The sequence below is a fragment of the Streptomyces luteosporeus genome (assembly GCF_039532865.1).
Lineage (GTDB): Bacteria > Actinomycetota > Actinomycetes > Streptomycetales > Streptomycetaceae > Streptomyces > Streptomyces luteosporeus.
In genome coordinates, this window is sequence record NZ_BAAASL010000009.1 from 225,529 (window position 1) to 281,994 (window position 56,466).

The following is a 56,466-nucleotide window of genomic DNA, read 5'->3' on the forward strand; positions in this document are numbered from 1 at the left end:
CCGCTGGGCGACGGCCGTCGCCCCGACCGGAACGGTGTTGACCTTGCCGCCGTAGGAGACGAGCCACACCGAGCCGTCCAGCGCGTCGCCCGCCGCACTCGTCAGGTGCTCGTGCAGCACGCCGATCTGGAGGTCCGTGAAGCGCTTGCGCAGGTAGCCCGCCTTGGCCTTGAAGGACGCGGGTGCGCTCTCCGAGACGTTCGCGTTCGCCTCCAGCCAGGGCTGTTCGCGGTGGCTCGCCGTGGGCCGTGCCCCGACCCCCTGGCCGACCGCGGCGAGATAGCCGTCCAGGAGCCGCCGGGCGCCGGAGCCGGTCGCGTCCAGCTGGCCCACCAGGTCGACGGTGCCGGCCTTGCGGCTGTTGAGCATGAGCACGCTGAACAGCCCCGCGTAGGGCGAGCCCGCCGCACTGTTGTTCTCGTGCCAGCTGCCGTGGTTGCGCACGAGCCGGGCGAAGGAGCGCGCGTCCAGGTCCTTCCACGACCACGAGGCGGAGAAGCTCAGCACGGACGCCGGGGGCCGGGGCAGCAGGCGGGCGGGATCCGGCCCGGTGGCCGCCGGGTCGCGGAACCAGTACCGGGTCACGACACCGAAGTTGCCGCCCCCGCCGCCGGTGTGCGCCCACCACAGGTCGCCCAGCGCACCGGTGGACTCCCGGGTGGCCACGACGCTCGACGCCTTGCCGGAGGCGTCCACGACCACGACCTCGACCGCGTACAGGTGGTCGACCGACAGCCCGTACCGGCGCGAGAGGGCACCGTAGCCGCCCCCGAGCACATGACCGCCGATGCCCACCTCGGCGGTGGCCCCCGCCGGGATGGTCACGCCCCACTCGGTGAACAGCCGCCGGTACACCTGGCCCAGCAGTGCGCCCGGCTCCACCGCGAACGCCCGCCGCGCCGCGTCGTAGGAGACTCCGTTCATGGGGGAGAGGTCGATGAGGGCACGCACGGACGGGTCGTCCACGAAGCCCTCGAAGCAGTGCCCGCCACTGCGCACGGCGATGCGCTTCCCCTCGAGCACCGCCTGCTGGACGGCCTGGACGACCTGCTCGGTGGTGGCGGCCACGCGCACGTAGTCGGGCCTGCCGACGAAGCGGGCGTTGGTGCCGCGCCGGGTCAGCGACGGATAGCGCGCGTCGTCCGGACGGACGGTGGCGGGGCCGGCCGGGGACGCCGGTACGGCAGCCGGCGCCGGCGCCGCCACCGCCTCGGGGGGCGCCGTCGCCACGGCGGCCGCCCCTAACGCCGCGGTGCCCGCGAGCACCCCGCGCCGCGACATTCCCGTTCCGGCCTGATCCCGCCGGTGCGAGGCGTGCTGGCGCTCGTGCTCATTGCTCGTTGCCGAAGAACTGTGCATGCCCCAACGGTGGTCCACCCCGCGCGGCGGGACATCGTCCGCAAGGGCTGGGGGGATCTCCGACCGCGGAAGGAGGGGATGCCGTTCCCAGGGAGGAGGGGACGCCCGTTGCCGCAGGTCTGCGCCCCGCTTCAGGTGACGGGCCCCGCACGGTGGGGGAGTTCGGGCAGGAGGTGGGGGTTGACGATCCGCAGGATGGCCTCGACGTCCTCGGCTTCGGCGGCCGGCCACAGCACCGCGCGGGCCCCCGCGTACTTCGCCGCGAGCCGCTCGCGCCGGTCCGGCGCAAGCCCGGCGGCCCGGTCGGGGCGGCTGTTGTGCGCGTTGTCCGCGATCTTGACCAGGACGGCGTCCGGGTCGCGGGCGATGCGCCGGATCTTCTCCTCGTAGGACACCCCGGGCTCGTCGGTGACCGCTTCCACGACGGCCACGACGCGGTCCGGGACACCCGCCGCCCGCAACGCGTCCGCCGTCCACTCCGTGTCCTCCAGCACGTCGTGGAGCAGCCCCGCCATCTGCAGCTCCGGCCCGAACGGCGCGAGGCCGGCGGCGACCGCGCGCACGTGTTCGACATAGGGGGCACCGGCCTTGTCCACCTGCCCGGCGTGCGCGCGCTCGGCCAGACGGTCCACCGCGGAGAGGGTCGTCATGCCCCCATCATCGCCTAGGAGGGAAGCGGGTCACCCAGCCGGCCCGCACCTCCCACGTACCGCCGTCGGCCAGCGCACCGCGCAGGCCGTCCAGCGTGCCCGGACCGGCCAGGGCGGCGACCCGCGCGTCCCCCAGCGACCCGAACGCGTACGTGCGCGACGGCTCCCAGTCCGTGCTGTGCCGCAGTCGCCGCGCGAGCTGGACGAAACCGGCCGGCGCCCCGGCCACCACCCACGCGTCGGGCCGCTGCGCCGTCATCCGGCGCGCCGCGCGCAGCCACGAGGCCGCCGCCTCCGGCCAGGTGACCGTCGCCAGGACCAGCCCGCCCCGCGCCTCCCACGCACCGGCGAAGGCCGCGGCAGAGGCCACCGAGAGGTCGTCCCGTCCGTGCCCCACCACCACGCTCGCGACCCGGGGACGGGACGCGGCCAGCAGGCCCAGCAGCCTGGCCAGTTCGGCGGGGGTGTGCGGGACGGGGACCGGCAGCGGCCCGTACGCTTCGTGCTCCTCCGCGCCCACGAGGGGCGAGCCCCGCTCGTGGGCTCCGGCGTCGTGCGAACTCATCGCTGTCCCTTCTTTACGGTCTTTACGGCCCGCCGCCGTCACGACGCGTCGTGGAAGACCAGGCCCAGCGCGTGCCGCCGGCCCGAGCGGACGGTACTCACCCCGTGCCGCACCGCCCCCGCCGACCAGCCGCGCTTGGTGCGCACCGGCCGGTCGCGCGTGGTGAAGACCAGCCCGTGCCCTTGCGCCAGGGCCGTCGTGGTGCCCCGGGACTGGGCCCGGGGGCGCTGCTCGACGAGCAGGAACTCCCCACCCGTGTAGTCCGTGCCGTACGCGTCCAGGCCGACGACCACCTGCAGGGGGAAGACCATGTCGCCGAAGACGTCGCGATGCAGTGCGTTCCAGTCCCCTGCCTCGTAGCGCAGCAGGATCTGCGCCGAGCGCTCCTGACCGGCCCCGTGGCACATCGCCAGCCACGCGCCGAGGTCGTCCGGCCAGGGCGCCGGCCGGCCGAGCCGGTCCGCCCAGTCGCGGGCCACGGCCAGCAGCGGCGGGTACAGGGCCTCGCGCAGGGCGGCGACGAGCGGATGCAGGTCGTGCGTGAAATAGCGGTACGTCCCGGAGCCGAAGCGGTGCCGGGCCATGTCGACCGTCGTACGGAACAACTCCGTCCGCTCGTACAGGCCGGCGATCTCCCGGCACTGCGCATCGCTGAGCAGCCGGGACGTCAGCGCACAACCGTGCGCGTCCAGCTCCTCGGCGACGCCCGCCCAGTCGGTGGCCGACACCCGCCGGCGGACCTGCTCAGACACCGAGCGTCATGCCTTCGAGAGCCAGCAGCAACTGCTTGCGCTCCAGGCCCCCGGCGTAGCCCGTCAGCGACCCGTTGGCGCCGATCACCCGGTGACAGGGCCGCACCACCAGCAGCGGGTTGGCCCCGATCGCCGTCCCCACCGAACGGGCCGCGCTGCGCGGCGCGCCGATCGCGTCCGCGACCGCGCCGTAGGTGAGCGTCGTGCCGTACGGGATGGCGTCCAGCGCCTCCCACACCCGCCGCCGGAACTCCGAGCCGGAGGGCACGTACGCGATGTCGAAACGGGTGAGCTCCCCCGCGAAGTACGCGCCCAGCTGCTCCGCAACGGCGGCGAACGCCGCATCGTCGCGCACCCAGCCGGCCCCCACGGTGGCGCCGCCCTTCTGCCCGGGCACGGACAGGGAGGCGAGCGCCGTACCGCCGGGCGCCCCGGCCACCCGCTCGCCGGCCAGCAGCAGCTCGCCCAGAGGGCTGTCGATCGTCGTGAACAGCATGGTCATCATCGGCCTTCACAGAGTGCTTCCAGTGTCCCGACGTCCACTGTGCCCCCTCCCGGCACCGAGCACCGGCGGAAATCGGACATCGCGTTCACCAGGTGACGGGCAGCGACTGCAGGCCGCGTTTGTGGAATGACGGGATCCACGTCAGTTCGCCGGCGGGTATCGCCAGGGCGAGGTTGGGGAAGCGGCGCAGCAGGCTGGTCAGGGCGATGTCGCCTTCGAGGCGTGCCAGGGGTGCGCCGAGGCAGTAGTGGATGCCGTGGCCGTAGCCGAGGTGTGCGGGTGCGGGTGTGCGGGTGCTGTCGAAGGTGTCCGGGTCGGTGAAGTGTGCGCCGTCGCGGTTTGCGGAGAGGAGGGAGAGCCATACGCGTGCGCCGGCGGGGATGCGGACTCCTGCGAGGGTGAGCTCTTCGAGGGCGAAGCGGCGTGCGGCCAGGGGGAAGGGGGAGTTCCAGCGCATGGTTTCTTCCAGCACGGCGCGCAGGGGGATGCGGCCGTTGCGCACTGCTGTCATCTGTTGGGGGTGGGTGAGCAGGGCGAGGGCGGCGGTGGCGATGAGGTTGACGGCGTTGTCGTAGCCCGCGTAGAGGGTGAGGAAGGCCATGGCGGTCAGTTCGGGCTCGGTGAGCCGGTCGTGTGCGTCGCGGGCTTCGATCATTGCGGAGAGGAAGTCGTCGCTCGGCTCGGCCCGTTTGGCCGCGATGATGCCGGTGAGGAGCCGGTGCATCTGTTGCAGGGCCGCTCGTGAGGCCACCGCGGCGTCCGCGTGCGGTGCCACCAGGGTGTTGGTCCAGGTGCGGAAGTCAGCCCGGGCGTCGTCGGGGATGCCGAGCAGTTCGCAGATGACGGCCATGGGCAGGGGGTTGGCCAGCGCCTCCATCAGATCGACCGGGGGCCCGGTGGCGGCGTCCAGGAGTGCGTCGGTGTGGGCCTGGATGCGTGCCCGCAGACTCTCGATGCGGCGTGGGGTGAAGGCCTGGGACACCAGGCGGCGAAGGCGGGTGTGGTCCGGCGGGTCCATGTTCAGCAGGTGGGCATCCAGCTCCGGCGGCATGGAGGACCGATAGCTGCTGTCGGTCACGGCGTGGGCCTTGTCGAGGGACAGCCGAGGGTCCGACAGCGCTGCACGCACGTCCTGGTACCGGGTGACGAGCCAGACCGGAGCCCCGCCGGGCGTGGTGGTGCGGTGCACCGGGCCGACGTGACGGAGCGCGGCGTAGAAGCGGTGGGGACGAGCCATGAGCTCATCCCCGAACAGGCAGTCCGTGGTGGTGTTCATGAACGTGTGCCTCCCTTGGCCGTGGTGCATGTCGCCGGCCGCAGGGTTCCAAAATGCACGCCGTTCGGCCACGGGCCTGCTCACTCCGGCCTGCCGCCCACGAACGCCCTATCCCCTCAGGAAGCCGTCCCCGTGGGTGGCGATGTGCGCTTCCAGGGCGCTGAGGGCCTCCTGCGTGGCCTGTGCCGTGCCGGAGCCGCGTCGTTCCGCGTAGTAGGCGGCCCCCAGTTTCTTGAGCAGCTCGCCGCCGGCGCGTTGCGCCTGTACCTCCTCCACCTTTTCCTTGCCCTGCTGAAGGGCCTGCTGGGCCTGCTCCTTGGCCCTGTCGAGGAATCCGGCCATGTCGCCTCCAAGATCGGTGGTCGTCTCCTACCCACCCCGAGTCACGCATGATCCCGGCTTGGCGGGATTTTCCTCACGCGGCCCGTGTTCACGCGTCCTTCGTGCGCGCCAGGAACAGGCTCGTCACCACGCGGACGGTCACCGTACGGTCGCCCACCAGGCGGGCCATTTCGTCCAGGAGGGGCTCGCGGCGGGCCTTGTCGATCACCCGGTAGCCGGAGTTGGAGGCCACCAGGCCCACGATGCCGGCCGCCGTGCGGGGGTGGTGGGTGGTGTACAGGCGGTGGTCGATGTCGGTGAAGCCGCCGTCCGCCTCCATCTCGCGCCACTGCCGGGCCCGGGGGCCGTGGTGGGCGGGGCGTGGGCGGGGGTCGAGGAGGGTGTGCTCGGGGATGTCCAGGCCGTGCCGTTCGTGGGCCGCGGTCAGTTCGCGTGCCAGGTGTTCGTCCTGAAGGAACCAGTGGTTCCAGAAGAGGGCCACGGCGCCGTTCGGCCGCAGCGCGGCCCGTGCCCGGGCCCAGCGTGCGGCCGGGTCGACCCAGTGCCAGGCCTGGGCGCAGTACAGCAGGCCGTGGCGCCGGCTGCCCGGTCGCCAGGTCTCGAAGTCGGCCACCTCCACGGTGACCTGCGGCAACCCGGCGCAGCGCAGGCGCAGCACCCGCGCCATCCGCTCGTCCGGTTCGACACATGTGATGCTCAGGCCCCGGCGCGCGAAGGCGAGCGTGGCCTTGCCGGTGCCGGCGCCGACCTCCAGGGCGGGGGCCGCGGCCGTACCTCCGGCGAAGTCCAGGACGTCGTCCACGAGTTGTTCCGGATAGCCGGGCCGGCCGGCGTCGTACTGCTCGGCGTCGTCACCGAACGCGTGGCGGCGTTCCCGGGTCCCGTCCGTCATGGGGCCCACGATACGCCGGTCGTCAGCCGGCCAGTGCGGTGACGACCTCCGCGTGCGGCAGCCGCGCCAGCAGGGCGCCGGGCAGGATCAGCTTGCTGCGGCGCAGGCCGCTGCCGATCAGGACGTACGGCGCGGCGGCCACGGCCGCGTCGACGAGCAGCGGCCAGCCCTCCGGCAGCCCGACGGGGGTGATCCCGCCGTACTCCATGCCGGTGTGCGCCACGGCCGTGTCCATCGGCGCGAACGACGCCTTGCGGGCGCCGAGGCGTTTGCGCACCGTGGAGTTGACGTCGATGCGGGTGGTCGCCAGGGCGACGCACGCCGCGTACGTCACGTCCTGGCCGCGCTTGGCGGCGATGACGACGCAGTTCGCCGAGACGTCCAGGGGCACGTCGTACGCCGCGCTGAAATCCGCCGTGTCCGCCACCTCGGGATCGGTGTCGACGACGAGGACGGAGGCGGCCGCCGCGGCGTCGTCCCACTGCCGGAGTGCGGCGGCGACGGGTGCGGCGAGCAGGTCGCTACGGTCCGCGGCCGGCCAGGCCTTCTCGAAGCGGCCGAACGGCGTCGTCGGTGAAGGACGGATCACGCCGTCATCGTAGGGGGCTGCCGGCCGGTGCCTGCAAGGGCCGAGGGTGTTGTCCCGTGTGTCGCAGGGAATGCCCTAGGCACCGTCTTTTTCAGCGAGTCCGGCGAGTCCGGCGAGCCCGGCGAGGGGAGAGCCAGCATGACCGGTGGCCGGCCCGCCGACTTCGTCAGCTACCCCGAGGCCGTCCTCGGGGCGCTGGCGCGCAGCCCCGGCCGGCCCGTGCTGACCGCCGCCGACGGCCGCGGGATCACCGCGGGGGAGCTGTGCGACGGCACGTACCGGCTGGCCCGGGAGCTGGCCGCGCGCGGCATCGGCCCGGGGGCGACCGTCAGCCTGCTCACCGGCAACACTCCCGAGGCGCTGAGCGCCCGTTACGCCGCGCACCTCGCCGGGGCCCGTGTCGTCCACCTCTACGACGGGATGGCCCCCGAGGTGCTCGCCCGCATCGCGGCGAGTGTGGAGACGACGGTGTTGCTCGTGGACTCCACCCGGCACGCGGCGGCGAAGGAGCTGCTGCCCCTGGCCGGGCGCCCGGTCGTCCTGGGGCTGGGGCCCAGGCCCTTCGGCGAGGACGTCCTGGCAGCCGCCGCCCGGCACCGGAGCGATCCGCTGCGCTCCCCGGCCGGGCCGGACGACGACCTGGCCATCCAGCACACGGGCGGGACCACCGGCATCCCCAAGGGCATCCGCACGACCCACGGCCCCTACCGCCGCGGCCTTAACTTCCCGCTCGCCGACGCCGGCGACCCGCCCCGCTACCTCGCCTGCACCCCGCTCGCCCGCCTCTCCGGCCCGCTCACCGACAAGACCTTGCTGCAGGGCGGCTCGGCGGTCCTCCAGCTCTCCTTCAACCCCGGCGCCGTCCTCGCCGCGATCGCCCGCGAGCGCGTCACCCACCTGTGGCTCCTGCCGCCCCTGCTGCACCGGCTGCTCGACCACCCGGACCTGGACCGGACCGACCTGTCGAGCCTGAGGCGCATCACCTACGGCGGCTGCCCCGCCTCCGCCGCCCGCCTGCGCCGGGCCGCGGAGGTCTTCGGGCCGGTGCTCCACGGCTGGTACGGGCAGTCGGAAGTGCCGGGGATCGCCGAGGTCCGCCCGCACGAGCACGGCATCACCGGACCCGGCGGCCGGATCACCGCCGGCCGCCCGCTGCCCGGCGTCGAGGTCGCCATCCGGGACGACACCGGCCGGAGCCTGCCGGCGGGGGAGGTGGGCGAGATCCACGTACGGGCCCCGGGCGCCATGGCCGGCTACTGGAGACGCCCCGACCTCACCGCCGAGGTGCTGCGGCACGGCTGGGTGCGCACGGGGGACGCCGGCTGCCTCGACGAGGACGGCTACCTCTTCGTCGTCGACCGCCTCAAGGACGTGATCATCGTGGTGGGCGGGCACGTCCACCCGACCGAGGTGGAGGAGCTCCTCCTGACCCACCCGGCCGTCGCGCAGTGCGCCGTCTTCGGTACGCGCGACGCGGACGCGACCGAGCACGTCCACGCGGCCGTCGTCCCCGCCCCCGGCCACCACCCGGGCCGCGAGGAGATCGCCGCCTTCGTCGCCGCCCGCAAGGGGGCCCTGTACGCGCCGGAAGCGCTGCACCTGGTGCCGGAGCTGCCGCTGACCTCGGCGGGCAAGCCCGACAAGGCGCTGCTGCGCCGGACGCTGGGCGGCGCCGAGTGAGGATCAGGGCCGGACGGCCGCGAGGAGGGTCTCGGCCGCGGCCCGGGCGTGCCGGGCGGCGGACGGATCGCCGCTGAGCGAGGCCGTCGTGATGGCGCCGTCCATCAGGAGCATCACCTGTGCGGTCAGTGGCTCCGGTTCAGCGGGGTGCAGCTCGCCGACGAGGCCGGCCACGAACGCCCGTACCGCGTCCTTGTGCTCGCGGGTCGTGACGGCCACCGCGTCGGAGGTGGCGCCCAGTTCGCCGTACGCGTTGATGAACGCGCAGCCCCGGAAGCCGGGTTCGGCGAACCACGCGTGCAGCCAGTCGAAGACCGCCAGCAGCCTCTCGCGCGGGGTGGCCCCGTGGCGGGACGCGTAGTCGGCGAGGGCGGAGCGCCAGCGCTCGTCGCGGCGCCGCAAGTACTCCTCCACGAGGTGCGACTTGGAGGGGAAGTACTGGTAGAGGCGCTTGAGCGGCACGGCGGAGGCGGTACGGATCTCGTCCATCCCCACGGCCTGGATGCCGCGCTCGTAGAACAGCCGCTCGGCGGCGTCGAGCAGCCGCGCGCGGGCCTCGTCGTGGTCCACGGAATCTCCCCCTGGCGTTGAGAACGATCGTTCTCTAGGGTAGCGGACAGCGTGAGAACGACCGTTCTCATGCTGCGTCTTCGAGCAGCGAGGAGTCCACGCCATGGCCGCACGCCCCCCGTTCCCGCCCTTCGACGAGGAGAGCGCACGACGCAAGGTCCAGGCCGCCGAGGACGCCTGGAACACCCGCGACCCCGAGCGCGTCGCGCTCGCATACACCGAGGACTCGGTCTGGCGCAACCGCGACCGGTTCGTCACCGGTCGGGAGGAGATCGTGGCCTTCCTGCGCGAGAAGTGGTCCCGCGAACGCGACTACGCCCTGCGCAAGGAGCTGTGGTCCTTCACCGACGACCGCATCGCGGTGCGCTTCCAGTACGAGTGCCGCGACGGCGCCGGCCAGTGGTGGCGCAGCTACGGCAACGAACTGTGGGAGTTCACGGGGGAAGGGCTGATGCGTCGCCGCGAGGCGAGCATCAATGACCTCCGCATCATCGAGGCCGAGCGTCGTCTCTTCGGCCCCCGACCGGAGGCGGAGCGAGGCGTTCCCTTCCCGCTGCGCTGAGACCCCCGGTGCGCTTCGTGCCTCACCACGAGGCCAGCCGCCGGGTGCTGTCGAGGGCGGCGGGGTGGCGGGGGCCCAGGACGCGGCGGCGGTCCTGGGCCACGAGCGCCAGCAGGCGTGCGGCCCGGGCCGGTTCGCCGGCGTTGTGGACGAGGCGGGCGTGGCCGTGCCGCAGGGCCAGGACCTCCGGGTGCACGGGGCCGTACGCGCGGTCGGCCTCCGCGGCCTCGATCACCACGGCCATCCCGGCCGCCGCCTCGGCGGCCGGGCGGCTGCGGCGGACCGGCGCGGCCCCGTCGGGCGACGACCGCGGCGGTTCGAGGGCGACGCGCACGCTCGTGAGGGTGCGGTAGACGGCGAGGGCGTCCGCGGGCCGGTCGTCGGGGCTTGATGTCGCGGTGCACGATGCCCTCGCGGTGCGTGTGGTACAGGCCGGCGGCGATCTGCCGGCCCCAGTCCACGGCGAGCCGCACCGGCACCGGGGAACCGCCGGTGATCGCGTCGGCCAGCGTCCTTCCGGTGCACAGCTCCATGACCAGCACGGGCACCGACACCCCGCCCACGACCTGGTGGCCGAAGTGGCGGGCCTCGACGACGTGCGGCGTGCCCGCCACCTTGACCAGGGCCTTGGCCTCCCGCACGAAGCGCGCGACGTTCTTGGGGTTCGCCGCGACCTTGCCGTCCAGCAGCTTGATCGCCACGTCCTCGCCCGTCCTGGTGTCCTGGCCGCGGTAGACCGCCCCGAACCCCCCACCGCCGAGCCGTACGTCGCTCAGCTCGTACCGATCGCCCAACAGCACGACAACCCCCCGTATCCCCCGTACGCCGAGCCCGGCCCCAGAAACCCGCCGGGCTGCTGGGCCCAATCCTTCCCGGGAACCCCGCGAAAATACACGGGGAGTCATGCCATGGCATGACTTGCAAGGAGATCATCCGGATTACCGGGAATTCCGAGGTGCTGGTGAGGGAAGTGGCGACACGGCCCACAACGGGCCGCATACGGGCAGCAGTCCTGCCGGCGTGATCAGCTGGGAGCAGCACGAGACGCAAGGAGACGGCGTGAGGGGCAGCGACCGACCCGACGGGAGGCCCGACGGCAGCGGCGACATCGACCGGCAGGACATCCGGGTGGCCGTCGTGATGAACGGTGGGGTCAGCCTCGCCGTCTGGATCGGCGGCGTCGCCGTCGAGCTGCACCGCCTCGCCACGGCCCGCGGCCGGGACGGGGCGGTCTACCGGCCGTTGCTCGACCTGCTGCAGGCCGACGCCCGCGTGGACGTCATCGCCGGGACCTCCGCCGGCGGCCTCAACGGCGCCTTCCTCGCCCTGGGCCTCGTCCGCGAACGGGACATCACCTCCCTGTGCGGCCTGTGGCGGGACAAGGGCGCCCTGTCGCAGCTGCTGCAGAACCCGCTGCGCCGCCGGCCGCCCTCCGTCCTCAAGGGCGACTACTTCCTCGACGAGCTGCGCAACGCCCTCCGCGACGTCCTCGCCTCCCCCTCCCGTCCCGGCGCCGGCGGGGAGCGGCCCGTGGAGCTCATCCTCACCGGCACCCTGTGGCGGGGCCGGCAGAGCTCCTTCTGCGACGACGCGGGGGTGCACATCACGGAAGTCGACCACGACGCCCGCTTCCGCTTCGCCTCCCGAGACCTCCACGACGACACCGTGATCGACAAGCTCGCCGTGGCCGCCCGCTGCACCTCCTCCTTCCCCGCCGCCTTCGAGCCGCAGTGGGTGGAGGTGACCCCGGACCCCGATGCGGCCCGCGACGTGTGGCCCTCCACGGCCGGGTGGGCGAACTTCCGTACCTCGCAGCACGTCGTCGACGGCGGCATCCTGCTCAACAAGCCCATCCGTCCCGCGCTGGAGGCCGTCTACCGGCAGACCGCGCAACTGCAGGTGCGCCGGCTGCTCACGTACGTCGTCCCCGACCCCTCCGAGGCCCCGCCGCCCCCCGCCCCGGTCCCGGCACCGGCAGGGACACCGGCCGCCGAACCCTCCCCGCGCGCCACCGACGTCGTCCTCGGCGTCCTGACCCGGCTGCGCTCGACCGACTCCGTCTCCCGGGAACTCGCCGAGATCCAGGACCGCAACGAGGACGTCCGGCAGCGGCGCCGGGCCCGGGCCCGCTTCGCGTCCGCCCTGACCGCCGCCGCGGAACGCCTCCCCGAGGCGGCCTGGCAGGGATACGTGGAGACGCGGACCGAGTACGCCGCCGAAACCATCGCCCGGTGGGCGGCCACAGGACAGCTCCCCGCGGCCGTGGGCCGGTGGAGCGAACGGGAGATCACCGACTGCCTGCGCACCCTGCTGCGCGACCGGCGCGCGCGACCGGAGACGTTCATCCCCCGCGGGGACTCCGTCGCCGAGGCCGTCACCCGCACCGGCGCCGCCTGGGACTGGGGACAGACCACCGTCCAACGGCTGCGTGACATCACCGTCGACGTCCTCAGACGCGCGGTCTGGCTGGCACCCGCCGGCTCGCCGCAGCGCCGCGCCGTCATCGCCGCGCGCGAACGCGCGAGCGCCGTCTTCGAGGAGATCCAGGCGGACGCCGACCTGCTGGAGGCCCACTGGTCGCGCACCGGCGCCGCCCTGCCGGCAGCCGAGTACGACGACCACGGCAGGGCCACGGGCGCCGCCGTCCGGCGCCTGGAGGAACGGCTGCGCGAAGCCCTCACCCAGTGGGACGGCGCGGCCGATCCCGCCTCCGCGGGCTTCGCCGCACGCCGCCTGCGCCGCTACGCCCAGGCCACCGCCCTCGCCGGCTGTCTGGAGGGATGCGCCGACGCGCTGCGCGACCTCGCCGCCGGCACCGGCCGCAGCGTCGTCGACCCCGACGCGAGCGAACGCGAACAGCTCAAGGCGCTCACCGACCACCTGCTCGCCCCCAAAGCCGCCGTCCTGGAACGCATGCTGTGCCTGGAGGTCGTCCAGGAGGCGTACGGCGGCACGCACCGCACGGTCGAGCAGGAAGTCGAACTCGTCCAGGTCTCCTCCCGCAGCCCCCGCCTGCTCACCGGCAGGCAACTGCACCACTTCGGCGCCTTCTACCGGGCGTCCTGGCGCGTCAACGACTGGATCCACGGACGCATGGACGCCGCCGCCCACCTGACGCGCACCCTGCTGTCCGCCGAGCGGCTGCGGCAGGTCTGGGCGGGCACCGACCCCGCAGCCGCTGCCGACCGGCTCACCGCGGCACTGCACCGGTGCGCCGTCGACGCCCGCGACCCGGACGACCGGGCGTGGCTGGAGCAGATCTGGCAGGAGCAGTACGCCGCCGCCTGCCACGCCTTCCTGGCCGAACGGATCGTCCCCCTCGATCCCGCGGCCGCGGACGGCCGCGGCCTGCAGGACGACCCCCGGTGGGGCCTGTGCGCGCAGGCGATCACCCACGCCGTGCAGACCGGCATCCTCAGAGAGGAAATGCACCTCCTCGCGGACGCGGTCCGGGCGGAGGGCGAAGACCGGCCCGAGGACAGCACCCGCTGGCTCGCCCAGTACGACGCGGCGACGGCGGCCGCGGCCGGACGGGCCGTCCCCGCGCCGACGCTGTGGCGCCTGTGGACGGCGGCCGGTGCCATCGGCGGCCAGCACATCGCGCAGGAGGCCGGCGGCGACCTCTTCGCCGAGACCGCGGCCCGCGCCGCCGCCGTCACGGCGAGCGCCGTCGGCGCACCGCCCGTCAAGGCCGTCGGCGCGGTCCTCGGCGCCCTGCGCGGCTACACCCTCGCCGTGTGGGCCATGGTCCGCTTCCTCACCCGCCCCGGGCGCTTCGGCACCAGGGCCGTGCAGCTCGTGGTGGTCACCGGAGCCGTCCTGCTGGCCGTCTCGCTCTTCGTACCCGGCCTGCCCGTCGGCTTCACGCTCGCCGGCGTGCTCCTGCTGCTCGCCGGCTGGTCGGCCGCCGCCCTGCTCACCCCGGACGTACGGCGGCTCGGCGCCCGGCTGGCCGCCGTCACCCTGCTCGTGGCCGGTGCCGCCGCCTGGTACTTCTCCGCCCACCGGCACGACCCCCAGCTGCACCGGACGCTGTGGGGCCTGGCCGTCAAAGCGGGCGCAGGCCTGCTCGTGGTCCTGCTGGGCCTCTTCCTCGCCCGCACCCGCGAACCGCGGGCCCGCGAACCACGCAACCGCCACCGCGACTGACAGCCGATCTCTTCACTTGGACGACATTCTTCCGTCGTCCGTCCGTTCTTCCGCTCTGCTGATCTTGTTGATCGTCAAGTGGTCGACGGAAGGACCCGGGTTGATGTCCGACGGACGTTTCCGCAGAAAGCCCCCGCGCCTCGCTCCCCTCGCCGCGCTGGCGGCCCTCGCGCTGCCGGCCGTGTCGCTGGGCGGCGCCGGCACGGCGCAGGCCGCCGGGCTGCCCGGCTACGGGACGTGGCAGGCCGACGTGCAGCAGGCCGTGGCACCGGTCATACCGTGGCTGCGCGACCACGCCGCCACGTCCGGCTCGTCCGGCTCGTCCGGCAAGGGGAAGCCGGCCATCGTGCTGGACATCGACAACACCGCGCTGGAGACGTACTACCACGAGGGCCGCGCCAACAAGCCGGTGCTCGACGTGGCGCGGTGGGCGCACGCGCACCACATCGCCGTGCTGTTCGTCACGGCCCGCACCTCCTCCTCGTCCGCCCGGCAGCAGCTGCGCGACGCCGGTTACCCGGTGGACGCCCTGTGCACGCGCGAGCACGGCGAGGACAAGGGGGACGGCAAGGCCCGCTGCCGCGAGGACCTCACCGAGGACGGCTACCGGATCACCGCCAACATCGGCAACCGCTCCACCGACTTCGAGGGCGGCTTCTACGAGAAGGGCTTCAAGCTGCCCGACTACGGCGGCCGCCTCTCCTGAGCCCCCCGCCACCGGCTGCGGTAGCGTAGCCGGATCCAGGGCGAGCGGAAGGGACGGCGGTGACGGGAACAGGGCGGCATCCGGTCCCCGACGTCGTCGCGTACCTCGCCGGAGCGTGGAGCGTCACCCGCACCCTGGATGACCTGACGACGGGGCAGAGCGGCGCGTTCCACGGCACGGCCCGGTTCCACGCCTCCGACGACGGCACCTGCGTGCTGCACACCGAGGACGGCGAGCTGACCTGGGACGCTGCGGCCAACCGCGCGGGCCGCACCCTGCGCCTGCTGCCGCGCCCGGACGGCACCGCCGAGGTGACCTTCGCCGACGGCCGTCCCTTCCACGACCTGGACCTGCGCACCGGCCGCTGGACGGTGCGCCACCCCTGCTCCCGCGACCGCTACGACGGGACCTTCACCGTCGTCTCGCCCGACGAGTGGCACGTCCTCTGGCGCACCACGGGTCCCACCAAGGATCATGTGCAGCGTTCCGTCTATCAGCGCGCAGGCAACTGACCCGGAAGGGACGGCAGGTGTGGCGAACAGCGCTCTCCTCGTGATGGACATCCAGCGGTCCGTCGTCGAACTCGCCGACGACGGCTCGGGATACCTGCCGCGCCTGCGCCGGGCGATCGACGCCGCCCGGGCGGCCGGCATTCCCGTGGTGTACGTGGTCATGTGTCTGCGCCCGGACGACCTGGAGGTCAGCCCCCGCAACAAGCTGGTCTCCGCCGTCGCGCGGACCGGGATCTTCACCGAGGGCACCCCGGCCGTCGAGATCCCGCCCGAGGTCGCGCCGCAGCCGGGCGACGTGGTGGTCACCAAGCGGCGTGGCAGCGCGTTCTCGGGCAGCGACCTCGACCTCGTCCTGCGGGCCCGCGACATCGACGGCCTCGTCCTCGCCGGCATCGCCACGAGCGGCGTCGTGCTGTCCACCGTCTGCCAGGCCACCGACCTGGACCTGCGCCTGACCGTCCTGGCGGACGGCTGCCTCGACCTCGACCCCGAGGTGCACCGCTTCCTCGTCGAGAAGCTCTTCCCGCGCCAGGCCGACGTCCTCTCCGTCGCCGACTGGGCCGCCGCCGTCGCCCCCTGAGGCGGCCCTCTGGCCGCGGGCGCGGTCGTACGTGAGGATGACGGGCGTCAGTTCGGATCTTTGCCCGCCTCCGCGCGGGACGGCCCGGGAGGTTCGTCGATCATGATCCACAGACCGTTACGCGCCCTGTTGTCCGGCCTGCTGGCCGCCGTCGCCCTCGCCGGCGGGGGAGTGGTGGCCGGCGGCGGGCAGGTGGCCCGGGCGGCGGCCGCCTGCGCGGCCGACGCCACCGCCCCGGGCCACCGCGGCCGGCCCTCCGGGGACCCGGTGCCCGTCCGGCGCGCCGACGGGCGCGTGGAGCAGTTCCAGCTCTTCTACGACGACCCGGCCCCCGGCTCGTACCTGCCGTTCGTCTGGCACCGGGCGCAGCAGGAACCCGGCGGCGCGTACGGGGAGTGGGAGCGCGTCAGCGCCACGCCCGTCGGGCCCAAGCTCTACCAGGTGACCGCGATCGAGAACGCCCTCGGCCGGATGGAGGTCTTCTTCCCCTCGCTGGGCGTCTTCTGCCACACGGCCGAGGGCGCGGGGACGGACGGCTGGGGCCCCACGGAGGGCTTCGGGCTCGCCCCGTCCCCCTACCACGGCGGCATCGTCGTGTTCCGGGAGGCCGGCGGCCGGCTGGATGCCTTCGCCTCGGCAGGCGGCACCGACGCGATGCAGACGCGCACCCAGGACCCGGCCACCGGGCGCTGGGGACCGGTCGCGGGCCTGGGTGCGCTGCCCGACCCCTTCGCCGGCCTGAGCCAGCCCTCCTCGGTCGCCCAACTGCCCGACGGCCGCCTGCACCTCGTCGTCCGCGAATGGAACCGCGACCGCTTCTGGCAGGTCACCGAGCGCGCGCACCTGGAGTCCTGGGAGCCCTGGCAGCTGTGCGCGGACTCCCGGTGCGCGTGACGCCGATCAGGCGCGCCGGCGGGCGGCGCGCCGCCGCGCGGTGAACAGCAGGACGCCGCCGCCCACTGCCAGCGCCCCCGCGCCGCCCGTCACCAGGGCGGTGGTGGTGCCGTCGCCCCCGGTCTCGGCGAGCGCGCCGCCCTGGGGCGCCGGCGCGTTGCCGGCCTTCGCCGCCACCACCTGGGCCGCGGGCGCCTCGCCGCTGTGTGCGCCGGTTCCGCCGTGCTCGCCGGTTCCGCCGTGTCCGCCATGGGCCACCGTCGACTTGGCCGCCGCCTCGGCCAGCTGCTGCTCGCTGGGAGCCGACGCCGCCGGGGCGGCCTGCGCGGCGGCGGGCGCCCGGCCGAAGTCCACGTCGGAGCAGGTGTAGAACGCCTCCGGGCTGTCCGAGCGCTGCCAGATGCTGTAGACGAGGTGGCGCCCGGAGCGCTTCGGCACCGTGCCGTCGAAGACGTAGCTGCCGCCCCGCAGCGGCGGGTCGGTGACCTTGGCGAACGGCTTCGCTTCGAGGTCGGACCACTTCAGCGGCTTCTTCGGGTCGTACCCGTCCTTGGTGAGGTACAGCTCGAAGGTGCCGCGGTGCGGGGCGGTCGCGCGGTAGCGGAAGGTGTGGGCCCCGGGGGCGAGCCGGGTGCCCGGCCAGTCGGCGCGCGGCAGGTCCAGGCCCTTGTACTTCGCGCGGCCGGCGCTGCACAGCTTGCCGTCGGGGATGATGCGGCGGTGGCGCCCGGCGGCGTCCCCGATGTTGACCTCGTTCCAGTCGTACAGCGGCTGGGTGCCGCCGGCCGCGACCATGGCCTTGCAGGCGGCCGAACGGGGGTGCTCCGGGCCCTCCGCGAAACACGCGGACACCCGGCTGACCGGGTCGGTCAGGGTGCCGTGGGCGGCGGCGGGAGCGGTGGACAGCACCGCGAGCGAGAGCGTCAGCACGCCGGAGGCGGTCGTCGTTAAGGCGGTACGGGGACGCATGTGCATGGGTCTCTCCTGGTCGGACGCAGGTGGGGGGGTGCCCCGCACGCACGGCGGTGATGTGGGGGGTGGCGTGCCGTGCGTGCGGGGCGGTGGGGGGTGGGGAAATGGTCCGGGGACTCGGTACCTGCGGCACGCTAGCGGCCGCGAACCGGACGAAACGGTCGATCGGGCTCCGGGGTCGGTTTCTTATGGTGGCGTTAAGGAACCCATCGGCGGCCGTTAATGCCGCACCCGGCCCCGCCCTGCCAGGCGCCGCACCCGGCGCCGCATCCGCCGGCGGCGGTCGCTGCGCCGACCCCCGCCGCCCGCCAGCGACAGCCACACGCGCACCTCGGCACCGCCCAGCACCGAGCGCCCGATGCGCACGTCCCCGCCGGTCGACTCCGCGACGCGCCGCACGATGTCCAGACCCAGGCCGGTGGAGCCGGTGCCGCCCGCCCCGTGGCCGCGGCGCAGCGCGCCGTCGGGGTCGGCGATGCCGGGCCCCGCGTCGGAGACGAGCACGATCAGGGCGTCCTCGCTGCGGTGGACGTCCACCGCGAAGGCGGTGCCCTCGGGGGTGTGCCGGAAGACGTTGCCGAGCAACGCGTCGAGTGCGGCGGCCAGTTCGGTGCGGGCGACGGGGACGCGCACGGTGGCCTCGACGCCCGCGAGCCGTACCGTGCGGCCCTCGTCCTCGGCGAGCGCGGACCAGAAGGCCATGCGCTCCCGGACCACCTCGCAGGCGTCGCAGCCGAGCACGGGCCGGTCCTTGTGCCGGCCGTCCTCGCGTGCGGTGCGGATCAGCTGGTCCACCTCGCGCTCCAGCTGGGCGACGGCCGCGCGGGTCTGCTCGGCGGCCGGCCCGTCACCGAGCGAGGCGGCGTTCAGGCGCAGCACGGTCAGGGGGGTGCGCAGCCGGTGCGAGAGGTCGGCGGCCAGCTCGCGCTCGCCGGCCAGGAGACGGACGATGTCGTCGGCCATCGAGTTGAACGCGACGGCTGCGGCCCGCAGTTCGGCCGGGCCGTCCTCGCGCACGCGCACGCCCAGCCTGCCCTCGCCCAGCTCGGCGGCCGCCCGGGCGAGCCGCTCGGCCGGGCGCACCAGGCGCTGCCCGAGCCGGTCGGCGGTCGCGACCGAACCGGCGACCAGGGCGAGGCCCACGCCGGCGAGGATCAGCCAGGAGGTGGTGACACCGTTGCCGACCGCGCGGTGCGGCACGTACACCTCGACCACCGCGAACTCGCCGGCGCCCAGGGCGGTCGGCTGGAGCAGGGCGTAGCCCCCGGGCACGGCGGTGATCAGGGAGCGGCCGCGGCGGGCGGCCTCCACCGCGCGCGGCCCGGTGCGGGCGCGCCCGATGACGTACGCCGTGCGGGCCCCGGCCCCCTCCCGGGCGCCGTCGGTGCGCGGCACGTGCACCGCCAGCCGGCCGACCTCGCCGGCCTGCGAGCTGGCGACCGCCCGCTCCAGCCGGTCGCGGTCGGTGGTGATGGCCAGCGCCGGGCGGATCTGCGCGGCCTGCCGCTCGGCGTCGGCGAAGGCGCGGTCGCGGGCGAGCTCCCGCACGACCAGGGCGAGCGGCACGGCGAAGGCCAGCACGACCATCACGGTGACGGCCAGGCACACCTTGACCAGGGCCCACCTCACGCCTGCTCCGGCGCCCGCGGTGCCTCGAGGGTCACGCCGACGCCGCGCAGGGTGCGCAGGTAGCGCGGCCGGGCGGCGGTCTCGCCCAGCTTGCGGCGCAGCCATGACAGGTGCACGTCGATGGTCTGGTCGTCGCCGTAGGCCTGCTGCCAGACCTCCGCCAGGAGCTCCTTGCGCGGCACCACGATGCCGGGCCGGGCGGCCAGATAGGCCAGGAGGTCGAACTCGCGCCGGGTCAGGTCCAGGGGTGCGCCGTCGAGTTCGGCCTGCCGGCGCAGCGGGTCCACCGACAGCCCGCCCACCCGCAGCACCCGCTCCTGCGCCGGCTCCCCGGCCGGCACGGCGGTGCCCGCACGGCGCAGCACCGCCGTGATACGGGCCGTCAGGTGCGCGGCGGAGAAGGGCTTGACGAGGTAGTCGTCGGCGCCGTCGGTGAGCAGCCGCACGATCTCCGCCTCGTCGTCCCGCGCGGTGGCCACGATCACGGGCACGTCCGTGATGCCGCGCAGCATCTTCAGCGCCTGTGCGCCGTCCAGATCCGGCAGGCCCAGGTCCAGGACCACCACGTCGAAGCCGGTCTGGGCCACCTCGCGCAGCGCCTCCAGCGCGGTGCCGACGCTGCGGACGACGTGGGAGGCCTCGGACAGCTGCCGTATCAGGGCGGAGCGGACGAACGGATCGTCCTCGACGACGAGCAGTTTTGCCATGGGGCGCACCGTACGCCATACGGATGAGGCACCATGAGCCGGATGAGACGAGGTGTGATGCAGGCCCTGGCCTGGGCGGCGGCGACCTGCGCCGCAACGGCGGTGTCCTGGTACGGGGTGCGCACGGTCCTGGCGGGCACGGCCTACGAGCCGCCGCGCGCCCTGCCCCTGACCCGTACCGACACCCCGTCACCCGCCGCACCGGCCCCGCTCGTTCCGGCCGTCCGGGCGCCGGAGGCCGCCCCCTCCGTGCCGCCCGCCCCGCCCGCCGCACCGTCCGCACGGCCCGCGGCACAGCAGCCGTCCGCGGCCGCGGGGGTCCGCAGCTTCCCCGTCAAGGGCGGCCGGGTCGTCTTCGACCTCGGCGCGACCTCGGCCAGCCTCGTCTCGGCGACGCCCGACGAGGGCCGGCGGATGCGGGTGTGGACGCAGGACGCCTGGATCCGCGTCGACTTCGTCGCGGGCACGGCGACGACATCGGTGTTCGTCACCTGGAACGGGCACCCCCCGCAGGTGCAGACCGTGGAGAACTGACCCGGCCGGCCCGCCGCGACACGGTCGCACGTGCACCCCCCTGCCCCCGCCGTGAGGGATGCTGGAGGCCCGGGCAGCCGGCCCGGCAGAAGGAAGGCGTGCACGCCCATGACCAGCGGCCCCAGCCACCCGGAGAATTCCGGCGCCGGCCTGTTGTGCCTGGTCACCGGCGCGACCGGGTACATCGGCGGCCGCCTCGTCCCCGAACTCCTCGCCGCCGGCCACCGCGTGCGCTGCCTGGCCCGCACCCCCGACAAGCTCCGCGACCACCCGTGGGCCGGCGAGGCCGAGGTGGTGCGCGGCGACGTCACCGACCCCGCATCGGTCGCCGCCGCCATGGAGGGGGTCGACGTCGCCTACTACCTCGTCCACGCCCTCGGCACCGGCCGCGACTTCGAGGCCACCGACCGGCGCGCCGCCCGCGTCTTCGCCGAGAGCGCCGAGGCCGCCGGGGTGCGCCGCCTGGTCTACCTCGGCGGCCTGCTCCCGGCCGGCGTGCCCGAGCGCGACCTCTCGCCCCACCTGCGCTCGCGCGCGGAGGTCGGTCGCATCCTGCTGGCCTCGCGCGTGCCCACCGCCGTCCTGCGCGCCGCGGTCGTCATCGGCTCCGGGTCGGCCTCCTTCGAGATGCTGCGCTACCTGACCGAACGCCTGCCGGTCATGGTCACCCCCAGCTGGATCCGCACCCGCATCCAGCCGATCGCCGTCCGCGACGTGCTGCGCTACCTCGTCGGAGCGGCCGGCCTGCCGCCCGGCGTCGACCGCGCCTTCGACATCGGCGGCCCCGACGTCGTCACCTACCGCGACATGATGCGCTGCTACGCGCAGGTGGCCCGGTTGCCCAGGCGCCTGATCCTCTCGCTGCCCGTGCTCACCCCGCGGCTGTCCAGCTACTGGGTCGGCCTCGTCACCCCGGTGCCCGCCGGCATCGCCCGGCCGCTGACGGAGTCCCTGCGCCACGAGGTGGTCTGCCGCGAGCACGACATCGCCCGGTACGTCCCCGATCCGCCGGGCCATCCCTACGGCCTGGCCGAGGCGATCGGGCTGGCCCTGCGCCGGGTCCAGGAGGCGCAGGTCGCCACGCGCTGGTCGTCCGCCGCCGTGCCCGGCGCCCCCAGCGACCCGCTGCCCACCGACCCCGGGTGGGCGGGCGGCAGCCTCTACACGGACGAGCGGCGGATCGCCGTACCCGCCTCGCGCGCGGCGCTGTGGCAGGTCGTCGAGGGCATCGGCGGCGTCAACGGCTGGTACTCCATGCCGCTCGCCTGGGCCGCGCGCGGCTGGCTGGACCGCTTCGCCGGCGGTGTCGGGCTCGGCCGGGGCCGCCGCGACGACCGCTACCTCAGGGTCGGCGACTCCCTCGACTTCTGGCGCGTCGAAGCACTCGAACGCGGCCGCCTGCTGCGGCTGCGCGCCGAGATGCGGATGCCCGGCCTCGGCTGGCTGGAAATGTACGCCGAGGACGCCGAGGACGCCCCGGACGATGCGCAGGGCGAGCCCGGGGCCCGTTCCTCCTACCGCCAGCGCGCCGTGTACCACCCCCACGGGCTGCTCGGCCACCTCTACTGGTGGGCCGTCAGCCCCTTCCACGCCGCGGTCTTCGGCGGCATGGCCCGCAACATCGCCCGGGCCGCCGCCCGGCAGCCCGAGCCCGGCCCCGATCCCGGCCCCGCGGCCCCGCGCGGGAGCGCCGCACCATGACCGTCGCCGTCGTGCTGTTCACCCGCGACCTGCGGCTGCGCGACAACCCCGCGCTGCGCGCCGCGCTCGCCTCCGCCGACGCCGTCGTCCCCCTCTTCGTACGCGACGACGCCATCGCCGCCACCGGGTACGCCGTGCCCAACCGGCAGGCCTTCCTCGCCGACTGCCTCACCGACCTCGACCGGCAGCTGCGCGAACGCGGCGGACGCCTCGTCGTGCGCAGCGGCGACGTCGTCGAGCAGGTCTGCAGCGTGCTCCACGAGACGGGCGCCACGGACGTGCACATGGCCGCCGACGTCAGCGCCTACGCCCAGGCCCGCGAGGACCGCCTGCGCCGGGCTCTTGCGGCCGGCCGGCGGCGCCTGCACGTGCACGACCGGTCCGTCACCGTCGTCGCCCCCGGTGACATCACGCCCGCGGGCAAGGACCACATGGCGGTGTTCACCCCCTACTTCCGCCGCTGGGCCACGGCCCCGCCGCGCGAGGTCCTGGCCGCACCCCGCCGCGTCCACGTCCCCGCCGGCGTGCGGTCCGAGCCCGTGCCCTCCCGCGAGGACGTGCGCGGCGCCGCCCCGGGCGTCGGCCGGGGCGGGGAGAGCGCGGGCCGCGCACGCCTCGCCGCCTGGACGCGCAGCGGCCTGGACGCCTACGCCGAGCGCCACGACGACCTCGCCGCCGACGCCACCTCGCGCCTGTCCGCCCACCTGCACTTCGGCACGCTCTCCCCCGTCGAACTCGTCGCACGGGCCCGCCGGCGGGGCGGCCTGGGCGCCGAGGCGTTCGTCCGGCAGCTCGCCTGGCGGGACTTCCACCACCAGGTCCTCGCCGCCCGGCCCGCCGCCTCCCGCGCCGACTACCGCCCCCGCGGCGACCGCTGGCGCACCGAGGAGCAGGCCGGTGAGGAGATCGAGGCGTGGCAGCAGGGCCGCACCGGCTATCCGGTCGTCGACGCCGCGATGCGCCAGCTGCTGCACGAGGGATGGATGCACAACCGCGGCCGCCTGCTGGCCGCGAGCTTCCTGACCAAGACCTGCTACGTCGACTGGCGGGTGGGCGCCCGCCACTTCCTGTCCCTGCTCGTCGACGGCGACGTCGCCAACAACCAGCTGAACTGGCAGTGGACGGCCGGCACCGGCACCGACACCCGCCCCAACCGCGTCCTCAACCCCCTCGCGCAAGCCGCCAGGTACGACCCGGACGGCGCCTACGTGCGGCGCTGGGTGCCCGAGCTGGAGGGCATCGCGGGCCGCGCGGTCCACGCACCGTGGAAGCTCCACGGCACCGGCCGCGCGGCCCCCGGCTACCCCGCCCCCGTCGTCGGCCTCGCCGACGGGCTCACCCGCTTCCGGCGGGCCCGGGGCGGATGACGCCGCGGTGCCGGTCCACCGCCCGCCGCAGCGCCCGGTCGAGTGCGGGCAGGGCGGCGGCGACGTCGGTGTGCTCGACGTACTCCACCGTGGCCACGGTGTGCAGTCCCTGCACGAGGAAGGTGTACTGCCGTCCCCGTTCCAGCAGCAGGACGATCGGCTTGCCGAACGCGCTGGCCCAGCCCAGCTCGACGTGCGTCCCCGGCGAGGCCGGGAAGCCGGGCAGGGCCACGAAGGCGTCCGCCTTGCGGATCTCCTCCTGGTCCAGCGGCGTGCACACCTCGGGGCGCATCAGCTCCGCGCCCCACGCCTCCCGGCGGTGCGCGTTGTGGACGGACAGGCCCTGCGCCTCGAAGTGCTTGATGAGGATGTCGAAGGGCGCCCGGGCGTCACCAGGCATCTCCCCGGTGGCCGGGTCCAGCAGCTGCAGGAACGGGCCGGCCAGGAAGACCGACCGGAGGTCCGGCACGGTGCTCATCGAGGTGTCCCGTCCCCTTCAGTCCTTGAGGAAGCACTGGATGTAGGCGTCGCCGCTCGTGCCGTACGTGTACGCGGTGCTCTCGTACGCCACGTACGGGTGGCGCTCGACGCGGATGCGGCGGAAGTGCGGGGTGTACTGCCAGCGCAGCTCCGGCCTGGTGCTGAAGAACGGGATGAACACCCCGCCCGGGCGCAGCACCCGCACCACCTCCGGCATGGTGCGCGCCCACAGCTCCTTGTCCGTCCACACCTCCATGTCCAGGGCCGGGTCGAAGAACATGCCGTCGATGCTCTCCGAGGGCAGCTCGAAGACCCGCCGGAAGAAGTCGCCGCGCTCGATGGCCAGGGTGTCCGGCAGCTCGGGGTGGCGGGCCCGGAAGAGGTCCTCGACCTCGCCGAAGAGTTCGAGGACGGTGTGGCTGCGGGTGGCGGGGTTGCCCGCGATGCGCAGGGCGGACAGGCCGAGGCCCAGGCCCACCTCGTAGAAGTCGTGGCCGTACTCGCACAGCATGTCGGCGCTCGCCCACATCAGGTCGCGCTCCCAGGCCTGCATGGCCTGTTCGCCGCCGATGCTCAGCGTCACCTCGCCGTCGTGTTCGACGAGCTCGATCTCGGGTGGGGGCTGGTTCTGCATGGCATCCGTCCTTGCGTCGCGTCCGATCGGATGGTGCGGAGGGCTCACTTGCGGCGTGGCACGACCCCGAAGTGCCGCCGGGCGGTGGAGACGGCGAGGTCCTGCACGGCGAAGACCGTGAAGTAGTACGCCTGCGGTGCGGTCCCGGGCGCGAGGCGCACCCGGAAGACGACGTCGCGCGGCCGGGTGTCGCCGGCGCGCACCTTGACCGTGCGCGGCTCGACGGCGGTGTCCTCGCGCAGGTACGTCGGGACGAACAGCCCGAGCCGCACGGGCCCGGGCCGCGCCGGGGTCAGCTCGGCGCGCACGACGAGCTCCCCGCCCTGCTCGGCCGCGTCCGCGGCGTACGCCCACAGGGCGGGGGAGCCGGGCACCCGGAAGGTGACGTCGCCGCAGCGCATGCACACGGCGCACGTCGTGTCCAGGACGTGGGGGAGCAGGCCGCGCCGGGTGAACTCCTGGGCGGGGCGCCCGCAGTGGCAGGGCACCTCGCGCACGTGCGGATCCAGGCGGCTGCGGTCGCCGAAGTGCGCCGGGTAGTTCATCACCTCGTCCTCGGGGTTGTCCGCGATCCGCTCGGCGAGCGCGTGGTCGAGCGACTGCAGGTCGGCGGCCAGGCAGGAGCGGATCTCCTCGGGCGAGGCGTCGGCGAGGTGGGTGGGCCTGGCGACCCACTGGTCCACCTTGCGGGCGAGCCGGGTCAGCCGGGGGCGCAGGCCGTGCTGCGGTGCGAGCAGCCCGGAGGCCAGCAGGGCGGTGAGCCGGTGGCCCGCGGTCAGCAGCAGCGGATCCGGCCGGTGGTCGGCCGGCGCGGGCGCCGGCGGCGTCCGCTCGGGCGCCCCGGGCATGCCGAAGCGCAGGAACGCCGGGTACGGATGGGAACCGGCGAGGCTGGCGTTGAGGGTGTCCACCGAGTCCGCACCCGTGCGGGCGGCCTGCATCCACGCCACGTTCTCGGGACGGTCGGAGTCGTGCACGGACACCGCGGCCACCACCGTCCGGGCGGGACCGTCCAGGGCGCTCAGCAGCAGCTGGTACTTCGGGTCGTACAGGGCGAGGTCCGCCAGCGGCCCGCTGTTGCAGGCGCTGAGCACCACCTCCACGGCGCCCACCCGGTGCAGGGGGACCAGCTTGTCCTCGGGCTTGTAGCACGGCAGCCCGTAGGCGCAGCGCGGTCCCAGCAGGCCCGGCACGGCGGGCACGGCCGCATTCCGGCCGCAGATGGTGAACGCGCCGAGGTTGACGCTGTCGTCCTTGCCGTGGCCCTGGAAGACCACCCTGCGCCAACGGGTGCCCAGGATCTCGCCCTGGATGTCGGCGCGCTCGAAGTCGCGGTCGTCGAAGACCCGGACCCCCGGTGCGTGCGGCGGCCGGTCGGTGTCGGTGAACAGGCCCAGCGCGCTCACGTCCGCCGCCGGCACCGCGTACTGCTTGGCCACCGTCCAGCCGACCGAGGCGTCGTCGCGCCCGCTCAGCAGGGTCAGCGCGCGCTGCGCGCCCCGGGGGGCGGCCAGCAACAGGTCCCGCACGGGGGAGAGGGTGAGCCGGTCGTAGCGGCCGACGACCAGGAGCGTGCCCGGGTGCCGGTCGCGCAGGCCGGCGGCGTCCTGCAGCTCCTTCTCGTCGATCCACCGGCGCGCCAGCGGCCGGGCCAGCTCGGCGACGGCGGGAGGCAGGTCACCGGCGCCCAGGACCACGCCCACGTCCAGGGGCGCGGGGGCGCGTACGTCCGCGTACAGGGCGTTCGCCGCGCTCACGCTCTCCGCGAGGTCGGCGCGGCCGGACACCGGTACGGGAACGGGCGACCGGGCCTCGCCGGCCAGGAACCGCGCGACGGCAGCCGGGTAGGCACCGAGCGCGACGGGAGCGAAGACGTCGCGGCCGGGCGCGGCGGTGGGCCGGTCGTGGCACGGGGCGCTGACGGCAGGATTCATGGAAGGGCACCTCGGTGGGGCGGGCGGGGGAGGAGGGGGAGGATCGGGGACGGCGCCTGCGCCGGGTCGGGGGCCGGGCGGCGGCAGGGTGCGTCACGGCGTGCGTCACGGCATGCATCACGGCGTGCGCTCCGACGACTGCGCCGGCTCCACGGCGACGGCCGGGCGGCGGCCCAGCAGCCCCCGGCCCGCGAACGCCAGCCCCGTCCCCGCCGCGGCCACCACCGCCGCCACCGCGAACACCCCGCGCGGACCCACCGGATCCATCAGCAGCCCGCCCGCCTGCTGGCCCACCGCGTCGCCCACCACCGTCGCCAGCGAGGCCCAGGTGAACGCCTCCGCCAGGAACCGGCTGTCGGCCACCTTGCTGACCAGCGTCATCTCACTGGCCGCCACCAGGGCGATGGGCACACTGCCCACCGCCAGCGCCACCCCCAGCGTCAGCTCGGAGACCGCCAGCAGCGGCAGGGCCGTCCCGGCCGCGTAGGCCGCCACCAGCCGGGGGAAGCGCCGGTGCACCGCGACCTGCGACTGCGCCCGCCCCAGCCACAGCGCCCCGATCGCGCTGCCCACGCCCCAGCAGGCGTACACCACGCCGGTGCTGCCCGTCGAGCCGTGCCGGGCGACGAACGCCGGGATGGCCAGCGTCATCAGCCCGATGGGCACCGCACACACCGCCATGATCCCCGTGAGCATCAGCATCGCGGGCTCCTTCAGGGGCCCCAGCAGGTGCCGTGGCACATCCCCCGTGGCTCCTGTCGCGGGGATCCGCGCGAGCGCCAGCCCCAGCGCACCCGCACCGCCCGTGGCCGCCACCGTCGTCAGCGCGAACCCCGCGGAGCCCGGGAGCATCAACGCGGCCAGCAGCAGCGGCGCGCCGATCATCAGGACCTCGGTCAGCAGCGCCTCCCACAGGTAGGCGACCTCGCGCTCGTCCTCCTCCAGCGGCAGCTGCGCCCACAGCGAGCGCATGCAGGCGTTGGCGGGCGGCAGGGCGACTCCGGCGACCACCGCCGTGACCGGCTGCGCCCAGCCGCCCGGCCGGGTCGCCCACACCAGCAGGGCCAGTGCCGCCGGGTGGACGAGCCCGGTGGCCAGCAGCACCGGCCGCCGGCCGTGCCGGTCCACCGTGCGCGCGACGAGCGGACCGCCCACCGCCATGCCGGCGGTGTACAGGGCGGCCACCGTGCCGGCCCGCGCGTAACTGCCCCCCTGCTCGCGGACCACCAGCACCATGGCCAGTGACATCAGGTACACCGGCATTCTGGCCACCACGCTCCACCCGGCCGCGCCGGCCACGTGATGCCGCGTCAGCAGGTCCCGGAACCGCCGGGGCAACCCGTTCGTCACGTCTCTCGCGTCTCCGTTCGGTGGCCCGCGGCGACGGGGCCGGTCAGGTGTGCCGCCGGCGCCACCTCGATGACGAAGGCGTCCAGGACCTCGCGCATGCGCCGCTCCACCTCGCCGATCGTCGCGCCCGTCACATGGACGTACCCCGACGCGTTGTGCGAGGCGCGCCGGGCGGCCACCGGATCGCCGGGGCCCACCGTGAGAACGGCGTCGACGACCCCGGGGATGCGCAGCAGCTCCTCCCGGGGGGTGACGCGGCGCACCACCCCCGAGCGCGGCAGCGGCAGCAGCAGGTCCCCCGCGCAGCGGCGCCGGCCGTAGCGCAGGGCGGGGCGGCGGCCGAGGTAGACGTCCAGCGTGGCGCCGAAGACGTCGAAGCCGTAGGCGTGCCCGTGGTTGGCGGTGATCTCGCAGCCCGCCAGGCGCACGCCGATCTCGCCGGCGAACACCTCCCCGTCGATCAGGAAGAACTCCATGTGCAGATAGCCGTGGTCGATGCCCATGCCGGTGACGATCCGCTGCAGCAGCGCACGCAGGTCCACCGGCGGCCCCTCGGCGGTGGCGACGGAGATGTTGGCGTTCATGGCACCGTCGACGATGTCCAGCGGACGGCACGGCATGGCACTGGGCCAGGCGTCCAGCACCTGCCCGTCGTGCACGATGCCGCACACCTCCCACTCGGTGCCGCCCAGGTGCTCCTCCACCATCCACTCCCGTGCGCCGAAGCGGACCTGCGCCAGGCAGGGCGGCCCGGTCAGCCGGAAGGTGTCCACGCAGGCGGAGGAGTCCACGGGCTTGAGCACCAGCGGCCAGCCGCACCGCGCCGCGAACCGCTCGACGTCGGCCGCGCAGGCGATGCGCGCATGGCGCGCGGTGCGCAGCCCCAGCTCGCGGAACTTCTCCTTCATGGCGTGCTTGTCCCGCACCCACCTCACCTGCTGCCGCGTCAGGTGCGGCAGCCCGGCGAGCTCGGCGAAGCGCTGGGCCACGGCCTGCCGCGGCTCGGAGGGGTTGCAGAAGCGATCGGGAGGCGCGGGCAGCGCGGCCGCCGACCACTCCTCGTAGCGGCGGACCTCCGCCTCCAGCGGCACGCCCTCGCGCACCCAGAACGCCGGCAGATGCGCAGTCTCGCGCAAGTACTTGTCGCACATCTCCCGGCGGACCGCGGCGAAGCGCAGCAGCGCCAGCCGTCCGGGCAGGGCCCGCACCGCGTACCGCGAGAAGGACGTGGGCCGGTCGTCCGCCAGCAGCAGCACCGGCCCGCCGCCGCTCACAACACCGCCGCTCACACCGCCTCCAGGATCTGCCGCAGGGCCTTGACCGCCAGGACCTGCTCCTGCTCGCCCAGCTCCGGCGACAGCGGTACGCACAAGGTGCGCTCCAGCAGGTCGCGGGTGCGGGCGAAGCCGTCGCGGCTGAGCATCAGCGGGCCCTCGGGCGCCAGGCTCCAGGGGAACCCGTCGGCGTACAGCGACCGCCGGCCGGTGAGCACCGGATGCTGCGGCAACAAGTACTTGCCGAGGGTCCAGTTGGCGATGCCGCGCGCGGTCAGCGCGGCGACGGCGGCGTCCCGCAGCTCGCGGCTCTCCCAGCGCAAGCGCACGCTGGTCTTCACGTCGCCGGCGGCACGCGGCAGGACGCGCAGGTCGGTGCGGGCCGGCAGGTTGTCCAGGGCGACGGCGTAGTGCCGCTCCAGGCCGGCCAGCAGCTCGTCGAGGTGACGGAACTGCTGGCACTGGACGGCCGCGACGCCCTCGCTGGTGACGAAGTTCTCCCCGTAGTGGGCGTCCGCGTTCCACGTGGGGTAGCAGCCGGGCACCCGGGCGGAGCCGTGGTCGTGGTAGCAGCGCATGGTCGCCCACGCGTCCGCGTCCTGGGTGACGACGAGTCCGCCCTCGCCCGAGGTGAGCACCTTGTTGTGGTGGAAGCTGAACGTCCCGGCGTACCCGGCCGTCCCCGCGTGCCGCCCGTCGGGCAGCACCGCGCCCAGGGACTGGGCGCAGTCCTCGACGAGGTACGGCACCCCCTGCGGCAGCGGGGCCACCGTGCCCTCCATGTGGGCGACGATCACCCGCTCGGCGCCGGACGGCAACAGAGCCGGATCCAACGAGAGGGATTGGTCGACGTCGACGAGCACCGGCACCAGACCGCTGGCCAGCACCGCGCCGGCCACCGCCACGAAGGTGACCGCCGGGATGTGGACCAGGTCGCCGGTGCGCGGCCGGGTGGAGATCAGCGCCAGCCGCAGCGCCTCGGTGCCGTTGTGCACGGCCAGGGCGTGCCGGGCGCCCAGGCGGCGGGCGACCGTGCGCTCCAGCCGGGAGGCGACGGACTCGCCCTCGGTCTGGTAGCGGAACAGCACGCCGTGCTCGATCGCCTCGCGCAGCTCGTGCATGTCCGACCAGTCGAGGTAGTTGGCCCCGTAGGGCAGGTAGCGCTGTCCGAGGCGCTTGTCCATGCTCATGGTGCGTCAGCCTCCGGGACCGGGTCCGTCAGGGGGTACGCGGCCGCGTCGACGACCAGCTCCTCGCCGCGGTAGTTGCGCAGCAGCAGGCCCTCGTCGGTGGGCGTGACGTACGGCCGGGCGAGCGGGATCTTGCCGATCATCGTGGTCAGGACGTACTGCGGCACCGCGAACCCGGTGATGTGGCCCTGCAGGCCCTCCATGATCTCCCAGCCCTTCTCCACGGAGGTCATGAAGTGCGAGACGCCGGTGACGTTGTCGCAGTGGTACAGGTAGTAGGGGCGCACCCGGATGCGCAGCAGCTCCGTCATCAGCGTGCGCATCGTGGCGACGTCGTCGTTGATGCCGCGCAGCAGCACGGTCTGGTTGCCGACCGGGATGCCGTGGCGCAACAGGCGGTCCACGGCCGCCGCGGACTCCGCCGTGATCTCCTTGGGGTGGTTGAAGTGCGTGTTCAGCCACACGGGGTGGTAGCGCCGGAGCATGGCGCACAGGTCGTCGGTGATGCGCTGCGGCAGCAGCACGGGGAACCGGCTGCCGATGCGGATGATCTCCACGCTGGGAATCGCCCGCAGCCCGGACACCAGCTCCTCCAGCTTGCCGTCCTGGTACGACAGCGGGTCGCCGCCCGTCAGCAGCACGTCCCGGATCTCGGGGTGCTCGGCGATGTAGCGCAGGTCCTCCTCGAAGGAGCCGCCCTCGTCGTCCCGGAAGTAGGTGCCGGAGAGGTCGGTGGTGTGGAACTTGCGGGTGCAGTGCCGGCAGTAGACCGGACAGGCCTCGGTGACCAGCAGGATCACCCGGTCCGGGTACTTGTGCACCACACGGTTGGTGCGGCGGTAGTACATGTCCCCGACCGGGTCGACGTCCGAGCCGGGGAACTCCGTCAGCTCCGCCGGCGCGGGCACCGCCTGCAGCCGGACCGGGCACGACGGGTCGTCGGGATCCATCAGCGAGGCGTAGTAGGGGGTGACGCTCCAGCGGTACTTGCCCGCCGAGCCCGCGATGGCCTTCTCCTCCTCGGGCGTCAGACGGATCCAGCGCCGGGCCTTGTCGGTGGTGTTGATGCGTTTGCGCATGTGCCAGCGCCAGTCGTTCCACTGCGCCGCGGGAATGCGGGGCCGGAAACCGGCGGGGTCTGCGGTCGCGTCGGGTGCGCCGGCTGTGCCGGACATGGCGGCTCCAGGGTCGACAGGCGAGCGGGACGACGGGCGGGATCACGGACGGGGTGACGGGCGGGGCGACGGACGGGACGGCGCCGGGCGGCCGCCGGACGAGGACGGCCGGTCACGGGGGCGCCAGGGCCAGCTGGCGGACGCTGCGGGCGACGCGCTGCGCCCCTCTGAGGTCCTCCGCCGCCGGGCCCGGCGCCCGCCACGGATCCTCCTGCGGCGGCTGCCACACCTGCGCCTCGTCCCGGCCGCCGGCCACCGGGACGGGCACCACGCGCCGTACGCGCGCCGCCAGGTCCTCCTGGGCCCCGCCCAGCGGGGGCAGGAAGGCCAGCGGCGCCCGGCGCGCCTGCGCGAGCCCCAGCGCGCCCAGCGTGGGCGAGGCCAGCAGGACCGCCCGGCCGGCGTGCAGTTCGTCGACGTCCACGGTGGCGGCGCGCAACACCGGGACCGGCCCGCAGCGCCCCGCCAGCGCGCCGCGCACCAGGGCGAGGCCGGTGTCGCACACCACCTCGCACCGGCCGGTGCGCTCGCCCGCCGTCCGCACCAGGGCCGGCAGGACCCCCTCGGCGAACGCCCGCGCCGTCGCCTGCGCCACGCCGTACAGGGACAGCAGCACGAGCGTCCCGCCGCGGACCCGGTCCCTGGCCGTACGGGCCGGGGCGAGCAGACCCGTCGTACGGATCCCGGGCGGCCCCGGCCCCGGACCGGGCAGCCACGCCGGCCGGTGCTGCCGCAGCAGCGCCCCCGCCGCCGCACCGGGTGCACCGGCAGCGGTGCGGTGCCCGGAGTACAGGTGCACCACCGGCACGCCCGCGGCCACCAGACGTCCCGTCGCCGCCTCGTCGTCGCAGACCAGCGCGGCGTCGGGCGGCGGCCCTGCGGCGCACGCGCCGCCGACCGCGGCGAGCCCGCCCAGGTGCGCGGCGATGCGGCGGCGCGCGAGCAGGGAGTCCAGCTCCTCGTCGCGGGAGACCAGGTGCACGCGCAGGCGCGGCGGCGCGCCCGCCCGGTTCAGTAGCGCCACGGCGGCACCGCCCCGAGCCGGGCGACGTCGTCGCTGTAGCCGGCGGCCGTCGTCGAACAGCCCGCGCACAGCTCCGGACCCCGCTCGCGGAAGAAGTCGGCGTGCGTCCGGAAGGCGGGCGTGTCCAGCGCGACCGTGCCGTTCTCCCGCAGCGGGGCCCCGCCGGCCGGGCCGTCGCCGCCGTCGCGGTGCGGCAGGCAACTGCAGGCGTACACCCGTCCGAAGCGGCCGTCGACGTAGAGGACGTCGTCCACGACGTGGCACAGCGGCCGCGAGGCGCGCGGCGTCACGGACTCGGCGAAGTACCGCTCCTGCTCCTGCGGGGTGTCCCCGTAGAACCGCTTGCCCAGCGGGACGAGCAGCGAGCGCGGGTCGGCGTCGTAGACCGGGTCGCACACCTGCCGCACGTGGCCGGGGTCGGGGTAGGTGATGGACCGGTCCAGCTTCAGCGCGGACAGCTCCCACTGCTGCGCCCCCGCGTCGGTCAGGACCTGCTGCAGGCGGGGCACCTCGGCGTAGTTGTGCGGGCCCACCACCGTGTTGACCCTCGGCAGGACGCCCAGCTCGGCGGCTGCGCGCAGGCCCTGCAGGCCGTTGTCGAACATGCCGGGGGAGCGCCGGTAGAGGTCGTGGGTCGCAGCCGTAGCGCCGTCCAGGCTGACGATCACCTGGGCGAGGCCCGCCGCGGCGAGCCGCCGCACCAGACGCGGCAGCAGCATCCCGTTCGTAATGAGCGACATCCTCATGCCCGCCGCCGCGCCCGTGCGCACCAGCTCCACGACGTCCCGGTGCATCAGCGGCTCGCCGCCGGTGAAGCGCACGTACCGCACTCCGGCCGCACGGGCCTTGGGCAGCAGTTCCTCGAAGTCCTCGACGGAGAAGCGGTAGGTGTCGCGGGAGAGCGCGAACTCGCACATGAAACAGTCGGCGTTGCAGGCTTCCAGGATCCGGATGAAGAGATAGCGGTGACGCTCACGCATCGGGGCGCGACCTTTCGCATGGTTCAACGGGTTCGACTGGCCGGGCAGAGGGGCTGGTTCAGCGCGCGGACCCGCGCCGCAGTATCTCCAGCAGCGCCCCGGCGACCTGGGCCGCGCCACCCGTGCCGACGGCGGTGGCCAGGGCACTCCAGTCCACGACCTCGCCCGCCCGCTCCAGCGCCGCACCCACGGCGCCGGCGAGCTGCGCACGCAGCTGCGCGCCCGCCCCGGCCGCAGCGTCGGCGATACCGCCGTAGATCAGTTCCAGGGCGTGCTCCTCGCCCTTCGCGCGCAGCGCCAGCGCCTCGTCCTCCCGGAAGACCTCTTCGGGCCACGGCGTGCGCACGTCCACGCCGACCGCACGGCAGTGGAAGCGGGCGTTGAAGATCTGGCTGAGGTTCTGCGGCGGCAGGCACACCGCCGGCACCCCGAGCGCGCCGGCCTCCAGCAGGGTCGTCAGGCCCGGCGAGGCCAGCAGCACGTCGGCGGCGGACAGTTCGGCGAGGAAGGTCTCGTGCGGCAGCGCCCCGGCCGTCACCCGCAGCGCCGCCGGGGCGTCGGCGAGGAGCCGTCCGAGGAGGTCGCCGGGGACGTTGCCGGCCAGGTGGGCCTCGCGCACGCCGTGGGCGGCGAGCGCCCGCAGGGCCGCGGGCACCACCAGCCGCGGGTAGGCCGTCCAGTCGGCGAGCCCCGGGGCCCGCAGGCCGCCGAGGCCGACCAGCGCCCTGTGCCACGGCCGGGTGCCGTGCCGGCCCGGGCGGGTGTCCGCGGCGACCACCGCCTCGACCCAGCGCAGCGAACGGACGGAGGCGAGGATCCCGGTGCACTCGGGCGGCAGCTCGATGCACTGCTGGGCGCAGTAGCAGCTCGCGTCCAGGGGCAGGGACGGGCGGTCGCCCTCGGTCCACAGGAAGGGCAGGCTGTCGACGAAGACGGTGGGGACGCCGGCCGCCTCCAGCGCCTTTGCCAGCCGACCGTCCAGCACGACGAGCGCGGCCCGTACCCGCCGCACCCGCACGATCTCCGTGACGGCGGCGCGCAGGCCCTCGGCGGAGGCCGGCAGGTCGTACCAGGCGTCCACGGCGTGCTCCGCGAGCAGGGGCCGGCCGAGCCCGGAGCCGAGGCCGACGAACTCCATCGCCTCGTACGGGCCGTGCCGCAGGGCGGACAGGACGGCGCTGAGCTTGCCCGAACTGCCCCAGCCGAACTCCACCCCGGCGAGGGCGACGGTGACCGGCTCCCGGGAGGAGCCGCAGGCGCGGCGCATCGTCATCGGTGTCCTTCTCGGCCGCAGGGCAGATAGGTGCGCCGGACAACGGTCATGGATGCGGCCGTCCCGCCACAAGGGCGGTATCGGAGGAATCCAGCCACGTAGGGGGATCCCGTTCGATGCCAGATAAATACGCTAAGTCAAGCTTTAGGAGGGCATGGGGGAGTGGCCGGAAAACCCTGGGGCACCAGCGGTCCACGGGACCGGTGGAGCATCCGGCGGCCCGGCGTGCACGGGGCGCAGACACCGGGCGCGCGGAACGGGCACTCCACCGGCCCAGATTTAATCAGTCCGAATCCGCACGCATCGTCGCTAGGCTCGCCGCATGGGTTATCTCGAAGCCGGCGCCCTGGCCCACACCCTGGCCGACGGGCGCGAGCTGTTCCGCGACGTGTCCTTCCGGCTGCCCGGCGGCCAGACCGTCGCCCTCATCGGTGACAACGGCGCCGGCAAGTCCACCCTGCTGCGCATGCTCGCCGGCACGCTGCCCGTCCAGGAGGGCAGCGTGCGCCGTCAGGGGAGCATCGCCGTGATGCCCCAGTTCATCGGCAGCGTCCGCGACGACCGCACGGTGCGCGACCTGCTGCTGACGGTCGCCCCCGAGCCCGTGCGCCGGGCCGCGGCCGCCGTCGACGCGGCCGAGCTCGCCCTCATGGAGAACGACGAGGAGGCCGCCCAGCTGCGCTACGCCGCCGCCCTGACCGCCTGGGGCGAGGCCGGCGGCTACGAGTACGAGGTGCTCTGGGACACCGTCACCGTCGCGGCCCTCGCCCTGCCGTTCTCCACCGCCCAGTACCGCGACGTCTCCACCCTCTCCGGAGGGGAGCAGAAACGCCTGGTCCTGGAGGCCCTGCTGCGCGGCCCGGCCGACATGCTCCTGCTCGACGAGCCGGACAACTACCTCGACGTGCCCGGCAAACGGTGGCTGGAGGAGCAGCTTCTCGCCACCCGCAAGGGCGTCCTGCTCATCACCCACGACCGCGAGGTGCTCAGCCGCACCGCCACCCAGGTCGTCACCCTCGAAGGGGGCTCGGCCTGGACGCACGGAGGCGGCTTCGCCACCTGGCACGCCGCCCGCGAGGCCCGCTGGGAGCGGATCGCCGAGCTGCGGCGGCGCTGGAACGAGAAGCACGACCAGCTCAAGGAGCTGGTGCGCACCCTGCGCCAGCAGGCGTCGATCAGCGAGGAGATGGCCTCCCGCTACCACGCCGCCCAGACCCGCCTGGCGAAGTTCGAGGAGGCCGGCCCGCCGCCGGCCCCGCCGCGCGCCCAGCGCGTCGCCCCCGCCTTGCGCGGCGGCCGCACCGGCCTGCGGGCGATCACCTGCAGCACGCTCGAACTGACCGGCCTGATGCGCCCCTTCGACCTGGAGGTGTTCTTCGGCGACCGCGTCTGCGTCCTGGGCTCCAACGGCTCGGGCAAGAGCCACTTCCTGCGCCTGCTCGCCGAGGCGGGCACGGAGGGGCCCTTCACCGTCGAGCACTCCGGCACCTGCCGTCTCGGGGCCCGCGTGCGGCCCGCGCTGTTCGCCCAGACCCACCGGCACCCGGAATGGGCGGGCCGCACCCCGGCCGACATCCTCGGCCGCGGCGAGGGCGACCGGCCGGGCCTGGGCCTGCAGGACGCCATGTCCGCCCTGAGCCGCTACGGCCTGGCGGGCGCCGGCCGGCAGCCCTTCGAGACGCTCTCCGGCGGGCAGCAGGCCCGCTTCCAGATCCTGCTGCTGGAACTGGCCGGCGCCACCCTCCTGCTGCTGGACGAGCCCACCGACAACCTCGACCTGATCTCCGCCGAGGCCCTGGAGAGCGCCCTTGCCGCCTTCACCGGCACGGTCGTGGCCGTCACCCACGACCGCTGGTTCGCCCGGGCCTTCACCCGCTACCTCGTCTTCCGCGAGGACGGGCGCGTCGTGGAGAGCGACGAGCCGGTCTGGGACGAGGGCCGCGTCGTACGGGCCCGGGGGTGAGGCGTTGTTGGCGCGGAAGGCACTGTCGGTGATCGGCACCGGTGCACTTTGCTGACTGCCGCCCGCAACCTCGCCGCACGTCAGGAGCCGTCATGCAGCCCATCGTCGTGGACACCGTGGAGTTCCCGCTGAACGACAGACGGGAGGCCTGGGCGGAGACCATGGCGCTGGCCCAGGTCACCCAGCGCGTGAAGTTCCTCGACACGGCACGGTTCGGGGCGCGCATCGAGGTGATGCCGCTGGGCGTGGGGCAGCTCTCCGTCCTGTCCTACGCCTCGCTCGTCGCCCAGCGGACGCCGAAGCTGGTGCGGCAGTCCGATCCGGAGATGTACCACGTGGCGGTGGCCACGGCCGGGGAGATCGGCATCGAGCAGAACCGGCAGTCCTCGCTGCTCAAGCGGGGCACCATGGGCTTCTTCGACAGTTCCCGCTCGTTCGACACCTTCGCCGGCGACCTCCCCGGCCGCACGGTCCTCTTCCAGTTCCCCAAGCAGCTGCTGCGGCTGCCGCACGAGCACTTCACGCGGCTGTGCGGGCTGTCCCTGCCCTGGACGGACGGCGTCGCCCGGCTGTTCGCACAGTTCCTGGTCTCCCTGGCCGAGGAGTACCCCCACTGCACGCCCCAGGACGCCACCCGCCTGGGTGGCACCGCCCTGGACCTGCTGACGACCGTGCTGGCCCACCACGCCGACCGGGCAACGGGCACCGAGCCGGGGACGTCCGGTCAGCACGCGCTGTTCCTGCGGATCGGCGCCTTCGTCGTCGAACACCTGCGCGACCCGGATCTGGGACCCGAGGCGATTGCCTCGGCCCACGGCATCTCCCTGCGCTACCTCCACCGCCTCTTCCAGCAGAACGGCACCACGCCCCGGGCGTTCATCCGGCAGCAGCGGCTGGACCGCTGCCGCAGGGACCTGGCCGACCCCGCCCTGGACCACCTCACCATCCACACCATCGCCGCCCGCTGGGGCTACCCCCAGCCGGACGGCTTCTCGCGCGCCTTCCGTACGGCCACGGGCATGTCCCCCAGCGAGTACCGCGCCTCGGTGCGGGCCGGCGGCACCTGATGGCGCCGGGCGCCGTCATGCGCGCCGCTCAGTCGCGCGGGCCGATCACCTCGCCGGCGTCCGTCACCGTGATGGCGCCCGCCGGGCAGGAGTCGGCGGCGTCGAGGACCGCCTCGTCGGGGGCGATCCGGCCGGCGCGCGGCCGGGAGTGCTCGTCGGCCATGGCGAAGTGGCCCGCGGCCAGGGCCGTGCAGATGCCCGAGCCCAGGCAGCGGGCGCGGTCCACGCTCACCTCCCAGGCCATGCTCACCACCCCACCGGCAGCGCGCGCGGGCCGCGCACCAGCATCTGCGTCTTCCAGACGACGTCCCCGGCCACGTGCAGCCCCGGCAGGCGCAGCACCAGGGCCCGCAGGGCCTCCTGGAGCTCGACGCGGGCCAGCGGCGCGCCCAGGCAGTGGTGCACGCCGTGACCGAAGCCCAGGTGCTGGTTGCCCTCCCGGCCCACGTCGAGCGCCCCGGCGGCCGCAAAGCGCTCCTCGTCGCGGTTGGCGGCGCCCACCGACACCAGCACGGGCTCGCCCTTGCGCACCAGCGTGCCGCCCACCTCGACGTCCTCGGTGGCGTAGCGCGGCGAGGCGGCGGCCATGCCGAGGGGGACGAAGCGCAGCAGCTCCTCGACGGCCGCGGGGATCAGCGAGGGGTCCTCGCGCAGGCGGGCCAGCTCGCCGGGGTGGTCGAGCAGCGTGCACACGAAGTTGGGGATCTGGGTGGCCGTCGTCTCGTGGCCCGCGACCAGGACGGCCACGCACAGGTCGATCAGCTCCGGCTCGGAGAGCCGGTCCTCCTTGTCGCGGGCCTCGATCAGGGCCGTCATCAGGTCGTCCGCCGGCCGGGCCCGGCGCTCGGCGACCAGCCCCGCCATGTAGGCGCGCAGCTCCTCCCGGCTGGCCTCCGCCTCCTCGGCCGTCAGCGAGCTGGTCGACAGCGCGTCGTCGCTCCACTTGCGGAACAGCGGGCGGTCCTCCTCGGGCACGCCGAGCAGGCGGCAGATCACGGAGACGGGCAGCGGCAGCGCGAAGGCGTCGACGAGGTCGGCGGGCGGGCCGGCGGCCACCATCTCCTCCAGCAGGCTGCCGGCCAGGGCCCGGATGTCCGGGCGCAGCCGCTCCACCCGCTGCACGGTGAACGCCTTGGCCACCAGCCGGCGCAGGCGGGTGTGGTCCGGCGGATCCATGGCCAGGATGCCGCTGGTGACCTGGCCGGGGGACTGCCGCGGCTCGTCGTGCACGGTGGCCTCGGCGCGGCTGAACCTGCGGTCGCCCAGGACGAACCGGGCGTCCGCGTAGCGCGTGACGAGCCAGGCCGGCTCGCCGTAGGGCAGCCGCACCCGCCGCAACCCCTGCGCGTCGCGCACTTCCTCGTACTGCTCGGACAGGGCCAGGCCGACGGCTTCGTTGAAGGGGTAGGTCATGGGTTCGCCGTGGGTGGTGGACATCCGAAACCCTTGTTCCTTCGCGTAGGCAGTAAGGTCTCGCGCCGGTGCAGGAACGTGATGTAAGCACCTGCTTACAAAAACGGTAGGCCGGTGCGCCGGGGGCGTCAACGGGCCCGCGGTCACCGGCGCTTGAGGAGGAACGGGATGAGCCAGGACAAGCAGGTGCGCCGGCGCGACGCGGAGGCCACGCGGCGCTGCCTCGTCGAGGCGGCGGCCGAACTGTTCGCCGAACGCGGCTACGACCGCACCACCGTGCGCGCCATCGCCGACCGCGCCGGCGTCAACCAGGCACTGCTCTTCCGCTACTTCGGATCGAAGACGGCGCTCTTCGGCGAGGTCGTGGCCAGGGACGGCCGCCGGAGGCTGCGCGAGAGCCCGCCCGAGCACCTGCTGCAGGGGGCCCTGCGCGACCTGCTGGCCCCGGCCGGGACCGAGCCCGGCGACCGCTCCCTGGAGGTGTTCCTGCGCTCCGTCGGCAGCGACGACGAGGCGGCCCGCACCAACCGGCGGCTGACGCAGGAGTACACCGACGCCCTGGCCGCGCTCAGCGACGCCCCCGACGCCGAACTGCGCGCGGCCCTGGTCCTGGCCTGGCTGCTGGGCATAGGGCTCACCCGCGTCGTCGTACGCCAGGAACCGCTGGCCGGGGCGGACGCCGACCGGGTCTCCGCCCTGATGCTGGACGCGGCCCGCACGCTGCTGGAGAAGCTGCCCTAGGGGGGCAGCGCGGGGAACTGCGCGACAAGCCACGACGCACCCGCAGACTGGGGGCCGAATCGCGCCCACGCGGCGGCAGCCGCAGGGCGCTGCACGGTCCGCCGGACAGGACCTAGGAGGACTGCTTCCACAGGGTGAGCAGACCGGAGTAGCCCGGAGGGCTGTAGGGCTGCCCCGTCGGGGTCACCTCGGTGATCTTGAACATGGCCAGATTGCCCTTCGAGGTGACCGTGCACAGCACGTCGTCCTTGGCCAGGACGCCCTGGTCGATCAGGGCGGCATCGCCGAGTTCGGCCGGCAACGGGGACGCGTCGACGGCCCGGCGGCACTCCTCGGGCGTGCTCGCCCTGCTCTTGGCGGTCGCCTTCTTGAAGTTCATCCACTGCGACATGTACGTCAGCTCGGCGTCGTGGTCCGAGACGTCGCCCTGCGGAGAGACCTTCGGGGCGTCGAGATCCACGGTGATCAGCGTGCCGGTGCCCGGCGGGGCGATGGCCAGCGGGCGGTCGGTGAAGACGGCCTCGTACGCGGGCGCGGGCGCCTTGGCCGCACCGCTGCTCTGCCCGCCCGCGCCCTGCGCGGCCTGCTTGCTGCCGGAGTGCGCCGGCGTGCCACCGGTCGACGGGCCGGACGCCGCCTCGGCACCCGAGCCGCCGTCACCGCCCGACAGCGCCCACGCCGTACCGGCCACCACGGCCAGCGCCACGGCGACCCCCGCGGCCAGCGGCGCGCGGCGCCGCCACGGCGGGGTGGCGCCCACTGGGGCGAGGGGCGCCGCCGGCGGAGCGGTCGCGGCCTGCGTCGGCGCGGCGTGCACAAAACCGCCGCCGGGCGCCTGGGTGGGCACGTACGTCGCGGGATGCGGCGGCATCGCGGCGGCCGGCGCCGGCTGCGCGTCCTGCGGCGCTCCCGCCACCAGCTGCCGTACGTGGTCGGCGCGCCCGGCGATCGCGGTCGCCACCGCAGCGGGGAGCCAGCCGTCGAAGGCCCGCGGTGCGCGGCCCGAGGCCCGCTCGCACAGCTCCGCCACCTCGGCCGCGGTGGGCCGGGCGGCCGGGTCCGCGGCGAGGCAGCGCTCCAGCACGGGGCGCAGGCCCTCCGGGTAGCCGGACAGGTCCGGCGGCCGCTGCGCGGTGTTGGCGATCTGCGTGGCCACGGTCAGCGCGGCCCCGTCGCCGTACGGGTGGCGGCCGGTGGCCGCGACGGCCGCGATCAGACCGAGCGAGAACACGTCGGAGGCGGTGGTCGGTTCGGTGCCCGTGCCCTGCTCCGGCGACATGAACTGCGGGGTGCCGACGAAGCCGCCCGTGCGCGTGAGCCGGGTCGCCTCGGCGGCGCGCGCGATGCCGAAGTCGATGACCCAGGGGCCGTCGGCGCCCAGCAGGATGTTGCCCGGCTTGAGGTCCCGGTGCACCACCGCGGCGGCGTGCACGGCGTCCAGGGCCCGGGCCACGCAGCCGGTCAGCTGCAGGGCGGCCGGCAGCGGCAGCGGGCCGTGCACGGCGAGCACCTCGTCGAGCGGCAGCCCCGGCACGTACGCCGTGGCCAGCCAGGGCTGCTCGCCCTCGGCGTCGTGGTCCACCACCGGGACGAGGTGGTAACCGCGCACCTGCTTGGCGGCGCGGACCTCCTGCTGGAACCGGCGCCGGAACTCCGCGTCGCCCGCGTACTCCCGGCGGATCACCTTCAGGGCGACGGGCTGGTTCCCCCGGGTGCGGGAGAGGTAGACCGAGCCCATGCCGCCCTCGCCGATGCGGGCCAGCAGCCGGTAGCCGGCGATCTCGTGCAGTTCGTCCGCGCGCAGCGGGCGCAGCGCGCCGCCGTCGTCGTGCCCAGTGATGGATCCCACCCCCGTTGATCAGGACATGTCGAGGGCTGAATCTATGTCATGGCGGCGGGCGTCAGCACATCCACGGCCGGCACGTCCACGGTCACAGGAGGCACCAGGCGAGGACGCCGGGGAGGGCGAGCACGCCGCAGATCGAGAAGTTGACCAGCTTGTGGTCGAGGAAGACGGCCACGAACTCGCGGATCGTCGCGCTCGGCCAGAAGTACGCGGCCGTCGGCGCGCCCACGACCTGACCGTTGACGCCCGCCTTCCGTGCGGTCAGGGCCGCGCGGAAGGCGTGGAAGTTGTTGGTGACGATCACGCACGAGTAGCCGGGCCGGGCCGCCGACATGATCGCCGCGCTGTAGGTGAGGTTCTCCTCGGTGGTGCGCGAGGCGTCCTCGCGCAGGACGTGCTCGGCGGGCACGCCGCGCTCGACGAGGTGGTCGGCCATGGCGTGCGCCTCGGGCAGGTCCTCGTCCGGGCCCCGGCCGCCGGAGGTGACGATCACGGGCGGCCTGCCGCGGGCGGCCTGCGCCGCGTACAGCCGGCGCCCGCGCTCCAGCCGGCTCGCCAGCAGCGGCGGCACCCGGTTGCCGCCGACCAGACCGGAGCCCAGCACCACCACGAAGTCGACAGGGCGCCGCGGGCGCAGCCAGCCGTAGACGAAGGCGTAGGTGATGAAGCAGAAGAAGAGGAACGCGACGTAGGCGGTTATCAGCAGCAGGGTGCCGGTGACGATCGTCAGCTCCCGGGAACGGCTGACGGCGGAGGCGATCGTGAGGCCCATCAGGCCGACGATGGCGAGACCGGTGAGGAACGACAGCAGGTTCGCGGGGCTCCGCCCCTCCTTGCGGATCATCTTGACGCCGTTGGTCAGCAGGAAGACCGGCAGGACCAGGGCGCCGAGGAAGGGGATCAGCAGGACGGCCGCCGCGAACCACTCCATGGCGCGATGGCCGTGGCCGCCGCTGCGACCGGCCACCCACACCAGGCCGAGCACCAGGCAGGTGCAGGCGAGCCCGAGGTGGACGGCGTTGCTGAAGCGACGCCGGTCGCGCAGGACACCGATGCCGAAGAGCAGCAGGAAGAAGGCGGCGGGAGCATAGGCGATCACGCCTGCATGGTACGTGAATTGACGGTACGTCGGGACGGGCCGGACTTACGCCGACTTGCCCGGAACGCTCCCCGGCCGGCCCTCGTGTTGTCGCCCTCCGGTATGTGTGCCAGCCTGAAAGGAGGAAGATCGGCGGGGGAGCAGCGCAGGCAGGGGCAGAACGGCAGCAGAACAGCGCAGGCAAGGGCAGGGAGCAAGTGCCATGACGTCTTCCTTCCACGATCTCCACGGGCCCGGACTCCACGGGCGCGAGGATCCCTACGGGGGCCTCGCGGGCCTGGCGAACGCCGGCTGGCAGGCGCTGCTGGGCGCGGGCATCGCCTCGACGGCCCTGGGGGCCGTCGTGCTGGCCTGGCCCAAGGCCTCGCTCCTGGTCGTCGGGGTCCTCTTCGGCCTGTACCTGCTGGTGATCGGTGCCCTGCAACTGGCGGGGGCCTTCGCCGCGCACATCCCCGGCGCCCTGCGCGTCCTGGGCTTCGTCAGCGGCGGGCTGTGCGTCCTGCTGGGCCTGGTGTGCTTCCGCGGGCCCGCGCAGTCGATCCTCCTGCTGGCCCTGTGGATCGGCTTCGGCTGGCTGCTGCGCGGGGTGATGCTGGCCGGAGTCGCCCTGTCGGTCAAGGAGTTGCCGGCCCGGGGCTGGCAGATGTTCGTCGGCTTCCTCAACGTCGTCGCCGGCATCCTGATGATCGACCTGCCCTTCCACTCCATCGCCGTCCTGACGGTGGTGACGGGGATCTTCCTGGTGGTGATGGGCGTGTTCGAGGTGTTCCACGCCGTCCGGTTGCGCAGCCACGTCAGGAAGGCGGTGGGCTGAGCCGGCCCTGGGGCCGGCCGCAGGGCCCGTCCGAAAGGCCCGGGAATTCCGGCCAACGGGGCCCTCGGCATTCTCATCCCGCCCTCCGGGGGCCAGACTCCGCCCATGAGAAGACTCGCGAGAGTGTTCACCGCAGCAGCCCTCCTGGCCGGGGCGCTGCAGGCGGCTCCCGTTGCTGCGGCCGACGCTACGGCGATAGCCGCCGGCCCCAGCCTGCGCATGGGACGGCTGTACATGCACACGCCCAGGGGGCTGCAGGCCTGTACGGGCACCCTGGTGGCGAGTCCGCGGCACAACATGGTCGTGACGGCGGCCCACTGTCTGCACTCGGGACTCGGCGGGGCGTACTACACGGGCTTCCAGTTCATCCCCGGCTACCAGAAGGGCAAGCCGGCTCCGCTCGGGGTCTTCGACGGGGCGACGCCCCTGGTCAACGGCGGCTACGTGGGCAAGAAGGACGGGGACGGCGAGTACGACTACGGGTTCCTCGTCCTGAAGCCCAACAAGCAGGGGCAGCAGGCCGGTGAACTGGCCGGCGAGAACCCCATCGCCTTCGGGCAGCCCGTCGTCGCGTCCCGCACGGTGTGGGCCTACCTGCTCAACGACAGGACCGCCGAGTGCTTCGGGCAGACGCAGGCGTACCTGTTCCCCTTCGACAGCCGGGTGAGGATCGACTGCAAGTTCGAGCCCACCTCCAGCGGCGGACCCTGGTACGCCGACTACAACGCCACCACGCAGCAGGGCACCGTCAACGGCGTCATCAGCGGCCCCATGCCCGGGCACGAGAGCGAATCCGTCGTGCTCTCACCCTACTTCGGCATCTATGCGCAGTCGCTCTACCAGCAGGCGGAGGCCGCGTCGTGACAGCTGGTGCGGCCCGCGTGCACCTGCTGTGAGCCCGCGCGGGCTCGTGGCGTTTCCCACCGGACCACCGCAGAATTGCCCCGCGACACGGGTGCGGTGCGGGAGCATGCCACGGGGGTGAGTGTCATGGCGCGCAGGGTGGGGGGCACGGGCGGCGAGGTGCCCGGGCAGGTGCGGATCGGGCGCCTGCGTGCGCATCGTGCGGGCCCGGCGCTGTTCGCGGTGCCGTCGGCCGGTGCCCTGGCGGCCAGTTGCCGGCTCCTCGCCGTCACCGCCGACCACGGACCCACCCCGTGGCGGGCGTACGCCACGGCGGCCGTGGCCGTGTGGGCGGTGGTCCTCGCGTGGCTGCTGTGGGACGTGTGCGCCCCCGCGGCCCTGACGGTGACCGCCGGCGGCCTCGAACTGCGGGGCGGCCTGCGGCGCGTGCATCTGTCCTGGAAGGCCATCGAGAGCGTGTTCCTGGCGCCCCTGCCGCGTATCACGCCGAACGCGGCGGCATCGGCCTTCCAGGGGCTGCTCGTGGTCCGCACGCACCACGGCTGCCCGCCGGGGGTCACGCGCCGGGGGCGGCTCCGGTGGTCGGCGGCCTGGCAGGCCGTCGTGTTCGACTTACGGCCGCTGACCGCACAGGCCACGCGCTTGCACGAGGTCGTCGCACCCCACGCGCACGAGCGCTGGCACGGCGCCGCCGGGCTTCCCACCGACCGTACGGGCGCGGTGAGCGTGCCGGGCGAGCTACTGCCGGTGCACGGCCGCGCCGTGCTGTTCCTGCGGGCGCCGCTCGCCCTGGTCGGCGCCCTGGCCCTGGGGGCCGCCTCGTCCGGCCGGGGGTTCGGCTTCTGGCCGGTGGCCGCCGGCATGGGCGCCTGGGCGGTGGTGTGCTTGCGCGGCGGCTCCTGGCTCGCCGGACGGCTGGCCCGGAAATGCCGCCTGCGCATCGACGTCCAGGGCCTGCACGTGGCCGTCGCCGGCGCCGAACGGCTCCTGCGGCGCGCCGCCGTGCACACCGCCGAGGTCACCACGGCACCGGCCGGCAGCACCGTCGTCGTCCGCCTCGCGCCCGGCGCCGAACCGCCCGCCGCGCTGCCCCGCCACCGCTTCCCCCACCGCGAGGCGCAGCGCACCTCCGAGCTGCTTCCGCTGCTGTCGCGGCGCCACGGGCACCGGCACGGCCTCGCCGCCTTCCCCAGGCAGCTCTCCCGCGCGCTCGAAGACCTCGGATACGACGAGCCGCCCGCACAGCCGGCGCCGGCCGGGCCACCCGCGGCGGGGGAGCCGGTGACGCTGCGCGTGGCCCCCGGGCCCGGCTCCGCCCACCCCACCATCGCCTCGGCCCTGCGGGCGGCGCCGGCCGGACGGCCGGTACGGATACTGATCGAGCCGGGCCGCTACGAGGAGGCCCTCGAACTGTCCGGGACGGTCGAACTGCGCGCGGCCCAGGGGCAGGGCACGGTCGTCGTCGAGGCGGTGGCGGACGCGGTCGCCGACTGCACCGGCCACGTCACGCTCGACGCGCTGCACATCACCGGCCGCGGCCCGGCCGCCGTACGCGTCGCCGGCCAGGGCCGCCTGCAGGCGCGGCACTGCACGATCGAGGGGACGGGCGAGTACGCCGTCCAGGCGCTGCGGGGCGCCGAGGTGACGCTGGAGGAGTGCGAGGTGCAGGCAGGCCGCACGGAGCTGGCCGGGGCGCACGGCACCCTGCGCGGCAGCCGCTTCCTCGCCGCCAGGAGCGAGGCGGTCCTCGTCACCGGCGGCGCCGACGCCCGCATCACCGGCTGCACGGTGGAGGACGCCCGCGGTTACGGCATCCGGATCTCCGGCGCGACGGCCCGCATCGAGGACTGCGAACTGCGCGGCACCGGCCGGGCCTCCCTGGCCGTGGGCGACCACGCCCAGGCCGACATCGTGGGCTGCCGGGTGCACGAGACGCACCGTACGGGCGTCTCCTACTACGACCAGGCGCGCGGCACCCTGCGCGACACCACCGTCCACGGGGCCCAGGACGGCCTGTACATCGCCCGGGGAGCCGACCCCGCCGTCCACGGCTGCCGGTTCGAGGACTGCCGGCGCACCGGGATCAGCGTGGAGGAACAGGGGCTCGGCCGCCTGGAGGACTGCACCGTGCGCACCGCGGGGGAGAGCGGCATCGCCGTCCTGAGCGGTGGCGCTCCCCGGATCCACGGCTGCCGGGTCGCCGACGGCCGCAACGGAGTGGTGGTGCGCGAGGCCCGCGGCACCTTCACCGATCTGCAGGTCCGCGGCCAGACCGCCAGCGCCGTGCTCGTGCGGGACGAAGCGTCCGTAAGCCTGCGCGACGTGCGCCTGGAGTCGTGCGAGAGCGGTCTGTTCGCCAGGGGCGAGGGTGTCACCGTCGAGCTCGCCGACGCCACCGTCACGGACATGGCCAGCTCCGGCGTCGCCCTGCAGGACAGCGCGCGGGCGACCGTGGAGCGGGCCACGCTGGAGCGAACGGCCCTGTTCGGCTTCAACTGCCGCGGCGACAGCCACCTGACGGCCCACGAGTGCACGGTCGACGAGCCCGGTGAGGCGGGCGTTTTGACCGTCGGTTCCGCCACCGTCGTCGCCGACCTGCTGACGGTCACCCGCTCGCGCGACGGCGGCGTCCTGGCCCGCGACAACAGCCGACTGGAGATCACGCGCGCCCGGCTGCGCGACGGCGGCGGCGACGGCATCCGCCTGGACCCCTCGGTGTTCGGGCGGTTCGAGGACTGCGAGGTCACCGGGTTCGCGGGCGAGGCCGTCGCGGGCAACGACCGGGTGGTGATGGGCGACGTCCGCACCGGGGCCACGGCCGAGGACGCCCGGCAGCCGGAGGCCGGTCCGCTCGCCGAACTGCAGGACATGATCGGGCTGGCGGCGGCCAAGCGGCAGGTCGCCGTGCAGACCGATCTGATCCGGCTCGCCCGCTGGCGCGCCGACGCCGGCCTCCCGCACCCGCCCATGTCCCACCACCTGGTCTTCTCCGGCCCGCCCGGCACCGGCAAGACCACCGTCGCCCGGCTCTACGGGCAGATCCTCGCCGCCCTGGGAGCGCTGAAGAAGGGGCACCTCGTCGAAGTCGCGCGCGGCGACCTGGTCGGCGAGTACCTCGGGCACACCGCGCAGAAGACCCAGAGGGTCTTCGCCCGCGCCCGCGGAGGCGTGCTGTTCATCGACGAGGCCTACAGCCTGGCCCGCCGGTTCGGCGCCGGCACGGACCTGGGGCAGGAGGCCATCGACGTCCTGACCAAGCTGATGGAGGACCACCGCGACGAGGTCGTGGTGATCGCGGCGGGCTACACCGAGGAGATGCACACCTTCCTGGAATCGAACCCGGGCCTGCGCTCGCGCTTCTCGCGCGTGCTGGAGTTCGGCGCCTACGAGCCCGCTGAACTCACCGAGATCGTCAGCCGGCAGGCCGGCCGGCACGCCTTCCGCCTGGCGCCCGACGTCGGCCCCCTGCTCACCGAGCGCTTCGAGCGCCGGCGCCTGCGCGGCGACGCCGCCAACGCCCGGGACGCGCGCACCCTCCTGGAGGCCATGGTCGAGCGCCAGGCCGCCCGCCTCGCCGGCCGTACGGCGCCCACCCGGGAGGAACTCGTCCTGCTGCTGGCCCGGGACATCCCCGAGGCCACGGGGGTGTCCTACGGCGAAGGGACGCTGCGATGACCGCGGACGAGGCAGCGGACCGCATCCTGCAGCAGGCACAGCGGGCCGAGACCGACCCCGGCGCCCTGTCCTGGTTCCTCGGACCGGAGGCCGCCGCCGCCGGCGCCGCCGTCCGCGCCGAAGTCCTCCTGCCCGACGGCACCTTCGATGCGAAAGGATTTCACGCACTCGCCTTCGGCGAGTGGTTCCGCTACCTCGCCAGCGACGGCACCGACCGGGCAGCGCTCGGTGCGGCCGTGCTCGCCTTCACCGACCTGACGGGCCACGGCCTCGTCCTGCCCCCCGTCCTGCAGGCGCTCTGCGCGACGGTCGCCGGCCTTCCCGAAGGGGCCGGCACCGAGCCCGCCCACGCCTACGAGGCGGGCGTCGGCGCCCTGACGCTGTTCCAGCAGGGCCAGCACCCCGCCGCCCTGACCGCCGCCGAGCGGCTGCTGCGGCACGCCCTCGCCGGCTTCCCGGCCGGCAGCACGGAAGCCGGAACCTGCCTCTCGGACCTCGCCCTGGCCTTCCTCTACGCCCACGCGGCCGGTGCCGGACCCCAGGCGCTCGCCGACGGCACCGAGCTCGCCCGCGCCGCGCTGGCGGCCGCCCCCGGCGACCGCGACGAACAGGCCCGCAGACACGGCAACCTGGGCTTCGCCCTCAAACTCGGCGCCGAGGCGACCGGGGAGGCCGGCGCCCTGTACGAGAGCGCCCGCGAACTGCGGCAGGCCGTGCGGCTGAGCACCCCGCAGGACCCCCACCGCCTGCTGCACCTCGCCTCGCTCGGCGCGGTGCTCTGGCGCACCGCCGCCGAGTCCGACGACCCCGCACTGCTGACCGAATCCGTCACCCTGCTGCGCAGAGCCGTCGCCGAAGCGGACCCGGCCCTGCCGCCGCGCGCGGCGCACCTGGCCGACCTGGGCATCGCCCTGGTCATGCAGGCCATGCAGGACGGCGACCGCGCGGAGCTCTACGACGAAGGCATTGCGACCTGCCGCCGGGCCGCCGACAGCGCACCCAACGCGGTCGAGCGCACCGGCTACCTCACCCAGCTCGCCCTCGCCCTCAGGGGCCGGGCCGTGCGCGCCGACGCCACCCGACTCCTGGACGACGCACTCGCCGCCGCCCGCGACGCCGTCGAAGGCGCACCCCCGGGGCACCCGGTGCTCGCCCAGGCACGCTTCGTCCTCGCCGGCGTCCTGTGCTCCCGGAACGTGACGGGCGGCAGCATCGCCGACATGGACGAGGCCGTCGCCCTCGCCCGCCGGGCCCTGGCGGACACACCGGGGGAGGACCTGCACCGGCGCGTGATGCGCGGCACGCAGTACGCCGACCTGGCCCGGATGCGCGCGCACATGACCGACGCCCCCGCCGACCTCGCCGAGCCGATCGCCCTGCTGCGCGACCTCGCCCGGGACGTGCCCGAGCGTTCCGAGCAGCGGGCCGAGATCCTGCTCCAGCTGGCCCGGTGCCTGCTGGCCTCCGGTCGCCGTACCGGCGCCGTCGCGGCAGCAGGGGAGAGAGTCCCGGTCGGGGCGGGCGCCGACGAGGCGATCGCGTGCTTCCGCGCCTGCCTCGCCCTGCCATCCCCCGGCCGCGCCTTCGAGGCCCGGGCACGGTTCGCCCTCGGCCAGGCCCTCGCCGAAAGCGCCGACCCGGAGGACGAGGCCGCCTGGCAGGAGGGGGAGGCACAGATGCGCCGGGGGCTCGCCCTGCTCCCGGCGGGTGACGTCCGCCGCTCCGAATACTTGTCGGACCTCGGCAGCATTCACCTGCGGCGCGGTGGTTTCACGGGCCGGCACGACCTGTACGGGGAAGCGGTCCGCCTCATGCGCGAGGCGCTGGCCGCCGCGCCGCGCACCAGCCCCTCCGAGCGGGCCGCGCGCCACTCCAACCTCGGCGCCGCCCTCGCCACGTCCGGCCGGTACGCCGGGGACGCCGGCCTGCTGGCCGAGGCCGTGGAGGAGCACCGCAGGGCCGTCGCCCTGACCCCGCCGGAGGACCACTTCCGCGTCCACCGGCTGGGCAACCTGGGCGACGCCCTGCAGAGCCTCGCCGAGAACCGCTCGGACGCGGCCCTGCTCCGGGAAGCCGTCGACGTGCTGCACGAGGCGGCGGACACGGCCGGCCCGGGCACCCCCGCCCGGGCCTCCGCCCTCGGCCGCCTCGGCAAGGCCCTGCGCTCCCTCGCCCGCTTCACCGGCGACCCCGAGCCCCTGCGGGAGGCCCTCGACCGCCATCGCGAGGAGATCGCCGCACATCCCGGACCGCCCCGGCCGGGCGCGCTCCTCGGCCTGGCCAACGCGCTGATGGACCACTACCGCCACGTGCGGGACGAGCGCGTGCGCGACGAAGCCCTGGAGCACTACCGCGCCGCCCTGGCCGCCACCTCCGCCTCGTCGGGCGAGCGGTTCGTCGTCCTCACCAGCTGGGGGTACGCCGAGTGGGACCGCGCCGCCGACACCGGCGACGAGACGCTCATGGACGCGGCCGTCGACAAGCTCCGCGAGGCCGCTTCCACGGTTCCGGGGGGACACCTCAGCCGCCCCAACGTCCTGACGAACCTGGGCGTCGCCCTCATGCAACGCGCCGGGGCCAGCGGGGAGCGCACCTGGCAGGCGGAGGCGATCGCTGTACTGCGTCGCGCCGTGGAGGAGAGCGCCCCGCACGCCTTCGATCGGGCCGGGCTCCTGAGCAACTTGGCGGAGGCACTGCGCGGTTGGTACGAGTTCACCGGTGACGAGGCCGCCGCCGACGAGGCCGAGGCGTTGCTGAGCGAGGCGGCGGCCCGCCGCGGCGGCGACCGGCGCGGCCGCGACCTGGCCGTGATCAACCTCGGCGTGCTGCTGCACAGCCGGGCCCTCGCCGGTGGTGCCGACACCACCCGCGCGACCGGCGAGGCCCGGCGGGTCCTGGAGGAAGCAGTGGCCTCGCTGGGCGAGGACCACCCCATGCGCCCCTTCGCGCTGGCCAACCTCGCGGCCGTGTGCCTGGTCTCCGGGCAACTCGCCGCGGATCGCCGGGACCCCGCGACCCGGCAGTTGCTGCACCGCGCGTCCACCGCCGCCCGGGAATGCCTCGCCCGCGTCCCCGACGGCGACCCCGACCGGGCCCGGGCGCAGTGGCTTCTGGCCGCGGCCCAGGTGCGCCGGGCCGTCCTCGGCGAACGGGTGGACCTGGCCGAGGCGGCCCGCCTGGCGCGGGAGTCCGCACACAGCGCGGCCTCACCCCTGCTGACCCGCCTGCAGGCCGCCCGCACCTGGGGCGAGGCCGCCGCCAAGGCCGGCCGCAACGCCGACGCGCTCGACGGCTACACCTTTGCCGTCGGCCTGCTGCCCCGCCTCGCGCCGCGCAGCCTGACCCGTGCCGACCAGGAGGAGCGGCTGCGCGCCAGCACCGGCCTGGCCGGCGACGCCGCCGCGCTCGCCCTGCGGGCCGGCGATCCGGGCCGCGCCCTGGCCCTGCTGGAGCAGGGCAGGGGCGTGCTGCTCGCCCAGGGCCTGGACAACCGCGCCGACACCTCACGGCTGCGCGACGCCGCCCCCGGCCTCGCGGCGGAGTTCGAGCGCCTGCGCGAACAGCTGAGCACGCCGGCCGAGCGCCCCCCGGCGCTGATCGCCCCGGCCGGAGCCCCGGAGCTGTTCGACGCCGCACAGCACGCCGCGGGCCTGGCCGCCGAGGCCCGGCACGCCCTGGCCCGGCGCTGGGACGAACTCCTGGTCCGCATCCGGCAGCTGCCCGGCTTCGACGACTTCCTGCGCCCGCCCGCGCTGCCGCAGCTGCTCGACGCCGCCGCCGGCGGCCCGGTCGTCGTCGTCAACGTCAGCCAGTACGGCTCGCACGCCGTTCTCCTCACCGCCCGGTCGGGCATCGAGGTGCTCCCCCTGCCGGGGCTCACCCCACGGACCGCCCTGACGCTCACCGGCGCGTTCATCAGCGCCGTCGACGACGCCTACGGCAAGGAAGGGCCGCAGCGCGCCGTCGCCGCGACGCACATGCTGATGCTGATCCTGCGCCGGCTGTGGGACACGGTGGCCGCACCCGTGCTCCACCGGCTCGGCCTGCGCACCGTACCGGCCGACGGCGAGCCCTGGCCCCGGCTGTGGTGGTGCCCCACGGGCTGGCTGTCCTTCCTGCCGCTGCACGCGGCCGGGCACGGCGCGCCCGGCTCCGGCACCTGGGTCCTGGACCGCGCCGTCTCCTCGTACACGCCCACGCTGCGCGCCCTGGCCCGGGCACGCGGCCGCGCCGGCGGCGGGGCCCGGCCGCGCCCGGCCCCGCTGGTCGTCGCCCTTCCCGAGACCCCCGGCGCGGCGCCGCTGCCGGGCGCCTCCCGCGAGGCGCAGCTCGTCGGTGTACTGTTCCCCGAAGCCCGCCGGCTGGAAGGCGCAGCCGCCACGGTGCAGGCGGTGGGCCGGGCGCTGCCCGACCACCCGTGGGTCCACTTCAGCTGTCACGGCGTCAGCGAGCTGCTGAGCCCGTCGGAGAGCGGCCTGATCCTGCACGACGGCAGGCTCACCGTGGCCGCCGCGGCCGCCCAGCGGCCGCTGAGCCCCGAGCTGGCCGTGCTGTCGGCCTGCTCCACCTCCCGGGGCGGCATCGACCTGGCCGACGAAGCGGTGCAGCTGGCCTCCGCCTTCCAACTGGCCGGCTACCGGCACGTGATCGGCACCCTGTGGCCCGTCTCCGACGCCCTGGCGACCCGTCTGACCGGCGAGTTCTACGCCGCCCTCGCCGAGGACGCCGCCGCGGGCCGCGCCATCGACGCGGCCCTCGCCCTGCACCATCCGGTGCGGCGCCTGCGGGACCGCTACCCGCGGGCGCCGCACCTGTGGGCCGCGCACATCCACACCGGCGCCTGACGCCGGCGCGCGTCCCTCAGCGCGTGTCCGGCTCGCCGTCGCCCGGGTCCTGCCCGGCACCCGTGCCGGAGGCCGTGGTCTGTGCCGTGGCCGTGCCCGAGGGCGCCTGCGGCACGGCACCGGGCTCCGCCGCGTCGTCCGTGGGCCGGTAGGTCCTGGTGTCGGAGAACTCCGCAAGGAGGTCCTCCAGCGCGCTGTCGTCGTCACGGTCATGCCGCTGCGTCATCACGTTCGCCTTCCGTCGCTTCCTCGTCCGGCGGCAGCAGGAGTTCCAGCACGTCCACGTCCGCCGCCCGTACGTACACCCCGGCCGTCCCCGGCACCCGTTCCAGGAACCGGCCGTCCGGCCCCATCCGGTACTGCGCCTGCAGGTACAGGTCGCCCTGCTGCGGGTAGGCCGAGACCGCCGACCACGGGCCGAGCCAGCCGCCCACCCACAGCCCGCTCTTGAGCCGCACCCGCACGAAGCACGAGCCGCGGTCGTGGAAGAGGGCGTCCCAGGCGGTCGGCGTCGGCTCGTAGCGTGCCCGCGCCCGGCGCCGGCGCCAGGCGGTCTCGGCCCAGGCGGCGGCGGACGGCACGGCGACGACCAGCACCAGCGCGGCCAGCCCCGCCCGGCGCGGGTGGCGCAGCGCCCCGGCCAGCGGCCCGTCGCCGTGCCCCGCCAGCAGCTCCACCAGCCACGGCCCGGCGGCCACCGCGTACAGGGCGTCGAGCAGGGCGCCGGCGGCGAGGGCGCGCAGCAGCCGGTTCTGCGGCTCCTGTTCGGAGGCGCTGGTGCCGCGCAGCCGCTCCCGTACGGCCTGGTGGAAGACGCCGGGCAGCACCAGGACCAGCAGGATGGCCAGTTGCTCCACCGTTCCCGGAACCATCGAGCCCCCGCCCCGTGCTTCGCCCCGCCGGCCGCACCCCTGGCCCCAGCATGACGCAGGCCCGGCGTCCGCGCGACGGTCTTCTCACATGCGCGTCGATCTCACAGTGCGTCGATGCGGGGGAACGCGGCCTCCTCCAGCACGATGGCGATGCCGGCCGCCACGGGCAGGGCGATGAGGGCGCCCACCACGCCCAGCAGGGCGCCGCCGATGACGACGGCGACGACCGTCACGAGCGGGGGCAGGGCCAGGGCGTAGCTCATCGCCTTCGGCATGATCAGGTAGTCCTCGGCCAGCCGGAAACCGATGTAGAAGCCGGCCGTGCCCAGGGCGACGGGGAAGGACACCGACAGCGCCACCAGGCTGACCACCACGCCCCCGATGGTGGAGCCGACCACCGGCACCATGTCCAGCAGCGCGACCAGGACGCCGAGCGCCGCCGCGTACGGCACGTCCAGCACGATGCACCACAGGAAGGTGGCCAGGCCCGCGATGGCGGAAGTGACGACGTTTCCGAGCATGTAGCGCCCCACTCGCCACAGGATTTCCTCCGTCAGGCCGACCACGGCGGCCCGCCGGGTCTGCGGCACGAAGCGGTAGGCGAAGCGCTTGAGCTGCGCCATGCCCGCCATGAAGTAGACGGTCAGGACGACGACCAGCACCGTCCCGGTCACCGTACTGAGCACGACGTGGCCGGCGCCGAGCAGCCCGCCGAGGACCGCCGCGCCGCCGCCGGCGCCGATCTGTTCGCGCGCCCTGGCGATCAGGTGGTAGCGGTCCTCCAGGCGGCCGAGGGTGGAGTGGTGGTCGTGGAGCTCCTGCAGCCACTTGGGCACGGCATCGACGAGGGCGGCGACCTCGCGGGAGACCGGGGGGATGACCAGCGCGAGGAAGCCCGCGACCGCGGCCAGCATGCCCAGGACGACCACGGCCACCGCCCGGCCCCGGCCGAGCCGGCGGCCGGCCAGCCAGGCCACCACCGGCTCCAGGCTGATGGCCACGAACAGGGCGAGCAGCAGGAGGGTGAGCAGGTCGCTGATGTGCAGGACGGTCTGCAGCGCGGTGGAGGCGAGGGTCAGGCCCAGACCGACGCCGAAGCCGGCGGTGAACCACGACGCGGTGGGGCGTACGCGGATGCCGGGCTCCGCGTGCGGCACCCGCGGGCCGTGCCCGGGCCCGGCGTCGCCGTACGCCCCGTCGCCCGGCTCGCCACCGCCCGGGCCACCGATTCCTGCAGTCAGCGTCGGCCACCTCTCCACCGTCCGGGTCCGGTGCACCGATACCCCCGCCGCGGCCGCAGGCCCCGGTGCGGCGGTCAAGACCACCTGCAGGGACGAACGTTTGGTTGTACGATTGAAATCGTTACAGAAGTACAACTACTCAGGGGCGTACCGCCGCCCGCTTCCCGCTCCCACCCCGGAGGGGTCCTCGTGCCCGAGCTTTCGCGCCGCCGCCGGTTGCTGGTGCTGGCCATCTGCTGCATCAGCCTGCTGATGGTCAGCCTCGACAACACCATCCTCAACGTCGCGCTGCCGTCCATGCAGCGGGAACTGCACGCCTCCGTCTCGGGCCTGCAGTGGACCATCGACGCCTACACCCTCGTCCTGGCCTCGCTGCTGATGCTCGCCGGCTCCACCGCCGACCGGTTCGGCCGGCGGCGCGTCTTCCAGACCGGGCTCGTGCTGTTCACCGCCGGCTCCGTGCTGTGCAGCCTCGCACCCGGCCTGGGCTGGCTGGTCGCCTTCCGCATGGTGCAGGCCGTCGGCGGCTCCATGCTCAACCCGGTCGCCATGTCGATCATCACCAACACCTTCACCGACGCCCGCGAGCGGGCCCGCGCCATCGGCGTGTGGGGCGGCGTCGTCGGCATCAGCATGGCGGCCGGACCCGTCATCGGCGGCACGCTCGTCGAGACGACCGGCTGGCGCGCCATCTTCTGGATCAACCTCCCCGTCGGCCTCGCGGCCCTCGCCCTGACCGCCCGCTACGTGCCGGAGTCCCGCGCCCCGCGGCCGCGCCGCCCCGACCCCGCCGGTCAGCTGCTGGTCATCGCCCTGCTCGGCAGCCTCACCTACGGCATCATCGAGGGCCCCGCCGCCGGCTGGACCTCGGCGCCCATCCTCGGCTGCTTCGCCACCGCGGCCGCCGCGCTCGCCGTGCTCGTCCCGTACGAGCGGCGGCGCGCCGATGCCCTCATCGAGCCGCAGCTCTTCCGCAGCGCGCCCTTCAGCGGAGCCGTCGCCATCGCGGTGTGCGCCTTCGCCGCCCTCAGCGGCTTCCTCTTCCTCAACACCCTCTACCTGCAGAACCAGCGCGGCCTGCCCGCCCTCCAGGCCGGCCTGTACATGCTGCCCATGGCCGTGATGTGCCTGGTCTTCGCCCCGCTGTCCGGCCGCCTGGTGGGAGCCCGCGGCCCCCGCCTGCCGCTGGTCCTCGCCGGCATCGCGATGACCGCGAGCGG

Annotated in this window: 50 protein-coding genes and 1 pseudogene (2 of these 51 cut by a window edge); 18 read left to right on the top strand and 33 right to left on the bottom strand. The window is 74.7% G+C overall.

Annotated elements, in window-relative coordinates:
* From ABD361_RS14450 to ABD361_RS14490, 9 genes are all read right to left on the bottom strand, one after another.
* Positions 1-1,230, bottom strand: partial view of an FAD-binding oxidoreductase gene (locus ABD361_RS14450; protein WP_344435564.1) — the 5' portion only. 321 nt of this gene lie to the left of the window's left edge; only the first 1,230 of its 1,551 coding nucleotides appear in the window; the start codon lies at positions 1,228-1,230; its stop codon lies off the left edge, out of view.
* A 260-nt stretch (positions 1,231-1,490) separates the two neighbouring features.
* Positions 1,491-2,009 carry an HD domain-containing protein gene (locus tag ABD361_RS14455; protein ID WP_344435565.1) on the bottom strand — a complete coding sequence of 173 codons (519 nt, stop codon included), beginning with the start codon at positions 2,007-2,009 and terminating at the stop codon, positions 1,491-1,493.
* Positions 2,010-2,016: 7 nt separating this feature from the next.
* The gene (locus ABD361_RS14460) at positions 2,017-2,574 is read right to left on the bottom strand and encodes an ABC transporter substrate-binding protein (RefSeq protein WP_344435566.1); all 558 of its coding nucleotides are present in this window, start codon (positions 2,572-2,574) and stop codon (positions 2,017-2,019) included.
* 38 nt (positions 2,575-2,612) lie between these two features.
* A complete protein-coding gene (locus ABD361_RS14465; RefSeq protein WP_344435567.1) occupies positions 2,613-3,326 on the bottom strand; it encodes a 2OG-Fe(II) oxygenase in 714 nt (237 codons plus the stop codon).
* Positions 3,319-3,822 (bottom strand): methylated-DNA--[protein]-cysteine S-methyltransferase, encoded by a 504-nt coding sequence (locus ABD361_RS14470; protein WP_425583208.1) that lies wholly within the window; start codon positions 3,820-3,822, stop codon positions 3,319-3,321. The genes ABD361_RS14465 and ABD361_RS14470 overlap by 8 nt, the downstream gene beginning before the upstream one ends.
* Before the next feature lie 94 nt (positions 3,823-3,916).
* Positions 3,917-5,107, bottom strand: coding sequence for a cytochrome P450 family protein (locus ABD361_RS14475; RefSeq protein WP_344435568.1), 1,191 nt, complete (start codon positions 5,105-5,107; stop codon positions 3,917-3,919).
* Positions 5,108-5,215: 108 nt separating this feature from the next.
* On the bottom strand, positions 5,216-5,449 hold the full coding sequence (locus ABD361_RS14480) for a hypothetical protein (protein ID WP_344435570.1): 234 nt from the start codon (positions 5,447-5,449) through the stop codon (positions 5,216-5,218).
* An 88-nt stretch (positions 5,450-5,537) separates the two neighbouring features.
* Complete coding sequence (locus ABD361_RS14485; protein WP_344435571.1) at positions 5,538-6,341, bottom strand: class I SAM-dependent methyltransferase; 804 nt, start codon at positions 6,339-6,341, stop codon at positions 5,538-5,540.
* A gap of 22 nt (positions 6,342-6,363) precedes the next feature.
* Positions 6,364-6,927: a YbaK/EbsC family protein gene (locus ABD361_RS14490; RefSeq protein WP_344435683.1), complete on the bottom strand. Its 564-nt coding sequence runs from the start codon at positions 6,925-6,927 to the stop codon at positions 6,364-6,366.
* 141 nt (positions 6,928-7,068) lie between these two features.
* Between ABD361_RS14490 and ABD361_RS14495 the strand changes: the two genes are divergently transcribed.
* Positions 7,069-8,610 (top strand): AMP-binding protein, encoded by a 1,542-nt coding sequence (locus ABD361_RS14495; protein WP_344435572.1) that lies wholly within the window; start codon positions 7,069-7,071, stop codon positions 8,608-8,610.
* A gap of 3 nt (positions 8,611-8,613) precedes the next feature.
* Here the strand turns inward: ABD361_RS14495 and ABD361_RS14500 are convergent, their stop codons facing one another.
* On the bottom strand, positions 8,614-9,180 hold the full coding sequence (locus tag ABD361_RS14500; RefSeq protein WP_344435573.1) for a TetR/AcrR family transcriptional regulator: 567 nt from the start codon (positions 9,178-9,180) through the stop codon (positions 8,614-8,616).
* A gap of 103 nt (positions 9,181-9,283) precedes the next feature.
* On the opposite strand from ABD361_RS14500, the gene ABD361_RS14505 reads away from it, so the two are divergent.
* A complete protein-coding gene (locus tag ABD361_RS14505) occupies positions 9,284-9,742 on the top strand; it encodes a nuclear transport factor 2 family protein (protein WP_344435574.1) in 459 nt (152 codons plus the stop codon).
* A 22-nt stretch (positions 9,743-9,764) separates the two neighbouring features.
* On the opposite strand, the gene ABD361_RS14510 is transcribed toward ABD361_RS14505, so the two are convergent.
* A complete protein-coding gene (locus ABD361_RS14510) occupies positions 9,765-10,076 on the bottom strand; it encodes a hypothetical protein (RefSeq protein WP_344435575.1) in 312 nt (103 codons plus the stop codon).
* A gap of 58 nt (positions 10,077-10,134) precedes the next feature.
* Positions 10,135-10,647, bottom strand: a pseudogene (locus ABD361_RS30675) (protein kinase domain-containing protein); the annotation flags it as partial.
* 154 nt (positions 10,648-10,801) lie between these two features.
* Between ABD361_RS30675 and ABD361_RS14515 the strand changes: the two are divergent.
* From ABD361_RS14515 to ABD361_RS14535, 5 genes are all read left to right on the top strand, one after another.
* On the top strand, positions 10,802-13,891 hold the full coding sequence (locus ABD361_RS14515; RefSeq protein WP_344435577.1) for a patatin-like protein: 3,090 nt from the start codon (positions 10,802-10,804) through the stop codon (positions 13,889-13,891).
* A gap of 103 nt (positions 13,892-13,994) precedes the next feature.
* On the top strand, positions 13,995-14,597 hold the full coding sequence (locus tag ABD361_RS14520) for an HAD family acid phosphatase (RefSeq protein ID WP_344435578.1): 603 nt from the start codon (positions 13,995-13,997) through the stop codon (positions 14,595-14,597).
* A 59-nt stretch (positions 14,598-14,656) separates the two neighbouring features.
* Complete coding sequence (locus ABD361_RS14525; RefSeq protein ID WP_344435579.1) at positions 14,657-15,109, top strand: DUF6314 family protein; 453 nt, start codon at positions 14,657-14,659, stop codon at positions 15,107-15,109.
* Between the two features lie 19 nt (positions 15,110-15,128).
* Complete coding sequence (locus tag ABD361_RS14530; RefSeq protein ID WP_344435580.1) at positions 15,129-15,689, top strand: cysteine hydrolase family protein; 561 nt, start codon at positions 15,129-15,131, stop codon at positions 15,687-15,689.
* 102 nt (positions 15,690-15,791) lie between these two features.
* Positions 15,792-16,583 (top strand): PLL family lectin, encoded by a 792-nt coding sequence (locus ABD361_RS14535; protein WP_344435581.1) that lies wholly within the window; start codon positions 15,792-15,794, stop codon positions 16,581-16,583.
* 6 nt (positions 16,584-16,589) lie between these two features.
* On the opposite strand, the gene ABD361_RS14540 is transcribed toward ABD361_RS14535, so the two are convergent.
* The 3 genes from ABD361_RS14540 to ABD361_RS14550 all read right to left on the bottom strand — a co-directional run bounded on the left by ABD361_RS14540 (position 16,590) and on the right by ABD361_RS14550 (position 19,891).
* The gene (locus ABD361_RS14540; protein WP_344435582.1) at positions 16,590-17,558 is read right to left on the bottom strand and encodes a lytic polysaccharide monooxygenase auxiliary activity family 9 protein; all 969 of its coding nucleotides are present in this window, start codon (positions 17,556-17,558) and stop codon (positions 16,590-16,592) included.
* 216 nt (positions 17,559-17,774) lie between these two features.
* Entirely contained in the window at positions 17,775-19,184 is a 1,410-nt protein-coding gene (locus tag ABD361_RS14545; RefSeq protein ID WP_344435583.1) for a sensor histidine kinase, read from the bottom strand.
* Entirely contained in the window at positions 19,181-19,891 is a 711-nt protein-coding gene (locus tag ABD361_RS14550) for a response regulator transcription factor (RefSeq protein WP_344435585.1), read from the bottom strand. Before ABD361_RS14550 ends, ABD361_RS14545 begins: the two co-directional genes overlap by 4 nt.
* 42 nt (positions 19,892-19,933) lie before the next feature.
* Between ABD361_RS14550 and ABD361_RS14555 the strand changes: the two genes are divergently transcribed.
* From ABD361_RS14555 to ABD361_RS14565, 3 genes are all read left to right on the top strand, one after another.
* A complete protein-coding gene (locus tag ABD361_RS14555; protein WP_344435586.1) occupies positions 19,934-20,425 on the top strand; it encodes a hypothetical protein in 492 nt (163 codons plus the stop codon).
* Positions 20,426-20,533: 108 nt separating this feature from the next.
* Positions 20,534-22,126, top strand: coding sequence for an SDR family oxidoreductase (locus ABD361_RS14560; RefSeq protein WP_344435587.1), 1,593 nt, complete (start codon positions 20,534-20,536; stop codon positions 22,124-22,126).
* Positions 22,123-23,493: a cryptochrome/photolyase family protein gene (locus ABD361_RS14565; protein WP_344435588.1), complete on the top strand. Its 1,371-nt coding sequence runs from the start codon at positions 22,123-22,125 to the stop codon at positions 23,491-23,493. The genes ABD361_RS14560 and ABD361_RS14565 overlap by 4 nt, the downstream gene beginning before the upstream one ends.
* Here the strand turns inward: ABD361_RS14565 and ABD361_RS14570 are convergent.
* The 10 genes from ABD361_RS14570 to ABD361_RS14615 form a co-directional block, all read right to left on the bottom strand.
* A complete protein-coding gene (locus ABD361_RS14570) occupies positions 23,462-23,971 on the bottom strand; it encodes a nucleoside 2-deoxyribosyltransferase (RefSeq protein WP_344435589.1) in 510 nt (169 codons plus the stop codon). The two genes, ABD361_RS14565 and ABD361_RS14570, sit on opposite strands and share 32 nt — an antisense overlap.
* Positions 23,972-23,989: 18 nt before the next feature.
* Positions 23,990-24,607, bottom strand: coding sequence for a class I SAM-dependent methyltransferase (locus tag ABD361_RS14575; protein WP_344435590.1), 618 nt, complete (start codon positions 24,605-24,607; stop codon positions 23,990-23,992).
* A gap of 44 nt (positions 24,608-24,651) precedes the next feature.
* Complete coding sequence (locus ABD361_RS14580; RefSeq protein ID WP_344435591.1) at positions 24,652-26,541, bottom strand: hypothetical protein; 1,890 nt, start codon at positions 26,539-26,541, stop codon at positions 24,652-24,654.
* 117 nt (positions 26,542-26,658) lie between these two features.
* Complete coding sequence (locus tag ABD361_RS14585; protein WP_344435592.1) at positions 26,659-27,891, bottom strand: MFS transporter; 1,233 nt, start codon at positions 27,889-27,891, stop codon at positions 26,659-26,661.
* Positions 27,888-29,180 carry an ATP-grasp domain-containing protein gene (locus tag ABD361_RS14590; RefSeq protein WP_344435593.1) on the bottom strand — a complete coding sequence of 431 codons (1,293 nt, stop codon included), beginning with the start codon at positions 29,178-29,180 and terminating at the stop codon, positions 27,888-27,890. The genes ABD361_RS14585 and ABD361_RS14590 overlap by 4 nt, the downstream gene beginning before the upstream one ends.
* On the bottom strand, positions 29,177-30,355 hold the full coding sequence (locus ABD361_RS14595; RefSeq protein WP_344435594.1) for a DegT/DnrJ/EryC1/StrS family aminotransferase: 1,179 nt from the start codon (positions 30,353-30,355) through the stop codon (positions 29,177-29,179). The genes ABD361_RS14590 and ABD361_RS14595 overlap by 4 nt, the downstream gene beginning before the upstream one ends.
* Positions 30,352-31,530: an arginine 2,3-aminomutase gene (blsG, locus tag ABD361_RS14600; protein WP_344435597.1), complete on the bottom strand. Its 1,179-nt coding sequence runs from the start codon at positions 31,528-31,530 to the stop codon at positions 30,352-30,354. The genes ABD361_RS14595 and blsG overlap by 4 nt, the downstream gene beginning before the upstream one ends.
* Before the next feature lie 112 nt (positions 31,531-31,642).
* Positions 31,643-32,554: a CGA synthase-related protein gene (gene blsF, locus ABD361_RS14605; protein ID WP_344435598.1), complete on the bottom strand. Its 912-nt coding sequence runs from the start codon at positions 32,552-32,554 to the stop codon at positions 31,643-31,645.
* Positions 32,542-33,534 carry a cytosylglucuronate decarboxylase gene (blsE, locus tag ABD361_RS14610; RefSeq protein WP_344435599.1) on the bottom strand — a complete coding sequence of 331 codons (993 nt, stop codon included), beginning with the start codon at positions 33,532-33,534 and terminating at the stop codon, positions 32,542-32,544. The genes blsF and blsE overlap by 13 nt, the downstream gene beginning before the upstream one ends.
* A gap of 58 nt (positions 33,535-33,592) precedes the next feature.
* Positions 33,593-34,807 carry a hydroxymethylcytosylglucuronate/cytosylglucuronate synthase gene (locus tag ABD361_RS14615; RefSeq protein WP_344435601.1) on the bottom strand — a complete coding sequence of 405 codons (1,215 nt, stop codon included), beginning with the start codon at positions 34,805-34,807 and terminating at the stop codon, positions 33,593-33,595.
* Between the two features lie 322 nt (positions 34,808-35,129).
* Here ABD361_RS14615 and ABD361_RS14620 point away from each other — a divergent pair, with 322 nt between their 5' ends.
* Positions 35,130-36,770, top strand: coding sequence for an ATP-binding cassette domain-containing protein (locus ABD361_RS14620; RefSeq protein ID WP_344435602.1), 1,641 nt, complete (start codon positions 35,130-35,132; stop codon positions 36,768-36,770).
* Between the two features lie 92 nt (positions 36,771-36,862).
* Positions 36,863-37,837 carry a helix-turn-helix domain-containing protein gene (locus ABD361_RS14625; protein ID WP_344435604.1) on the top strand — a complete coding sequence of 325 codons (975 nt, stop codon included), beginning with the start codon at positions 36,863-36,865 and terminating at the stop codon, positions 37,835-37,837.
* Between the two features lie 28 nt (positions 37,838-37,865).
* Here ABD361_RS14625 and ABD361_RS14630 read toward each other — a convergent pair whose 3' ends face one another.
* Positions 37,866-38,081 (bottom strand): ferredoxin, encoded by a 216-nt coding sequence (locus ABD361_RS14630; protein ID WP_344435605.1) that lies wholly within the window; start codon positions 38,079-38,081, stop codon positions 37,866-37,868.
* 2 nt (positions 38,082-38,083) lie between these two features.
* Positions 38,084-39,274, bottom strand: coding sequence for a cytochrome P450 (locus tag ABD361_RS14635; protein WP_344435606.1), 1,191 nt, complete (start codon positions 39,272-39,274; stop codon positions 38,084-38,086).
* 144 nt (positions 39,275-39,418) lie between these two features.
* Between ABD361_RS14635 and ABD361_RS14640 the strand changes: the two genes are divergently transcribed.
* Positions 39,419-39,991 (top strand): TetR/AcrR family transcriptional regulator, encoded by a 573-nt coding sequence (locus tag ABD361_RS14640; protein WP_344435608.1) that lies wholly within the window; start codon positions 39,419-39,421, stop codon positions 39,989-39,991.
* Between the two features lie 112 nt (positions 39,992-40,103).
* Here the strand turns inward: ABD361_RS14640 and ABD361_RS14645 are convergent, their stop codons facing one another.
* Both ABD361_RS14645 and ABD361_RS14650 read right to left on the bottom strand, forming a co-directional pair.
* Positions 40,104-41,840, bottom strand: coding sequence for a serine/threonine-protein kinase (locus ABD361_RS14645; protein WP_344435610.1), 1,737 nt, complete (start codon positions 41,838-41,840; stop codon positions 40,104-40,106).
* An 82-nt stretch (positions 41,841-41,922) separates the two neighbouring features.
* On the bottom strand, positions 41,923-42,936 hold the full coding sequence (locus ABD361_RS14650; RefSeq protein WP_344435611.1) for a YdcF family protein: 1,014 nt from the start codon (positions 42,934-42,936) through the stop codon (positions 41,923-41,925).
* Between the two features lie 202 nt (positions 42,937-43,138).
* Between ABD361_RS14650 and ABD361_RS14655 the strand changes: the two genes are divergently transcribed.
* The 4 genes from ABD361_RS14655 to ABD361_RS14670 all read left to right on the top strand — a co-directional run bounded on the left by ABD361_RS14655 (position 43,139) and on the right by ABD361_RS14670 (position 53,133).
* Entirely contained in the window at positions 43,139-43,750 is a 612-nt protein-coding gene (locus ABD361_RS14655) for an HdeD family acid-resistance protein (protein ID WP_344435613.1), read from the top strand.
* Between the two features lie 105 nt (positions 43,751-43,855).
* Positions 43,856-44,614 carry a trypsin-like serine peptidase gene (locus tag ABD361_RS14660; RefSeq protein WP_344435615.1) on the top strand — a complete coding sequence of 253 codons (759 nt, stop codon included), beginning with the start codon at positions 43,856-43,858 and terminating at the stop codon, positions 44,612-44,614.
* Positions 44,615-44,740: 126 nt separating this feature from the next.
* Positions 44,741-48,289 (top strand): right-handed parallel beta-helix repeat-containing protein, encoded by a 3,549-nt coding sequence (locus tag ABD361_RS14665; protein WP_344435617.1) that lies wholly within the window; start codon positions 44,741-44,743, stop codon positions 48,287-48,289.
* Positions 48,286-53,133, top strand: a complete 4,848-nt coding sequence (locus ABD361_RS14670) for a CHAT domain-containing protein (RefSeq protein WP_344435618.1) — start codon at positions 48,286-48,288, stop codon at positions 53,131-53,133. The genes ABD361_RS14665 and ABD361_RS14670 overlap by 4 nt, the downstream gene beginning before the upstream one ends.
* Before the next feature lie 16 nt (positions 53,134-53,149).
* Here ABD361_RS14670 and ABD361_RS14675 read toward each other — a convergent pair whose 3' ends face one another.
* The 4 genes from ABD361_RS14675 to ABD361_RS30680 form a co-directional block, all read right to left on the bottom strand.
* Positions 53,150-53,359 (bottom strand): hypothetical protein, encoded by a 210-nt coding sequence (locus ABD361_RS14675; RefSeq protein ID WP_344435619.1) that lies wholly within the window; start codon positions 53,357-53,359, stop codon positions 53,150-53,152.
* The gene (locus ABD361_RS14680; RefSeq protein ID WP_344435621.1) at positions 53,343-54,005 is read right to left on the bottom strand and encodes a DUF6338 family protein; all 663 of its coding nucleotides are present in this window, start codon (positions 54,003-54,005) and stop codon (positions 53,343-53,345) included. Before ABD361_RS14680 ends, ABD361_RS14675 begins: the two co-directional genes overlap by 17 nt.
* Positions 54,006-54,106: 101 nt before the next feature.
* A complete protein-coding gene (locus ABD361_RS14685) occupies positions 54,107-55,264 on the bottom strand; it encodes an AI-2E family transporter (protein ID WP_344435623.1) in 1,158 nt (385 codons plus the stop codon).
* Between the two features lie 56 nt (positions 55,265-55,320).
* A complete protein-coding gene (locus tag ABD361_RS30680) occupies positions 55,321-55,545 on the bottom strand; it encodes a prepilin-type N-terminal cleavage/methylation domain-containing protein (protein ID WP_361747342.1) in 225 nt (74 codons plus the stop codon).
* On the opposite strand from ABD361_RS30680, the gene ABD361_RS14690 reads away from it, so the two are divergent.
* On the top strand, positions 55,436-56,466 hold the 5' portion of the coding sequence (locus tag ABD361_RS14690) for an MFS transporter (RefSeq protein ID WP_344435624.1). Its footprint extends 385 nt past the window's final position; the window shows 1,031 of its 1,416 coding nt (coding positions 1-1,031); it begins with the start codon at positions 55,436-55,438; its stop codon lies beyond the right edge, outside the window. The two genes, ABD361_RS30680 and ABD361_RS14690, sit on opposite strands and share 110 nt — an antisense overlap.

Bases quoted from the DNA above. Each gene is read 5' to 3' on its own strand.
- ABD361_RS14665 (WP_344435617.1), top strand. From the start codon at position 44,741: ATGGCGCGCAGGGTGGGGGGCACGGGCGGCGAGGTGCCCGGGCAGGTG.
- ABD361_RS14580 (WP_344435591.1), bottom strand. From the start codon at position 26,541: ATGAATCCTGCCGTCAGCGCCCCGTGCCACGACCGGCCCACCGCCGCG.
- ABD361_RS14675 (WP_344435619.1), bottom strand. From the start codon at position 53,359: ATGACGCAGCGGCATGACCGTGACGACGACAGCGCGCTGGAGGACCTC.
- ABD361_RS14620 (WP_344435602.1), top strand. From the start codon at position 35,130: ATGGGTTATCTCGAAGCCGGCGCCCTGGCCCACACCCTGGCCGACGGG.
- blsE (WP_344435599.1), bottom strand. From the start codon at position 33,534: ATGCGTGAGCGTCACCGCTATCTCTTCATCCGGATCCTGGAAGCCTGC.
- ABD361_RS14485 (WP_344435571.1), bottom strand. From the start codon at position 6,341: ATGACGGACGGGACCCGGGAACGCCGCCACGCGTTCGGTGACGACGCC.
- ABD361_RS14460 (WP_344435566.1), bottom strand. From the start codon at position 2,574: ATGAGTTCGCACGACGCCGGAGCCCACGAGCGGGGCTCGCCCCTCGTG.
- ABD361_RS14540 (WP_344435582.1), bottom strand. From the start codon at position 17,558: ATGCACATGCGTCCCCGTACCGCCTTAACGACGACCGCCTCCGGCGTG.
- ABD361_RS14670 (WP_344435618.1), top strand. From the start codon at position 48,286: ATGACCGCGGACGAGGCAGCGGACCGCATCCTGCAGCAGGCACAGCGG.
- ABD361_RS14455 (WP_344435565.1), bottom strand. From the start codon at position 2,009: ATGACGACCCTCTCCGCGGTGGACCGTCTGGCCGAGCGCGCGCACGCC.
- ABD361_RS14505 (WP_344435574.1), top strand. From the start codon at position 9,284: ATGGCCGCACGCCCCCCGTTCCCGCCCTTCGACGAGGAGAGCGCACGA.
- ABD361_RS14660 (WP_344435615.1), top strand. From the start codon at position 43,856: ATGAGAAGACTCGCGAGAGTGTTCACCGCAGCAGCCCTCCTGGCCGGG.
- ABD361_RS14470 (WP_425583208.1), bottom strand. From the start codon at position 3,822: ATGCTGTTCACGACGATCGACAGCCCTCTGGGCGAGCTGCTGCTGGCC.
- ABD361_RS14640 (WP_344435608.1), top strand. From the start codon at position 39,419: ATGAGCCAGGACAAGCAGGTGCGCCGGCGCGACGCGGAGGCCACGCGG.
- ABD361_RS14655 (WP_344435613.1), top strand. From the start codon at position 43,139: ATGACGTCTTCCTTCCACGATCTCCACGGGCCCGGACTCCACGGGCGC.
- ABD361_RS14520 (WP_344435578.1), top strand. From the start codon at position 13,995: ATGTCCGACGGACGTTTCCGCAGAAAGCCCCCGCGCCTCGCTCCCCTC.
- ABD361_RS14615 (WP_344435601.1), bottom strand. From the start codon at position 34,807: ATGACGATGCGCCGCGCCTGCGGCTCCTCCCGGGAGCCGGTCACCGTC.
- ABD361_RS14595 (WP_344435594.1), bottom strand. From the start codon at position 30,355: ATGAGCATGGACAAGCGCCTCGGACAGCGCTACCTGCCCTACGGGGCC.
- ABD361_RS14550 (WP_344435585.1), bottom strand. From the start codon at position 19,891: ATGGCAAAACTGCTCGTCGTCGAGGACGATCCGTTCGTCCGCTCCGCC.
- ABD361_RS14475 (WP_344435568.1), bottom strand. From the start codon at position 5,107: ATGAACACCACCACGGACTGCCTGTTCGGGGATGAGCTCATGGCTCGT.
- ABD361_RS14560 (WP_344435587.1), top strand. From the start codon at position 20,534: ATGACCAGCGGCCCCAGCCACCCGGAGAATTCCGGCGCCGGCCTGTTG.
- ABD361_RS30680 (WP_361747342.1), bottom strand. From the start codon at position 55,545: ATGGACGGCAGCGCGACGTTGAGGATGGTGTTGTCGAGGCTGACCATC.
- ABD361_RS14635 (WP_344435606.1), bottom strand. From the start codon at position 39,274: ATGTCCACCACCCACGGCGAACCCATGACCTACCCCTTCAACGAAGCC.
- ABD361_RS14480 (WP_344435570.1), bottom strand. From the start codon at position 5,449: ATGGCCGGATTCCTCGACAGGGCCAAGGAGCAGGCCCAGCAGGCCCTT.
- blsG (WP_344435597.1), bottom strand. From the start codon at position 31,530: ATGTCCGGCACAGCCGGCGCACCCGACGCGACCGCAGACCCCGCCGGT.
- ABD361_RS14630 (WP_344435605.1), bottom strand. From the start codon at position 38,081: ATGGCCTGGGAGGTGAGCGTGGACCGCGCCCGCTGCCTGGGCTCGGGC.
- ABD361_RS14570 (WP_344435589.1), bottom strand. From the start codon at position 23,971: ATGAGCACCGTGCCGGACCTCCGGTCGGTCTTCCTGGCCGGCCCGTTC.
- ABD361_RS14565 (WP_344435588.1), top strand. From the start codon at position 22,123: ATGACCGTCGCCGTCGTGCTGTTCACCCGCGACCTGCGGCTGCGCGAC.
- ABD361_RS14575 (WP_344435590.1), bottom strand. From the start codon at position 24,607: ATGCAGAACCAGCCCCCACCCGAGATCGAGCTCGTCGAACACGACGGC.
- ABD361_RS14625 (WP_344435604.1), top strand. From the start codon at position 36,863: ATGCAGCCCATCGTCGTGGACACCGTGGAGTTCCCGCTGAACGACAGA.
- ABD361_RS14555 (WP_344435586.1), top strand. From the start codon at position 19,934: ATGAGACGAGGTGTGATGCAGGCCCTGGCCTGGGCGGCGGCGACCTGC.
- ABD361_RS14680 (WP_344435621.1), bottom strand. From the start codon at position 54,005: ATGGTTCCGGGAACGGTGGAGCAACTGGCCATCCTGCTGGTCCTGGTG.
- ABD361_RS14495 (WP_344435572.1), top strand. From the start codon at position 7,069: ATGACCGGTGGCCGGCCCGCCGACTTCGTCAGCTACCCCGAGGCCGTC.
- ABD361_RS14535 (WP_344435581.1), top strand. From the start codon at position 15,792: ATGATCCACAGACCGTTACGCGCCCTGTTGTCCGGCCTGCTGGCCGCC.